The organism is Bathymodiolus japonicus methanotrophic gill symbiont (assembly GCF_019721995.1).
In the GTDB taxonomy this organism is placed as follows: domain Bacteria; phylum Pseudomonadota; class Gammaproteobacteria; order Methylococcales; family Methylomonadaceae; genus Methyloprofundus.
Window position 1 is genome coordinate 1 of the sequence record NZ_BLYC01000024.1, and the last position, 54,814, is coordinate 54,814.

Sequence of the window (54,814 nt, forward strand, 5' to 3'; positions counted from 1 at the left end):
TAACCAAGTCGAAACGCTGAGAAGCGTCTATCAGGAATTATCCCCTGGTACTGATGAGACAGATTAACTAAAACAGGAATAAATAAAATGAGAATAGTAGAGATAAAAAACAGATACGATGACGTTATTTACTCGGTTGAGATATCCCAAGCAGATGAATACACTGATCTAATAGGTGCTGATCTACGGGATGTTAAATTAATAGGTGCTGATCTACGAGATTTTGACTTGACTGGTGCTGATCTAAGAGGTGCTGATCTACGAAGTGCTGATCTAAGAGGTGCTGATATACGAAGTGCCTCTCTAAGAGGTACTGATCTACGAAGTGCTGATATAACAGGTGCTAATCTAACCTGTGCTGATCTAACAGGTGCTAGTTTAAAGGGTACTAATTTATTAGGGGCTTATCTAATGATGGCTGATTTTACAGGTGCTGATCTAACAGGTGCTAATCTAATAAGTTCTGATCTAAGATTCGCTAAGTACACACAAGAACAGATTGACTCAGCGATCACAGACGAAGTAACAATATTCTAACCAAGTCGAAACGCTGAGAAGCGTCTATCAGGAATTATCCCCTGGTACTGATGAGACAGATTAATTAAACTAAAACAGGAACAAATAAAATGAGCATGATAAATAAAATTGATATTAAAAACATTTATGGGGAAATTATTTATTCCCACAAATTAAGTGTACCAGTTGAAGAATCTAGTATTAATAGTAAAGATCTTAGAGGAGCTGATTTAAGAGGGTTTGATCTTAGAAGTTCTGATTTAAGAGGGTTTGATTTAAGAGGTGCTAAATTATGTGGTGCTAAATTATGTGGTGCTGATTTAATAGATGCAGATTTAAGAGGTGCTGATTTAATAGATGCTGATTTAATTTATGCTCATATGATACGTACTAATTTAATAGGTTCTAATTTAAATGGTGCTAATTACACAAAAGAACTTAAAAAATATTGTATTACCGACGAAACGACAATATTCTAACCTAGTCGAAACGCTGAGAAGCGTCTATCAGGAATTATCCCCTGGTACTGATGAGACAGATTATATTAAATAGGAAATTAAAATGAACATGATAAATAAAATTGATATTAAAAACATTTATGGGAAAATTATTTATTCCCACAAATTAAGTGTACCAGTTGAAGAATCTAGTATTAATAGTAAAGATCTTAGAAGTGCTAAGTTAAGAGGGATTGATTTAAGAGGTGCTGATTTAAGAGGGTTTGATTTAAGAGGTGCTAACTTAATAGGTGTTAACTTAATAGGTTCTGAGTTAATAGATGCAGATTTAAGATTTGCTAACTTAATAGATGCAGAGTTAATAGATGCAGATTTAAGAGGTGCTAAACTTAATAGGTGCAGATTTAATAGATGCAGATTTAAGATTTGCTAAATTAAGAGGTGCTAAATTAAGAGGTGCTAATTTAATAGATGCAGATTTAAGATTTGCTGATTTAAGATTTGCTGATTTAATAGATGCTAATATGATACGTACTAATTTAATAGGTGCTGATTTAAATGGCGCTAATTACACACAAAGGCAGAAAAAATGTTGTATTACCGACGAAACGAAAATATTTTAACCTAGTCGAAACGCTGAGAGATGATCTACCAAGTGCTGATCTACGAAGTAAAGAAAAAGAGATTTAAACAAGTCGAAACGCCGTGATGGCGTCTACAGTGATTAATCGCACTGTACTGATGAGACAGATTAAACTCAAAATAAAATAGGAATAAGAGTATGAATAATAAGTTAAAAAGTTGAAAGATTTAAAGGAAGTTATTGCTGATGCTTATACTGCTTATAAGTCTGCTAGTGCTGCTACTGCTACTGCTGCTTATAATGCTGATAGTGATGCTGCTTATGCTTCTTATAGTGCTGCTAGTGATGCTTATGCTGCTTATAATACTGCTAGTGATGCTGCTTATGCTGCTTATAATGCTGCTAGTGATGCTGCTCATGCTGCTTATAAGTCTGATAGTGATGCTGCTTATGATGCTTATAAGGCTGCTACTGTTGCTACTACTGCTGCTACTAGTGACGCTACTGCTGCTTATAAGGCTGCTAGTGATGCTGCTACTGCTGATTATAATGCTGCTAGTGATGCTGCTCATGCTGCTTATAAGTCTGATAGTGATGCTGCTTATGATGCTTATAATGCTGATAGTGATGCTGCTTATGAATAATAAAGAGACAGATTATATTAAATAGGAAATTAAAATGAAACATAAAATTGACCTATCAAATAGAGATTTATCACGTAGCCGATTATCACATAAAGATTTATCTGGAGCAGATTTATCTGGTTCTAATTTAAAACGTGCTTATTTAGTTGGTGCAGATTTATCAAATGCCAACCTATCTAATGCAGATCTAAGAGGTGCTAATCTAATGTGTGCCAATCTAAGAGGTGCTAATCTAAGTGTTCGATATAAGAGGTGCTGATTTATGTGTGTAGCGTACACACAAGATCAGATTGACTCAGCAATAACGGACTAAACAACAATATTCTAACCAAGTCGAAACGCTGAGAAGCGTCTGCGGTGATTTATCTAACCGTACTGATGAGACAGATAACTCAATAAAACAGGAATAAATAAGATGAACATTAAAGAATTAGAAAGATTAGAAAATTTATCAAACGTTTTACGTGGTGAATACATGTCCGCCGATGTTTGTAACTGTGTTACTGAATATGATGCATATAAAACAGCTTACATGGCTTTTTCTTACGCATCATATTGCTATCATAAATCAGAGCGTAATAACTAACCAAGTCGAAACGCTGAGAAGCGTCTACAGTGATTAATCGCACTGTACTGATGAGACAGATTAAACTCAAAATAAAATAGGAATTAATAAAATGAAAATTGAAAAAGCAAATAAAAAAGCTAATAGAGATTTTTTAAATGCACAAAAAGATTTTAGAAGAGCAGAAAAAAATCTTACAGAAAAGAGAAAAGAACTAATTAAATCAAACCAAGAACTTTTAAAATCAAGATTATCAAACTAAGAGAGGAGTAAATAAAATGGGTTATAAACTACTAGAATGGATTTACATTATACTTTTTTGTATTGGGCTATCTATCTTAATCACTTCAATAGTACTGTTGAATGTTAAGTTAAATTATCCAGCTGAATATAATGATTTTTACAATCATGTTTTAAACCTTTTGGGAAAAATAAAATGAATACTAATAAATTAGAAAATAAAAAGGGAATAAAAAATAAAAAGGTTATTAAAGTTTTCATTTCATTATTTATCTGCGCGATCATCCTTAATGTATCAATTGCAGGATTATTATTAAAGCAATACCAACCCGAGATTTTAGACCTGCTTTATTACTCATTCAAGAGTAAACAGGTTGATCGTGTCCCAGAAATATACGCTGATAAAGATGCTATTGACGCCCATAATGATGCCCTTAACGATTATAAAAAGACAGTTGAGGACTATAATGAAGCTGTTAAGGTTTATCGCTCTAGTAAAAAGGATTACGAGGTTGCCGTTGCAGCAATGAACATGGCAGATCAAAACTCTAAGTATGCAGTTATAAAACTTACAAAGCTTATTGTAATGGTCAAGTAGAATACTTTTAATTAAGATAAAACAGGAACAAAAAATGAACAGTAAATTAAAAGAGTTAAAAAATGCCTATAAGACTGCCACTGAAAATCTTGAATATGCTTATCATTCTTATGAGTCAGCTCATGAGTTAGCTTATGATACTGCTAATTATTCTTTAGTTCGTGATGCTTATAATACTTATATAAATGCTCGTAATGCTTATGAAGCGTTTATAAATCTAAAGGAATAACAAAATGAACACAACTTTAAAACTAGAAATGATAGTAAAGTTATTAGATGAAGTAATAAAAGAAATTGACAAAGGAAAAGATCGCTATCTAGTGATTGACAATAAAAGATTAAGAACTAAGAACGAGAGATTATTTAAAGAAAACCAAAGACTTTTGGAGAAATAAAATGAAAGATAGAAAACCCGACGCGCAAGGGAATATAAACTGTACTGGGTGCGTTGATTGCTTCAACTGTGTGGACTGCGTTAATTGCTATAACTGCACTGATTGCGTTAAGTGCGTTGATTGTTATAAGTGCTATGCTTGCTCTAAGTGCGTTAGGTGTTCTTATTGCTTTAAGTGTTCTTATTGCGTTAAGTGTCATGGTTGCTCTGATTGTGTCTCATGTAAAAGATGCCATGAATGTACTGATTGCCATGATTGCTCTGATTGTGTCTCATGTAAAAGATGCTATGAATGTACTGATTGCCATGATTGTGATAATTGTTCTAAATGCCTAATATGTGTTTTTTGTATAGAGTGTAAAAGATGTAAAAAATGCCATGAATCCGAAAAATGCAATGATTTAGATTCGGCAAAATGGGCTTTTAGCTTCAAAGGAGTAATAAAATGAAAAACAAACCAGACCACCTAGATATTATTACAAGAATATGCGAGGCCACTAATGACGACATAACCTATAAAATAATGCCAGAAATAATTAAAACACCTTTCGACTTCATACAAAGAGAAGAGATTGTAAATGAAATACAAATACGAATTAAGGAAAACGGCCTGCACATACAAAAAGCAGATATACGTCACATGATAAGGTACGACGGAGATGCAAAGGAAACAATCAATAGATGCCCTGGGCTAACTGAGTCAAGAGCGCTATTAAAGAAAGGCGATAGATTCTATAATAAATATTGCATATCATCGTACCATTTCTTTTACGACTTATTTAGGGATAATCCACATATCAGAATAAACACCGTTGGTAAAAATAAAATAATGAGGGCTATGGGTTTCAGGAAATGGGGCGTAATTAGCATAGACGCAAGAAACCGGACTATATTCACAATCGATAACTACGATCGTTCAGACGTAAGGATATTGATGGAGTCATAACCCCACAAGCTCACAACTCGATACATCCCGATTAACAAGCCTGCTATCTGCGGGCTTTTTTTTGCCTACCACCCACCACCAAGAAAACGGTTGTATAAAGGCTTTAGATATGGTAGTAATTGAGTTGGTACAGTGTCTAAAACACTGTACTTTTTGAAAGCCTTGTAATTCGTGGGCTACAGTCTATGTTGTTACTGTGGCGGTACTGTGTTAATTTTGTACTGTACCTGCTCAAGCCAACGGATGGCGTGGCTTGTAGCTGTTAGGTACAGTGTTAGATAATTATATACTATACTATATATATATATATATTATATAATATGCTATATAGGGAAAAGGGTATTTCACTGTACTCTGTACCAAGAAACTCTACACCCCGCGTATTTCGTAGCCTGCGGGGTGGTACAGTCCAATTTTCAGTCAAATATAGGTACTTACCCTAAAACCCCTAAAGCCTTGCCAGCCGTGGGCTTGAGGGTGGTTGACATTGTTCTTTTTAATACCAAAAAAGATGAATTTTAGGCAAAAAAAAAATAAATTTTAGGCAAAAAAAAACGCCAAACCAGAAATGAATGACGTTTTTACGATAAAGCTAATTACTAACGCATTTAGAATTTATTATACACATCTCTAATCGGCGGCATCAAGTACTGCCTTTTTACTTTTTTCACAGATAATTTTTTAAGTGATTTACCTATTTTTATTTTATTTGTGTGAGTGTCTTTAAGTGATAATTTATATAATACCTCACTTGTTGTCATTCTAACTTCTCTACTGCTTTCAAAATTAAACAGATCGAGCAATGACTCTTCAATGGTGTTGTCTTCATGTTTCTGTAGTGAGTTATTCTGAATTTTCTCTTCTTCATCAGTAAGCCACCACTGTTCACCATTGATATATCTTTCCCAAGCATAAGCCCACAAGTCATTAACATCGAATTTATTTTTAGCCATGACATCCAGTGAGCCAATGACATTAACTGGTAAGTAACGCCTGTTACCTGTTAAATCTCTTAAATACTTCTCTTCATTAACAGTTGCGAAGCAAGAGATATGGCGTTTAATTGCTATTGGCTTACGTGCGAACGGCAGCCGGATAATGTCTTCTGTATTGGATAGAAAGGCTTTAAGTGCTGATATATCACTGCGCCTGAATGTAGAATCAAGCTCACCAAGCTCAGGAATCCAGCAGCAAAGTGTTTTGAGCATTGAGTCCTTATCTTTGACATCCAACAGTATCCCTTCTTTTGTATATTTATGCAGTGATTTAGGAATCAAATACTTTATGAATGATGATTTCTTGTATCCTTGTTTTCCGCAAAAAACTAGCACTGATTCATATTTAGAGATAGCTACCTCATTGGGTGAGTTTCTTCCCATGTCTGCTGCTGCACAGCACTGTATAAGCCATCTATCAAGGGCTATCTCTACCCATTCCTTGTTATCAACCGGCAACAAGTCCACAAGTTCTTTTACAGGGTTTGCTTGAGAAGTTCTCTTTGTGTGATTTAGCCAATAGGATACTGGATTAATAACATATTTCTCTGAGATAGTATCAAGCTGGTCATCCACTACTGATTTGTTTAGGCCATGTTCCACGCATTTATTCTTCATGTATGCGATCAGTGTATTGGCTTCATTGCCTGGTAGTGATTTAATACCCCTAACACTTGATCTAAGCAAGATTTCATCATAATCCACGAATACATTAAAGTGCCCCATCAAGATCTCAAGGTTATCAATCGTTGGCATAGGAATCTCAACAACTTTGCCTTTAGTTTCTTTAGTTATTGTTTGTTTCCAAGGTATTTCATTTTTGGCATCAATTTCCTTTGATTGAGTTTCTAGGTTTTTTGGAACTACAGTCAATTTTTTATGTTCACCATACAGGTTATCCATTGTTTCTTCCGCAGAAGCTCCACTAAAAAAGCTATCGATTTCTTTTTCTTGTTTTCTCATATCTCGCCCTTATTATTAATAAAGTGATATGAAGAGTTCTGGACGACTTTAAGGGCTTTAATTATTCTATCCTTATCCTTGTCCACATCATCTCTGTTTCCACGCTCACAAGCTGTTAGCCACTGCATAAGGATAAGGATTTCGAAGTGCATTATCTCTTTGAATTCTTTATCTTTTTTAATGGCAATGTACTTATCAATTTCTTTCCTATCAAAAGGTTTATGATAAATATCTTTAATACTTAGTCCTACAGCTTCAAGTATATCTTTTGGGTCACAACCGGCAGTCTTACAATCCATGAGGACTCTATTCTCGCCATCGGCAATATACAGTTTTTTGCTATCACTGCCATGATATGGACATTTGCAATAGCAACCGTTGGCATTGTAATTGACATTCTCTCCGTTATGAATTTCTATCGCTTGTATTATGTTTCTGAAAGATAAAGATTTCATTATTTATCCCCAATAGATTCGTTAATTCGTTCAATTTCTCTTATCGTATAATCTGATAATATCTTGACCGTATTTAGGCTAAAAGAATCTGATTCTGTATGGAGTATATTCCTGATAGTTTGTTTGGATAATTTTAGCTCCCCTATGCCATCATAAATTTTATTAACGTGGTGATTTTTCAGTGCTTCTTTAATTTCTGTTCTAGTTAAGCTAATCATTTGTATACCTCAATCCCTCAATAAGTTTTTTTTGTGTCATGTCTTTGGTGTTGAGTGCTTTCATAACGCGATCATCTAGTTTGCCTTTAGCGACAATATGAATGATACGCACGCAGTTTTTTTGCCCTTGTCTATGTAATCTAGCGTTAAACTGCTGATAAAGCTCTAAAGACCAGTTAAGCCCGAACCACACGACTATATTTCCGCCGTGCTGTAGATTTAATCCATGTCCTGCACTTGCTGGGTGCGCCAACAGCATCTTTATCTTTCCTTTGTTCCATTGTTCTACTTCTTTTCCAGAAGCAGATATTTTAACGGCATCCGGAAACGCTTCTACTAATCTGCTTAGATCGCTCTTGAAGCTATAGGCGACTAGAATATTTTCTGTGGGGTTATCTTGTACAATATCTTTTAAACAACTTATTTTTTCGTCATGCAATTCATGTATATTTTGTTTTTCGTCATATATAGCACCATTGCAGAACTGTAGTAGTTTATTTGCTAGGACACCGGCATGAAGAGCCATAATGGGGTCTTCTTTATCCTGTATAGCTAGTATGAATTTTTTTTCAAAAGTTTTGTATTGTTTGCTTAATACGGTTGATAGTTCAACATATCTAGTAATATCAATACTTTCAGGCAGTTGCAGATAATCTTCTGCCGTCATAGTGATACAAATATCTGATATAAGATCATTTATTTGGCCAGATGAATAGTCTTTAAGTGTATATTCATGTATTTTGTATTGATTGAAAAAGCGATTGCGAAAGTATGTAATCTTCTTACCAAGTCTTTTACCCTCGTCTAAAAGAAATATCTGACTCCACAAGTCCATAAATCCGTTAGGTGATGGTGTACCGCTTAGTAATAAAACACTTGAGAATCGTCCGGATACTTTCTTGAGGTCTTTAAAGCGTTTCGAACTTGGGTTTTTAAAGCTCGTACTTTCATCTATGATGCACATGTCCCACTTCCACGATTTTTGGAAGTTAGAGCATAGCCACGATACATTTTCTCTATTTATAACGTAAATATCAGCTTTATCATTCAACTGGTTTATTCTGTTTTGTGCATTTCCAGTGCAAATATTAACTTTAAGATGTTTTAAGTGTTCCCACTCCATCGCTTGTTGCTTCCATACAGTGTTAGCAACTCTAAGGGGTGCTATAATAAGAACTCTTGTGACGAACATATCGTCCATAAAATCGGATGCTATTGTAAGTGATATTGAAGTTTTACCTAGACCCATTCCCAAGAATAGCCCACACTTGGGTACTTTATTGGCAAACTCTATAGCATTTACCTGATATTCATGCAGCTGTTTTCTCTCTATCATTTGATTACCTCGATAATGACATCCTTGTCTATTTTTAGTTTTGTTTTTTAGTACAGCAAGTAAGAAAGATTTGTTAAAAGGTGGCAAAGCACAAATAAGACACTAATAGGTATAACAAATAGATAAACTAATATATTTATTAAGACTATTGATGCGAAAGTAAAAAAAATCAAATAAGCTATTAGTTTTTTCATTACATTCACCACTTAAATTCATCTTCTATTTCATTGAACAATGCCATTCCATATTCAATGCTTGATACAACCTTTACAAAGATTCCAGACTTTTTAAGTTTTTTAATCTGAAATTTCTGTACTTCGCTTAATTTACCTTCTTTTGACTTGAACTCAACAAGTATGGTTTTTCCATCTTTGAAGAATATTCTATCTGGAACACCATTATTTCCTGGTGATGTAAATTTAAAAGAAATCCATCCTTTTGATTCTGCAAAAGAGCATATTTTTGTTTCTATTTTAGCTTCTGAGTATTTCATTATATTTTTGGTTATATTATATTTCTTAATCCATAAGTCTGATTGTTTCATATCTTTATCACAACCAACACCATATTCATACATGATTCCTAGGACTCGCATAGACTCGAAATCACTTAATTTAGCTGAATTATGCACATAGAAGAATTCATTAATTTCATCTCCTGTGTCTCTATAGTATTCAGCTAGTTCATTACTTGACATTACACCGCCGTTGATAGCATCCAAATGTAATTCTTTCAGTTCTGGCGAGTTATACGCATCGCAATATTTCATTTTATTATCCTTAGTTATGGACATCCTTGTCCGTTATTGTTTATTTAGAATGTTACTTCGTCATCTGATATGTCATCATCTGATAGGTCATCAAACTCACAATTAACAACACCACCCTCAAGTGACTCTCCATCTTTAGAGAACTGTACACCGTGTATATTTGCAAGTATTTGTCTACCACCTCGTTCGTGATTGCTAAACCATAAACTTATATGCGCATTAACATAGCAACCTGAGTATATAACTTCATCACTCTCTATTAGCGGTGTTCTGTCTCTGTTTACTACATGTGGCCTGCGTCTGTTTTTTGTTTTGACCACCCACATTCCATCATTTTCGTCACCGTCCTTATTATCTCCATTTTTTAAGAAGCAATGTTGTTCATCTACTATCCTATTTTTAATTACTCCATTGTTATCTTCCTTGCATTGCTCTATAGCTTGATCAAGCATAGCTTTAGTTGCTATATCGTTCTTATCAAAAAGTAATGTGCATTGGTAGTCACCAATCTCACCATTTTTATCCACATATTTTTGGAATAGGAAAGGGTATGATAGTCTTACGTTTTTTAATTTAATTATTTTTGTCATGTTATTTTTCCTCTGTTAAGTCATCAAAGCCAGAAGCCATTGCATCTGGTCGTTTGTCATTTTCTGGTGCTAGTGTTAATGCACCTTGTGGTTTATAAGTTATTGTATCTACTAATTCTTTACCGATTATCTTTTCTGCATCAACCAGTCCTATTATTTTCTTTGTATAGGCATCATCACCCATTAATTCTATGAGTTTATCCATAGCATCAGTTGACCATGATCTTCTTGTTGTACCTTCAACAAGTTTATAACCTTTTAGCTCACCTCCGTTTTCAATTCTGTTTTTCATTGATTTTTCAAGACTCGATATAAAAAGTCTTGAGAGTTTTCTATTATCGAGTATTTCTTTTATACGTTCATCGCTTATTTTTCCGACATCCATTCCTATTTCTTTTATTTCTCCTATAGACATCAATTCAGGGCATATTGATTTAGCTTTACACCACTGGCATTGTTTATTTCCAGGTATTCTTTTTGCAGTTTCATCAAGTGCTTGTTCTGCTTTTAACTTCACAAGTTCGCCAAACTCTTTGATTTCATCAACGCTTATTTTAAATGTTGAATTATTATCAATTCTTGGCTGGCAGATATGAAGAACAAATCTATCAATAGCCCAACTGTAGTCTGCTGATTGTAGTACACCCAGAGCATAAAGCATTAGTTGCTTATTGTTTTTCTGCATGAACAGGTATACCAACACCATATTTAAGGTCTATTACATGGCATATTCCTGTACCGTAACACATTGAGACAGCATCTACCGTTCCGAACCCATCTGGCGCATAATCATCAAAATAAACCCTTGATTCAATTTGGAGTACACCTTGATAAGTAAATGTAGAGTTTACATAGTCTACGTATTTTTGGACATATTCAGCCATTTCAAGAGTTATCTCTTGTCCGTCAAGCTCTGCATACTGGTAAGCAGGAACGCAGCTATTAAGTGATACCTCAGCCAATAGATGCGCTAATGTACCTTCACTTGCAACATCACTATATTCTTCTTCTATGTCTTTTTCTGCTGTGATAGAGCCAGGGCAGTTAAACCATTTCTCAGCACCTGAGGCTGATAATATTGCATGTTCCATATCAATCTCCCCTATTTACTAATTTTTCCAAGCTTTTTTCAAAAGACTCAATCTGGTCATGAGTTGTAAAGTCATCAATTCTTGATAAATTCATATTAGTAAGAATTGACTTAACAGCATCATTTGTTGTTCTTGAATTCCTTACATAGTCAACAGCAATCTTCTTAACTTCTGCTGCACGTTCTTTAACGGTTGGTAGTTTTTTTGCAGGTTCTAGTTGATCGTCTAGGGCTACTGATGGTGCTGCTTCTGTGTACTGTACTGCTTCTGCTAGTGTTATTGCATGTTCTTCTCTTTGTTGTTCTTTTTGTTGTTTTGTTTCTATAATCATAAGGTCAACAAGGTCTTCAATTGAAGAAGCTAGTCTATTGATTGATGTTTCTAAAGTATTCATTTTATTTCCTATTTAGTTGTTTAAGTTAATTATTTAACTTGTGGCTAGTATACACCTTATTTTCGTATAGTCAAAACTTTTTTTATAGAAAAAGATGATGTTGTTAAAGCTTGGTATAATTACACTATATATAGGGGGTATCATGACAAAAGAAGAATTAGCTGATTTTTGCATAAAAGTAGATGGTATGAGCCATTTAGACCAACGTAAGATAGTCGCACTGGTGGACATGTGGGATGATCTAAAAGACCACATGCACGATGAACTGCATGAGATGAACATCAAGGCATCTAATGAAGACTGGATGGCAGACTTATCAGAGAATTGGAAGAAAGGCGGTAAATATGGGCTTGATAGAGATTTTTTAAAGGTCGGTGATATTGCAAATTCTCTATTGTTACTTAAAGTTGATTTATGCAGGGTATACGATATTCCTTGTCGTGCATACTTGGGGCGTAACTTAACCGGACACCCTGAATTCATGAAAATACATGCTCAGGTGTTCGGTGGCAACGTGCATGTCCTGTACATACCTCGTAAGCTGTATCATGATAACAATTTTGCATGGATGATGAAGACAGACATGTACCGGTTATACTGCAAGCAGGAGCAGGATAGTGCTATAATATAGTCTCCATAAAAATAGGAAAAAACATGAATTACTCAATAGTATTATTAAGAAAAGAACAGGAATGTTATAGTGTCTCAAAAAAACTTTTTAAAGAACTAAAAAAATTCAAAGAAAAAAAAGATGGGTTGATTATAAACAATGAGTTCTTAGAGCCGACTGATGTATTAAATCAAGCAAACGCATTCCTAGAAGCAGCAGAACTATATCATAAAGCAGCAGAGGAATGTAGAAAAGCAGAACTTTTACATCAACAATCTAATCATAGATTAGATCGATTTAAGGAACACAAATACTGGAATCAAGTGTTGCATGAGTCAAAATACGAAAAGAAATACACAATGGAAATGATTAGTTGACAAATTAAAACATTATGTATACAATGTACTCAAGTTAATTTTTTTCTATTTTATTAGCTTACCTCATCGGGCATTGTTTTACCCACGCCAGAATGGATTATCCTATCAGTTTAGTCTATCTGGTGTGGGTTTTTTATGCATAAACATGAAAATGTTTTACCCGAACTATGGATCGGATATCGCCCACTATAGTTCGGGTTTTTTTATGCCTATAGATAAGAGCATACCCTATACTCAAGAAGCCCAGAATCTCCATCGAATGTAAGAGCTGAACACTCAGGGATTATTTTCTTAAGAATATTTGGAACCATCATCTCGTTTGAACTAGCATGGTTTATGACAAGATTGCCCTCATTATATGAGATTGTGAAGTTGTTGTTTGTCTTCTCAGTTGCTTTCCGGTTGTAGCATGTACCACCTCCTTTCATAGAAGCAGCACTCCAAAAGCCTAGATGTGATACGCCAGTTGCGGTATATTCGATATTAGGTCTGAAATATATCTCTACTTTTTTGGTCAACTGTTTGTCATAAGAAAGTCCAAGGGAATCAGACAATAGTTCAAGAGTAGTCTCACTAAAATTACCATTCCCTGCACGCATCCATCCGGTATCGTTATCACAAGGCCTGGAACTTCTTTCATACTGCCACCTCATAACGTATGTCCAGTTAGTGTCTTTTGACTTGTTGTCTTCAAAAACATTAAATGTGTGGCCATTACCCCTGTTGTAGAAATTCCAAGTAGGGTGTAGCACTAGGGAAAATACGTAGTTTTATTTTATTATCTGATGGGTTGAAGTATTGAAACTGGCTTACATCTTCATAACCTTTGAAGCTACCACCAGATTGATTAACAAATATGAACTCGTCCGCACCATAAGGTGTTACGCCACCAGCCTTGTTATTCATGAGTACGGTATCGAAGTCTATTGGGTCGCCTGTTATCGTATTACTAGGCACTACTTCGCTATCAAAAGATTCTTTTTCAGGAAATGCTATCTCAGTGAAAGTAACGTCATAAGGATTGTTATAGGTCTTTTTAACACAGACATCTATCTCAACAGCATCCGACTTCCATATATTGAATGGCGTTAATTTATCATCCATTGAGCATATGTTGATATTATCGCTTGAACACCCAAGGTAAACATTCGTTTTATCAGCGCTAGTTGTCCATAATCCGGTTGGTACAGCACCTACTGCATGTTGCATGCCACCTATAAATTTAAGTGGCACTATAGCGCCTACAGGGAATCCCTGAGTTGCTTTAACAAATACAAAGTTTATCTCAACAACCCAAGGAGTTACCCCAAGCGTATGAGGTACAGTGAGTAAAGTTCCTTTTATATCTGTGGACTTAGCACGTACAACTTTATCCCAGTATGTATTTTTTACTGATTCTAGTGGTTGTTGTGAGTGTGATGCAAAGCACCTTAACTTATATTTGTGGCAATTACTGGAATCGATGGTAAAGGTACTGGATAACTTATCAGCTACATTTCCGCCATCTGATTTTTCTGCGGTGATGTAGTTGCCTAGTGGGTTGACAACTTTTACAGTTGACGAGTTGTTAATAACAACAAGTTGTGGACATACTATTCTGTCACCTACACTGTACTGTCCTATATTTGGCTTCTTACTGTCGTCATGGTCGTCTTCAACGCACTCAAGATATACGGCGGACATGGCAATAGGGTGTGTATTTGGGAAATTAAATAATACTGATTTAACATGTCCTATTGGCACCGATTTTAGTCCTGATACAGAGTCCCATGTATGTTCAACTGGATTTGATATTTCCATTATATACTCCTATTTTATGGGTTATATAGATCAGTTATGTAGCATTTTTGACCATCTGTTGCAGCTTGCGCCCATAATTCACCTGAATAGTCTAGTCCAAAAGAACATCCTGGCTGAATTATTGCACATAGCACGTGTTCAGCTGATGCGTCACATATCCACAAGTCATTAGTGTTTGAAGCATCTGCCTGTATTAGAACACTATGTCTTTTAGGTCTAGCAGATATTAATTTCGCCATTGCTTTATTAACAATAGGTCTTCCACCAGCACAAAGACTTGGTGATGCAACTGGATTAACTGTGATTGTTCCTGATGCAAGTGTTACTGCTGGTGTTCCGGAAATAGTTACTTTAGCACCATCCTTAAGACCAACGTCACCTGAAACTGCCATACTGGTAGGAAAAACAATGCCATCTACCTTTACCTTAGCTCCGTCTTTAAGGCCAACGTCACCAGACACAGCCATACTATCAGGAAATACAATGCCATCTACCTTTACCTTAGCTCCGTCTTTAAGGCCAACGTCACCAGACACAGCCATACTATCAGGAAATACAATGCCATCTACCTTTACCTTAGCGCCGTCCTTAATACCAACATCACCAGCAATATTAGCAACACCATCAATGCTAACATGAGTAGCAACACCACCACCTCCGCCAGTAGCTATCTTTCTAAATGTTCCGCGCCTATTTAACCTTATTTTAACAGTAACTTCTGTGGCTGCATTATTAGAAAATATGAACCTATCAAAACCACCGTTCCTATTCCATAATTCACTACCAAAACTATCTAGTGCATTAAGACTTGGAATGTCTCCAGCAACAACACCTGCTCTCATTATTTGCATGTCAATAGTATCTGCACCTGATATGCTATCAATAAAGAAACTAGAGACATGAGAAGGTATTTTTTCACTATCAATAGAATCATATATACCTGGACTGTCTCCAGTTTTAGCTGGAACAACAAATTTATACAACCCTGTTATTTTGGATGGGTCGTCAACATCGCCTGTGTCTGAACTTGTATCTACTATTGTATTCATAAATTTATATTACATTAAATGGCCAACATTAATAAGCATGTGGCGTGGACTTACAACGTGAATTCCAGGTCCAGGTGGTATCGGGTTTGATGCTCCGAAAATACCAAGACTAGCCATACACAAAGACTTATTATGCCCTGAAACTCCTAATGTTGCTAGGGCAGTTGGTGCTGTATCATGTGCCCCTAGTCTGTACGACTGAACCATCTGCTAACTCCGTTGCTGTGATTGATATTCCTGTTGATGTTATGCCACCATCTGGTTTAGAAGTTAATGGTTTGGCACGGTCAAGTGCTAATCTTTGGTGTGTTTCAGAAGTACTTAAAGATATAGCAGTAATCTTATCAAGTTTTGTTGCTTGAGCAGGAGTTAGTCCTTGGCCTGAAATGTGTAATGACAATGGGTTACCACCAACAACATCTACAACACCATTTGAGTTATCTATAAATGTGTTCTTCTGGAAAGAATCTCCGAATTGACTAACAGAAGATTGATTTAAGGATATTTTAACTGCGCCGCCAGCTGTTGTTGCATTAGTAGCAGATTGTTTTAATAAACCAGCATGAACGTCACTGGATAGCTCCATCTTGTTATCTGAGAAAAAAACCCTTTGTGTTCTAGCCATGAATTGCGCTGTTGTTTGAATGTGGTCGACCTTATACGCAATAGCATCAAAATCACTACCTAGAAACTGCCATATACGATTGGTAGCATCCCACCTAGCATCTGAGGCATAATCTGTCGGTAGCTTAATTTCAATGTCTTGCGTTGTTGCATCAAAAACAAACATGTTCGCAATTCTTGTCTGTTCAGTGGTTAGAACAACTGGAATAAGTCCTAGTCCTGTTGATTTATCAATCCTATCTAAAGCGGTATTGATAACTCCACCTAACGCCCCTACAGGTTCGATAATAAATGGTGCAGTCATATTTGAGCCATGACCTTTAGCAACAGCATAATACTTAACTGTAGGCGATACTACTAGCTGAATATTAATGATGCCAACACCTGCTCTGTATCCGGAAATCATATTAGCTCTGTTGCCTGTTCCTTGAGAGAACGGCCATATACCTACAGCAGCAGCCTCAACACCAAAAGGACAGTTAATTCGCATTGTGATGTTTGCCTGACCATCTGATCTACCATAGGTTAAATCTGTGTGCCCATCCATTGAAGTGTCTACAGCACCTGAAATCCTATTGCAGTCCCAAACTCCTTGTGTGTACTTGCCAAGATAACTAGCCTTGTCTAGTATAATGAATCTGTTTGTGGAATCAATGGTTGTGTTTACTGCTGTGGCTGAACGCTTTAGAGTCCATGTAGCTTTAATGGCAAAGGTCTTACCATCTGTTTCTACTACGTCCTCTGGTAATGCAAAGTTGCTAGCTACTAATGATCTTACTGCGTCATACAGCTCAACAATCGCTGTAAAATGGTTGAATGTTGGGGTAGAGAATTTTATGTAAACATCTCTTTCCATGATTGCATTTACTTGTTCACCATAAAAAGTATGAGTTGTAACGCTCTATTGACTCTTTATATCTATACTTTCTGAACTTAATATACATATCCTTATCGTTAGTCTGGTTTTCCATAACACCATAACTAGCTTTGACTGCATCTGCTATGGGTTTATTACCAGTCCATACTGTCATTAAATATTCATCACCATAGTTTCCACTAGCATTAGTAACAACTGGATAATTTGGAGTTACTGCACCTCCTGGCAATATAGTTCTATTCGAGTAAACAGCATATTTGAATGCGCTTATACTAGAATTTGAAATATCTTTTGTGTTAAGTTTTAATGTTCTTTTAATATTTCTAACAACGCTAGTATTAGCTGCAGGAGAAGATGCTAAAAATGCTGGGTCAATATTGCTATCTGTAAATGTCATTGTAGTAGCACCATAAGAAGGAGCACCAGCAGTTCTCATCTTTTTACTTGCATCTGCATGCACTGTAAACCCTCTAAGATTAGTATTATTAGCCATAATATTAGATGGGCTATAGTTCCATCCCAGATACTAATCCATCTGAACCGTTATACATATTTACAGTACCTGAGTTAATTTGTAATATTAATCCTGATACTCTGTTTATATTTATAACAGCACTAGAATGAAGAGTAACAACAAAGTAGAAAGCATTATTAGTTGCATCAACAACAAGTCTTTTAAGGTTAGTTTGACTGCTTGCGCTATTGAAACGTATTGATGCGCCTTCCGTTCTAATAGAAAGACCTGAACCAATCCCATTTACCTGAGCCGGCAACAAGGTCTATATATGAAGTATTAGCTCCCCTAAAAGTCAAGGATGTAGGTCTATAAAAGTGATCTGTCCCAAGTGGTTGATACGTTAATTGTTCCACCGTTTGCATATATTCTCTTACCTGATTGCAAATATAAATGTATAAGAGCTAATGTCTACTGTTGCATTAATTACTTCTAAATGGTCTGTACAAACCATATATAGTCGTTCCTCCAACCTTTGTTGCATCTGCCCAGCTAGTAAGAGATGTTACCATCTGCGCGCGTGTTTTATTGGTTGTTATACTTAATGTTGACACAATCTATGCTCCTATCGTTGCAAACTTATTTATCGTCAAGTAACGACTTGTAATATACAAGCTCTGCAACTAGGTTATCGAATCGTCTTTTAGTTAGAATAACAATGTCATGACGTTTTATGAAAAACTGCCCTTGAATATTTTGATGGTTTTCAATAGGTAAGAAGTCAACTGAAATATCACCACCCGGTATATTCAATGGGTTTTTGTCCAGGACTACGCGTCTATTGTGATACTTTAAAAAGTCTGCTGGCTCTAAGTATGGCTTGGTAGTATTAATCTTTTTATAATCCATATTTTCATCAAGAATATAATACTCTGTAAGTCTTTTTCTTCCCCACTCACCGACATAAGGGTCATCATTAGGGTTAGGAACAAAGGGAGCATATTCAGGGTAGCATGGAGCAGTACCAGGTGAAACGACAACATGGCCAGCAAAGCTTACGGTTGAAAATAATGCTGCTAATAATAAGATTGTTAATTTTTTCATTTATTTAAGACCTGTCATTAATTACAAACATTTTAACATTATACCATTCGTCCCTTCTATCTGGAGTACAGAAGTATTCTGATGCGTTACTTGTAAGTGTTGTTACTGGGCTGGTTGATGTGCTATCTGCTTCGGTTTTACCCTGTGCCCAACCCTTGAAATATATACCACAATTTGCTCTTGGTAAGCATCTAATGATGTTTTCACCAACAACCAGCTCAAATCCTGACTGAGCTGATGCATCTGTTGGTATAGTAAATTCATGGTTACGCATTCCAGGATTGCACGTCAACGGCATATGCCCAATCCTGGACTCGTGTAGGCCCATATAAGTTTCTAAAAATAATTTAGCCATTAGTTAGCAACTTTGTCGCAGTCGAAATAGTATTTCCCCTGGTAAATACCATAATTACAGTATGTTTCGTAATCAGCGTAAGTGTCTACCACTTTGTGGTCAAAAACACAAGCATCTTTGATGGTACTCATAGCTGAACAAGGATGTATATCGCCAATAGCTTTATTGCTATGGTCAAGAGCTGTGGCAACGTTTACCCATGTACGAGTAACACCCCAGTTATACTTATAGGTTTGTCGTTGATAAGGTGTATATCGCGTAAACTTAGCTTTCTCACAGACAACGGTTAAGCCCCACGCTGCGCCTGCACAACCAGAACCGCTCCATGTAATATACGCATCATGACCTGAGTTGTTCATAATCGTAATAGTACCACCTGCGCCAGTACCTCTAACGATTCCATCAAGACTTGTTGCATCACTGCGCTGTAAATCAAGGCTCTGTACATCAAGATGTTCACTATCTGCATAATTCACTTGGGAAAGTAAAGCAAGAAACATACCCATTAAAACGGTTAAGCATTTAATTTTCATTTTTAATTCCTTATTTTGTAAGAAGTTGTATTAAAACACATATCACTATATTATGACCAATAAATATAGATTTAGTAAGAATTATCAGTATGTCAATATTCATGAATAAATATATAAGTGGAGATGTTATGAGGTTGTTATTATTATTATTATCATTTGTTGTCTTTAGTTTATTTCTATTAGTATCTTACAGTGCAAGAGCATTATCAAAAGGAGATAGATTCATTGACAAAAAACCTATAACGGAACATGTCTCGAACTTCTCAAATAGGCACTACTCCAATGTGTTAGGTAGATTTTTAACACTTGATAGTGCAAAGGCAATGGGTTCAGAGTATGCCTACACACATGGCAGTCCAATTATGGAGTATGACCCTAGTGGTTTAATTCCTATGCTTGAGGGAGGGGAAGAATACGGAGCCGTTGCTGAGGCTTCACACAGTGCTGTTCAATCCACTTCTGTATCATCATCTACAAAAGAATCTACAACACCTGTTCATGGTGATAGATCGATCGACCAATCATCTCATATCACACCAACAGAAGATAAAGCTGTAAAGAATATAGTTGTCTATAAGGCAAAAATAATAGGAACAAATGATTTTGTAACAATTAGCTACAACGTTCCACCTAAATACTTATCATCAGACCTTGATTTAGAATTCTCAGACGAATCAATCGAGAAAAATAACATCTCAGTACCAGGAGTATACAATGACGTGAGATCTCTATTTGATATGTTCAACTCAAAGGAAACTGAGGGTGCTGAATATACCAGCAAAATTGATGACCCAGATAGGGAATCAGAATGCACTACTTATCCATGTGCAAAGAAGCCTACTATGTCAAGTAGATTAAAGAGTGATAAGTCTTTAGCAGAAGATGCGTCACTAGACCTTTCGCGTGGTGAATATGATTACAGAAAACAAAGAAGAATTGAACTAAATAAGCGTTTAGATCAAAGACGTATAGATATGCAGAATAAATATGATGGTATAATAGATACATATAAGAAATTATTAAATCAGTAAGAGAGAATAAAATGAAAGATGTAAAAGAATTTATAAGAAGCTACAACCTAAATAGTCAAGAAGATGGATCATATAAGAAATTTATCTATAAAGAGTCTGTTATGAATTATTTCTCTGAGCATAAGAGAGAGATTAATACACAGGTAGCTAGGTTGACAGCTAGACATGATCTAACAATCGGACAGAAAACACCACTTGTCATGGATGGTTTCATGGAAGTGCTACATATCGGTACATTGACAGTTGAGGATGGTGGATATATAGGATTAGTTGGTAACGGTGCATTAATTGTTGACGAAATGGTCATTAAGGGAGAGGTAGGACAACCTTTCATGGTAATTAGTGGGACTCCAAACAAACCGGGTGCTGATGGATCACATGGACATAATGCTGATGCTGGTCCACGTGGTGTTGATGCGGTATGTGATTCACCAGGTGTTTCTGGGCCACCTGGTAGTTCTGGTGGTACTGGTGGTTCAGGTGGAGCAGGAGGACATGGTAGAGGTGCAGGTAAAGGAGGGCAACCATCTCAAATGACAGTGACTTTCAAGAAAATAACAGGTGTTGCAGACCTTGCTATTGTTAATACTGGTGTTACAGGAGGAAATGGAGGAAATGGAGGAGATGGAGGCAATGGAGGCAATGGAGGAGATGGAGGGTCTGCTGAAATATGCGGATGGGAAAATGCTAATGGAGGAGATGGAGGAAATGGAGGGAATGGAGCAAATGGAGGGAATGGAGCAACTGGAGGAAATGCTACACCTGGAGGTAGCCTCGTATTAAAAATACATCAAGATGATAACATTACAGTGTTCACTGAGTGCATGATACCTCAAGGTGGTAAAGGAGGTAGTTGTGGTATGGTTGGTTCTGGCGGTAAAGCTGGACGTGCAGGACAATATGGCGTATCTGGTAAAGCGGGTGCGTCTGGTGGGCAAGTAGGTGCTGTAGGACAGGATGGACAACCGGCAGATAAAGGAACTATCACAGTATCAGATATTAAACCTGGTCCACCTTCATAATTAAACTTAATAAACTTAAATTAAAGGATAGTAAGATGAATAAAATTATATCAATCATTACATTAATCTCTTTATTAGGAACGCAGTTTTCCTATGCAAGCACTAGCAAACCTTACATTCCTATTCCTGGAAACTTCAAAGTAGATGGTAAAGGATCTGCTTCTTATCAGTTACCTATTGAAGTTATCAGGGCAAAGTTTGGCCCTACACTAGGATTATCATATAGCTCACAAGGAGGTGATAGTTATATAGGAAGTGGTTGGAGTCTTTCAGGTGTTCCTGTTGTACAGATTTGCCCTTTGAATAAGAGACAAGACAAAACTTGGTCTAACTTAAAACTTAATATGGGTGTTGATAACTACGCCGTTAATAGGTTTTGTATTGGAGGTTCAAGACTGTCTGTTGTGAAAGGAGAATATGGAGCAGATAAATCTGTTTACCAGACTGAGCTTCTTTCTAAACAACTTATTACAGCCAACGGGAAATGTGGTAATGGACCTTGCTCATTCACAATCAATAATTCTAATGGTGTAACAGACACTTATGGAGGTAATCCTAATAGCACTGTTCAATTAGAAGATAAGGATATTCTAATATGGGGTATGAGAACGAGTGTAGATAGATATGGAAACTCTATAAAATTCAATTACTTAAATAGTGAAAAGACTAATATATTGTATCCTGCAATCATTAACTACTTTAATGTAGATGATGCAACATCAAGAAAGATTCTGTTTGCTTATAAGGATAGAGAGAAAACAATTAAGCAACACAAGAAGATTGGTCTAGGTGGGTACTCGGTAGTACCATCTTTTATACTGAAAACAATTACAACAGAGAATACAAATAAGAAAGGCGTATTTAATTACAACTTAGTAACTGATTATGATAGGTTTGCTGATGTTTATAATTTAGTTTCAGTAACAAAAACATCTGCATCTGGTGCTGAAGATGAACAACAAACATTTACCCAGACGTTTACATATAAGGACTATCAACCTGGTAGTGTAGGTTTTAATTTAATTAATAGTGTTCAACTAGGTTCATCACCTAAAGATTGGAACGGTTGGAAAACAATTATCATTGATAAGTATGGTGATGGTTATCCAGGTGTTGGTATTATCAGCAGAGAGAATGACCAAGCTGTTTTTAGGTTCGCACGTTCAGACGAAAACGGAAAGCTATCAGTAGCTAGAGATCAAGTTGAACTAGGTGAATACTCACCAACAGATAAAAGTGAAGATGCTTATACTTTTATGTCATTCGATAAAAATGGTGATGGTATCAGTGACATTATTAAGATATATAAAGGAAATGATGGATTAACGTATGCTAGAACATATCTTAGTGTTGCAGGTGAACCAAACTTTGACGAAGAAGAGTACATTCAACAACTAGATTCTAGGTACGTTGACTCTGGAAAAGGAAAAGCATCTTATACTGGAAGAGATATTAATGGTGATGGCCTAAAAGACATTGTAGAAATGATGCCTGACTCACAAGATGATAATTCTACATACACAATTACAGTACATTATGCAGACGTTAAGGGTGGTTTTCCTACAAAAGAAATAATAAATAATCAGATAAACGGTTCAGTTGTCCCAAGAGTAGATCAGTCTATTAACTTTGTTGATGTTGATGCAGATACAGTTAGTGACTTCTTCTTGATGACACCAACAACACCAAGTTTAATGGCCACGCCACTTTACAATAGACAAGGAAAGTTCCAATCACCAACTGATGGAAGTGGAGCTATGATAGACCTTGGTGCTGTAGGTGACTGGGATGGGATTCCTGCTTACAAGTTCATTGATTTCAACGGTGATGGTTTAAGTGATATTATTAAATTTAATTATACAAAAGCTGAGCCTATTATTGGTGATATATATATGAACTCTGGTCATTTATTTGACAAGATGGCTCATGGGTCTGGCACTCAAGATAATACAACAATACCTTTCGTTATATCTGATGGAATAGAATCACCAGAGAATGTTAGAGATGCTCATTTCACAGATATTAATGGTGATGGACAGCCTGATATTCTGAAATATATGGGTGGTAACAAAGATTTAACTGATTCTACTTTATCTTATTTTGAGACTTATATTCATACAGGTAACACGTATGTTAAAGGACCTAATACAAACTATTTTGGAGAACATACAAGAAATATACCAGCAAATATGGGTGGTGACCCACTATCTGACATAGTGAGTGTTAATAATTCAAATGGTTTAATATCAATATCGGTCTATGCTAACCAGTTGAAACAATATAAGACTGAACTTGTTAAGATAAACAACGGTAATAATCTGACCTATGATATTAACTACCAGAAAATATCACCGTTTATTGATTATGCGAATATGAAACAACCTGAGTACCCTGAAATACTGTTGAGCAGGGTTAGGAATGTAGTTTCTTCTTACACTAAATCACAAGACATTAATACTGAACATGGTTTTTCACGTACTCATGAGTATAAATATAAACATCCTATCTATAACAAACATGACTGGATGTTCTCAGGATACAGAACAGTTGATGAAACTATTAAGTCATTAGATAAGTTATTAGTTCACAAGTACTTTACTACTTATCCAATGCGCGGAAAGATTGAAAGCATTACAACAAGTCAACTAAGTACTGGAATTCCATTCACAAAGAAGTCTAATACTTATAAGTTTAGTATTAAGAATCCTAGTGTAGAACCTAAAATTGTTCTTATCTATAAGGATAGTGAAACATCTATTGTGTATCAAGACTCAGGAGATACGAATCCTGAACCTGCGTGGACTAATTCTAAGCAGTACCAGATTGATGACACATGGGGTATTAATATAGGTTCGGTTACGTGGACTGAGGGGGCTTCTACTGCGCTATATGAATGCAATAGATACATGAACAACACAGACAAAGGTTTGTTCTTGTTAGGGTCAACAGACAGGTCATTTATTTACTTCTCATAAATCACGTTGTGACTTGTTTGCAGGTGAGAAAACTGCTGATGAACCTTTTAAAGTTTCAGGTGATGACTTGGAGTTGACATTTAATAGGTACTCTGATGATGGTTTATTCGATATGGTTACTTCAATGAAGTACTCTAGCGATAATGATGGATACCATACTCGACACTTAACTTATGATAAGCAAGGAAATGTAATTGAAACAGTTATGTCTCAAGAGTACACGCCGTTATCAGGTGTTTTCCCTAGCAAAGATAAGTTAAAGACAACAACTTATGAATTCGGGGCTGATGGTTATGTCAATAAGAAGACAGTCAATCATCTTGTCACTCAGTATGAGACAAACAGTGGCTTTGGTGTTCATACTAAAACAACGGACCCAAGTGGTATGGTGACTAAATATACACTTGATAAGTTGGGGACTATTACCGTGTCAATAAGAATGGAATTGATACTTCAACATTATCTTATGACTTTGATTCTGACGGAAGATTCAAACAGATCAATAATAAGGTAGGTGATGGTACAGTTGTCACTAGACAATATCTTAATGCTGCTGATAAACCTTGGAAGAGTGAGACTATCACAGAAGATAAGAAGGTATTGACCAAAGGTGAAGTTAAGTTAAATAGACTAACCGGTCAAGTAACAAATAAATACGCAAGTTATTTTGACAAGTCTAAATCGGTGTCTTCTGTATTAGAGTATGGTCCACGTTGGACTTTATCTAAGGAGACACGTGGTGAAGATATTAAGCAATATGACAAAACATATAGTAAGGATATATTCACTGTTGTTCATAAAGGCAACGACCCATCCCATAAAGTAAAAGGACTTGTTGTTCTTGGTTCTAAAAGCCATGACAAGGTTTTAGATACAGAGACTCATGTAACAGCGGATGGAGCAACTTCTGTTGGGTACTATGATTTGATGGGAAATATGTTTAAGGCTACTGATTATAGGGGGTTCAATTCAACACATACTTTTGATATGAATGGTAAGGGTATTGAGTCTGTTACTCCTGATTCTGGCAAGGAAACTTACAAGTGGAATGGCCTAGGTAAAGTAGTATCTCATGGACACATTGGTTGGAAAGTTGATTATGAATATGATAACAACTTAAGATTAATCAAGACTTCAAGAAAAGAAGATTCTGCAAAAGCACCATTGGTTACTACATACACGTGGGATACGCCAGTTAAAGGATTCTTTAACATAGGGCATATGACAAATGTTACACAGAACTATGTTCAGAACAATATTAACTATAATTCTGATGGACTTAAAGCATCAAAAGAATGGGTAGTTGGTGATAACAAATACGACTACACTTATTCATATTTTGATGGTGGAGTTCCTAAGTTGATGACCTATCCAGACGGTTCTAAATTATCTTATCTATACACAGTTGATGGTACTTTAAGTACTATGCAGTATGAGGATAGTAAGTCTAAACCTAGTGACATGGACAAGATAACCTTTAGTAATTATGGACTTAACGCACAGCCCGGTACAATTTCTTATGGTAAGTCTATTGTTCTATCAAGAGAGTTAGACTCATGGGGTAGAGAATCTAAGGATACACTATCCAATGGAACAACTGTATTGGACTCAATGGAATACATATGGGACAACACTGGCAACATAACTTCACAAGTTCGTAATGGTGATGCAACAACTTATACTTATGACACTAGCGAAAGACTAACTGGTGCGACTAATAAGTCAAGAACATTGACTTATGAGTATGACAAGAATGATAACCTAACGAAGAATGGTGCTAATACGTTTGTTATGGATACTAAAACAAACAGACTTGCTTCTGGTGTTGTTAATGGTAAGTCGGTTGTTTTTAAGTATGATGTTTCTGGTAGGTTGTTAGGTGATGGTGAAGAGACTTATACTTATGGTGATAGTGGTAGACTTGAGTTAATAGTTGATTCATCTGGTGGCAAGACTAATATTGGTTACTTTAACAAGAACAAACTATATTCTTCATCTAATAGTAGAAATGCTTTATATCTTGATAATGGTCTTGAGATAACAATTAAAGACAAAGTAACTTCATTCATAAAACGCCTGCAAATTGGAGGTCAAACTTGGGAGGTTATTAACGGTGACGGAACATCAAGCTATGTGTTTCCTGACAGACTTAGAAGCCAGCTAAGGACAATTGATTCTAAATCGTTAGACAGCACATCATCTTTTGAGTATGAACCTTACGGTGCATCACATGAGGTTAAATAATGTAATAGCAATTACATTGGCATTATTATCATCATCTGTAATGGGTGATGATAATATGTTCCTTGATTTACATAAGGACGCTAATGTATCTAGTCTTGGTGATAGGCATTACTCAGCTTCATTGGGTCGATTCCTAACGCCTGATAGAGCTAAAATATCTATCTCTGAGTATACTTACATGAATGGTAATCTGATCGTAAGATCAGACCCATCAGGTCTTGGTTTGTTTGATAAAATTGGTGAGTTTTTTTCTGGTGGACTAAGGGAGTCTGATTTCCCGCCAACTGGAGATCAGGTAGAGGCTACAGCTAGGAAACAAGCCAGAAAAGATGATGCAGCAAAAGTTAAGAGAGAAAGAAAAGGAACATCTCAGGGACGTGTAAGAGGAAACAAAGGTGGTGCAACAAATGTATCTATAATCCCAGACTCTTCTCTTGGTGCTGCGGAGGAGACAATCTTAGTCTTAGCAGAATAAACATGGATACTCTTGGTCCAAGCGATGATGATAACATTATGTGGGAGACTGATTATCAAAAGAGACTAAGAACACACCAAGATCCTGATTCACTTAATGCAAATGAGCCAGACCCAGAATACACACGATCTGCAAAGGATAGGGGTAGTATTAGAGTAACAAGAGTACAAGGTCATACTGCTAATATAAGCGATGATGACTTTGGAGATCCTATTTCTACTAGAAGCTATGCTAGTCCATATGGCAATACTGAATTTACACAAGATCACGTCGAACAGTTTACTACTAATGATAATACATCAACAGGACTCACAAAGAATAAGAAGATCATTATAGCTGGTTCAATTATTCTTCTTTCTGCTGGTACTGCTGCATTAGCTGCTTATCTTCTGTTGAAACATAAAGCTAACACTTTCACACCATCGCCTGGACCAGACCCTGCTCCCCCAGGACCATCCCCTACACCATGCCCAGGCATGACACCACATCCTCCGCCATGCTAATGAAAAATATAATCAAAGCAATATTACTATATCCTGCAATATTACCTGCTGGTGAGTTCATAGATAAACAATCTATGGGTAATACCAGTTATCTTAATGCAAGGTATCTTAACCACAATTTAGGTAGATTCCTTAATCAAGATGTATTGCAGGAATACAATGGACATTATTCATATCAGAAAGGTGATGTCATACTATTCTCTGACCCAACAGGTCTAGGTGTTAGTGGTGATGAAGGTGATATTGCTGAGGAAATTTTAGACACAATATTTACAGAGAAAGATCTTCCTGCACCTAAAGAGAAAGTCACGAAAGAACACGATAAATCAGACCCTGCTGATGCTAAAGATACCAATAGTGTTATTGATGCTGGTAGTTCAGGTTTAGATACTGGACATAAATCTGACGCATACCAAATAGGATACGATACAGAGGATGCTAAAAGTCGTCATATTGACCCAAATGCACAGTTCAAGGCTGTACCTAACCTTGCTGAACCAGAAGTAAATACCCCAGACGAATCTTATAGAGGTAGAAAGAAAAAGAAGATTAAAGTTAAATCTGATGGAAGATCATCCGAGAGTGCAGGTAGTGGTAGTGGTAGTGGTGGTAGTGGAAGAGATGACTTATATAGTCACACATCTGATAGTAGTGCAGGCAAATATAGTTTAGACAAAGATACCGGGCTAGGTTCTTATGATGAAAAACCAAGGTATCAGATCAGAAAGTACGAAGTGATAAAAAAATAAGAAGAGACAAATTCACAGATAAGATTGCTCTTGGTATATTTGCTGGTGTTGTTGTGTTCACTGTTGCAGGTACAGCATTAGGACTTCATTTTATGGGGGCTTTCTAACATGAACTTCGATGCCTCATTTATAGATCATCAATATACGAGCAATATAGTTTATCTTGAGTCTAGGCATCTTAGTACATCACTTGGCAGGTTCATAACTCAGGACGTAAAGAAGCAGTTCTATTCTCATTATAATTACGGAAATGGAACAGTCATACTGCATTCAGACCCAACTGGTAATCTAACACCATTAGGTAGTGAAGTTGAAGACGAGGTTGCAGAGTCTGCAATAAGTTCCAGTAAACCTAATGAAGACAATGCCACACATGTTGGTGTTGCTATAGACCCTAAACTAACAGCATCTAATCATTTAGTTATATTATCAGGAGACGTAAGGGCCAGAGCAGCGATTTCTCGTAATTTAGATAAATATGTTTCTCATATTGATGTAACAGACAGCACAAGAGCTAAAATTAAAAAGGATTTATTAGAAACAGCTGTTAGAAGATTTCATGAGTTATCAGAGAAAGATGCAAAAGGTGAATTAGAACACTCAATACATTCTAATTCTATTACTGAAAGACAGGAATTGAGTATGTACCGTGACATTATGAGTAGGAACAATAAGGAAATGGAAAGCCTTGGTGCAACTGATGAAATGTCCAGAGAGATGTGGGATAAACATCAACGTGAAACTGACCAATTTAATATAGATGAAATTCCAGATTTTAACTACTTTGAAGACGAATCACTGTACCATAAAGTTATCATTGGATTTGTTGCAACTACATTTGCAGTTGGTGCTGTTGTAATATTTCTTAAAGCGTTCAATGTTTTCTGATTCGTACTAAAAATTCCTTACTGCTCTTACATAGCACAAGTCTGACTTCTGCTTCATAGCAACAGCACCAGGTGTAAGTGCATCCAGATACTGTACCCATGCGTGAGTAGTATCAGTCATAGATGAAGTCCAGTAACATCTAGGCTTTGACTTGTCATAGAAGTAAAAATCACCCCTTCTCTGTAAAAACAGATTAGAATATATTAGTTCCATTTCATCCTTCGATGGAACGTACCAATCACCAAATGTATTCATTATAAATTGCTGAGTTAATTGCCATGCTTTAGGCATATAAATTCTGAATAGGTAGCATCCCAAGTTATCTAGCCATAATGTATCTGTATTAAAATTCTCATTACTTTTCGTATTAGTTATCCCAGTTCCTATATCTGTCCCCATTGAGTTAGGAACATTAAGCCCCATACAACCCCAAGGTACAGAAGCTGGCATTTCTGTTTCTGATGGTGCTACTTCCATTCCATGTTGCCCATTAGGTGTAACATAAAATACAAGTCCACCAGCCTCGCCACTATCACCTAGCTTATATTTCTTTGGTTCTGCCATAACATTGCTACATAGCAAAATATATATTATAGTTATTAAAAATATTTTCATATATGAGGTCCATGAAATGTCAAGAATTATAAGTATAGTATTATGTATTTCACTTTCAAGCAATACATTAGCAATGAATGAACCTAGATTTATAGGTAAGGAATTTGTTAAGGGTACTAACATAGTCTATATGCAAAATAGGCATTATTCTCCATTGCTTGGTAGGTTCATAACTCAGGACATTAAGAAGAAGAACTTCAATGAATATGAGTATGCGAATAGTAATCCTATTAAGAACTTTGACCCAACTGGTAATCAGGGTATATTTGCAACAATCATGGGATTTATCGCTACTGCTATCATGGCGGTTGTTACTGCTGTATCTGCTTTCCTTGCTCCAGGGGCTGTTCCTGAACTTTTAGGTGCAGACGGCGCACTTGCATCTGCCGATGCAGCAGGCGTAGCTGCTTCTACAGCTGGTGTTGGTGCAACTGCTGAGGGTCTTGGTGATTCTGCTGTCACTGCTGCTGCTGGGGCATCAATACCTGGCGCGACTTCATCTGCAACAGAAGGTGCTGAGGGTATATCAGAAACTGTAAGTACTATTGTTAGTGAAAATTCTGGTGAGCAACAGTTGAGTGAATTAGGTAACATACAGAACAGTGAAGCAGGAACAGATATGAATGAGTCGAATTTATCTGAGACAGCGGAACAAGAAACTGGCAAAGTTGAGATGTCTAATAACAGTGGTTACGACCCTGGTAATGATTCTGGGTTCGAGTCTGAACCTGAGTCTGAGCAAGAAAAGACACCAGAGTCAAATGAAGATAAGGGAAGCAGTCCTAGTAGCAAGGAATCAAAGCCAAAACCTGATGGAGATTCTAAACTTGTAGACAAGTCTAAGCCGGACGCTAAAGCACCAGAAAAACCAAAAACATTCATGCAAAAGTTGAAGACTGGAGCTAAAGATATGGCTTTTGAAACACTTAAACAAGCCCCTATGGGAGCAGCATTTATATTGGGTCCAAAAATATTTGAGTTCTTAGGTAAACCTAGACCAAAACCTAGACTACCTATTCCGTGCTGATGGTAGCGGTGGTTAATAAATGAATAAATTAGTCACTTTACTGTTGATGCCTTGCCTATGTAATGCAGGGGAATTCTTGGATAAACCTACGTTACATAACAACAGTTATCTTAATGCAAGATACCTTAACCATACGACTGGTAGATTCTTAACTCAAGATGTTATGAAACAATTCAACTCACATTATATTTATGGGAGTGGCAATGTAATCATGTTATCAGACCCTAGTGGTATGATGTGGGAGTCTGAGTATCCATTTGGTAGAAAAGGTCTAATGGGACATTATAACAGTGAGAACCCTAGTGCTAGCCTTGATAAGGCGATAGCTAATATGTCTGAACATGATAATCCACATAGTGGCATTCTATCCACAGCTAAAGAGAAGGTGAGTAAACTTGTTATAAAACCTATTGCATCAGGTGTCAATAAAGTAATCAATGCAATAACACCGGACTTATCAATATCAGCAGAAGTTTCTGTTAATAAATATGACACAGCAAGTGGTGAGTCATACAAAGGAAGGAATAAAGATATGGGTGTAATGCAAGATAGTGAGAATAAGATGCACGCTAGAAGGCTTCTATCAATGCGTAATACTATAGAAAGAAAGGTAAGATATGAAATGATGGTTAATGACCACTATGCAGTTAGTGCGCAAGCATATGAGAGTCATGTGAGAACAAACACAAGTGATGAGATGTATAACTATATCAAGATAAGAAACAAGAAGAGTATGGGGTTAGCGACTAGGAGTGAGAGATCACAACTTAGAAAATATCACGGTCATTTATTAGAGAATGATGGTCATGTTAGAGAAGAAATAACAAATTTAGGTAAGATAAACAAAATGACCTATTGGGACATGAACGAAAAACTTGTTGAGTTGTATGCGGAGGGACCATGGTTGGGAGATTTATGATATTGATACCTAGTCTATGCAGTGCTGGTCAATTCCTTGATAATCCTGATATAGGTAATACTAGTTATCTGGGTGCCAGGTATCTTAATCACTCAACAGGACGGTTCATAACACAAGACCCAATGCGTCAATATAACTCACACTACATATATGGCAATGGTAGGGTTATCGTTTATTCAGACCCAACAGGTATGATGATGGAAGAGTCCGGATTAATGTCTGCTGGTGAAGCAGTATCAAGCATATCTACTATACCTGTAAAAGAAGATTTATCGAGTATCACTGTAAAGTTAGATGAAGCTAAGGTAAAGGGACATGAATTAGTTGTGAATGATTCTACGCTCTTAACTTCTGAGGCTAGTTCTTTAGGTGTTTATGTGAACTATCACAAGGTAAAACCCATTATAGATCACGAACATCTAATTGAAGATGAGGATAAATTAGCCTATAAAAGGATAACAAGTGGAAATGATGCTCAAGTAGTTAGACAAAGTAGAGCGCCTGAGGTTAGCGATGATGAAAGGGTTAGGTATAATAAGATGAAATCACATGAACTTCTGTCTATGGGTAGATCATTATACATATCTAAATCAAGAGCTATTGAGGATAACTACCCTAGAATGACAGGTGCTGAAAAGCAGGTTATGTCAACTAGACAAGCAAATGTTGATTTTCAAAGGTACAGAGCTGTAAGAGAAAAAGTTATGAATGGAACAGCAAACGCAGTAGATAGGGCTATAATTAGTAAATACTACGATAAATTATCATTTAACACAGTAGCTAACATTGTAGAGATTATACGAATAGGAAAGCTACCTATGAATAAAAAAACCTATAGTGATATGTTATCTGAACTTATTGGTTATTATGATTAGGGAGCCGTTAAGCCCCCTAACATTGCTAGTTATTAGTTAGCTTCAATATAGAACGGGACACCCATTGCTCGGCCATCTTCAAGAATTGAATCGAACTTATCGTTGGTAACCCAACCGTCCTTAAATGATGGGTCAATTGCAAATGCTACAATATTACATACAGAAGAATCATCCTTTATAGCATCTGCTTGTTGAATATATTTTGTATCATGTAGATACAGATAAATAGACTCTAGGTTCTCGAAATTATCTTCTCCACATGAATACGTGTAAAGATAACCAGCTTCATGTTCTGCATCATTAGTCTCATCATGATGTGCAAATGCAGATAAAGATAATGTAGAAAGCAATAGAGCAGTTAATAGTTTTTTCATATTTTTTACTTTTATTTAGTTAGGTAGGTAGGCTATTATACACAGGAACTTCATATGTTGCCAGTTTTATTACTTCTGGGTCATTAATTGTGCATCCAGACATTAGGGTTAATGAAATGATAAATAGTACAGAAAAAAAAGTTAGTATATTCATTGTTCTCTCATGTTAGTTAAAGATTAAATTATAATGACTTATTGCTTCTAGTACATTATAATTTAATCTCTTTCAAAAATCAGGAAAAATAACATGTCTAATATTAAACGAGAAATTGAACTTGTACTTCATCTAATTGACAAACTTGACCCTAACGTTAAAAATGGTGGTGAAAAACAGAATGTGAGTATGACCGTAGAAGATGGTTGTAAGGCAGCCTGTCTATTGTCTACAGTATTAGAATCAGTTGAAAGCATCTATTGTACGCCTGCTCCTAAAGTTGAAGATGACGATGACGGTGTAGATCAACTTATCAATGAAGATCAAATTGTAGATGAAGATGAATGAGATGAAATGAAGATGTAAATGAAGATGAAGATGAACAAGACCCGGAACTACCGTTCCCAGTACCGCCAGTACATCCTGAGTCTAAAGATGAACCATATGAAATTGATAAGGATACGTTCCTTAGTGAGGTTTATAATGTTCTAACATCAGAAGAAGATGCTTGTACTGCGTTATCTATTGCTATAGGTATAGTAAAAGCTACAGAAAGTAAAGTATGCCCTAATCATAAGTAATTTCCACAACCCCACAAGTTATGAGCTTGTGGGGTTTCCTAAATATTAACAAGTGACTTACCATCTGCACTCCATCCTATTGCTTTCCCAGCAACTGGTTTAGGTAACTTTAGATCATATCCCATTCCCACTATAGAATTAGGTAGTTGAACGCACCTGTCCAATCTTGCTGACATATCTTGAGCAATAAATGTCATTCTATCAAGAGCCTTTTCATATTCCTTTGGATAGAATGCACCTTGATTATTAAACACCGCATTCTGAGTTAGTGGTCTTGAACCCTCAATAACACCAATTTGATGGGTTTGTAGAGCATGGTCTGAAATTATAGTACCCCCTTCTGGATTACCTATCCCTGATATAGAATAATTAGGAGCATGAAACTCAACAGTTGCCCATGTGTTTACATCTGTCACATAAATAGTAATGTCTTCTTTTGAGGTAACTAGAAAATTAAAAGGAAAGACTTTAGTAACACCATCACCACGATATGGCCCAGCTAATGTAGAAGTTGTTGATACAGTCATTACTTGTTATTCCTATGTTGTCCAAAAGATAACTCATATGCAATCTCATTTGCTGTCATATGGTCCCATTTCTTCATTCCTAAAAGACCATCAATGCTTCTAGCAACCTGATTTGCTCCTCCAACCTTACCCATTACAGCTGCAAATAATACAGTACCTTTGACTGCCTTTTTGAATTTATCACTGTCATATTCTCCAGTATCAAATACACTATTATAAGATTGTTGAAGAAGTCGTGTACTAGCATCAGCACCTTTAAGTATCTGTTCAGCAGTACCAGGTAACTTAACATTACCTTGTACTGCGTTCTTCAATGAGTCACCAAAAGGGAAAACACCAACTGCTGAACTAATCACTTCCTTCTGTAATTCTTCACCCCATTCTGCATCATCATCAGAAGTAAACATCATGCGAGCAACAGTTAATGCCATAGCGGGAGCTACTAGATTATAGAATAGTCTGCTTGCTGACTCTGATGCTGAGAAATTACCTCTATTATAGGACCTTTTAATATCGACTACCTGATTCATCATAGCCAGCATTGCAGACATAAACGAAACAATATTACGAATACCTTCTGACCGTTGTTGTCTTAAAAGCATTGGCATATTCTTAGCACCTGATGAACCCTGTGTTCGCTCAACTAGTGAGTCTGCGTAAGCAATTGAGATCTTTTCTGCCTGCTTATCTGTCTTTCCATCACGCATAGCATTATCATATGACACTTGTCTCGCTGCTAGCCATGTTGGTGTATCAACAGCATAGAACTGAGTAATCCTGATAGGAAACATCATAGCAGAATTCAATTTTGAAATATTTGAGTTATTGCCCTCAAGACCATTCATCAACTCATTAACTTCTCTATCAAAACTTCCGTGATTTATACGGTCGCTCATAACAGCACTACTCTTAAGCATATCACTAATAAGTAAAGAACTATTTTTACTTGATAGCACTGAGAGTGCCTTAATAAACCTAACAGCCCCTCTTGCACCAATCCCTTCACCAATCTCACTTATGGAGTTAAAGAAGCCGAGAGTCTGCTTGAGTACAGTGCTAACACTACCGCCAAGCATAACAACCGTTGTCCCATAACGCATGTGCTTTAGGATAACATCCATCTTTGCTTGATTAGCCTCCGGACTAGAATGTGCAACCTCTTTAATCCAAAGATTAAGTGACTCTAACTCATTCTGACCAGCGACCTTTTGGAAAGTACTAGAAAAGTCTCTGTGAGTTATAATCTTATTGATACTATCAACAGCATCATAGTGAGTCACATAATGGATAAGACTTCTGAAGTGATTAATCGTTGATGAACCAGATTGCAATAATACAGGATAGGTTGCTTTAGTCCTATCATTAGTTGATGATGGATTGAATGAAACATTAGCACCCTTTTCACCGGAAAATAACTTATCTGTTGTCGTGGCATTATCGGCAGTATCAACTCGCGTATCTTTAGATTCAACTTGAATTGTATTATCCCTGAATAAAGGATAATAACCTCCTTGAATTTTCTTACCATTGCGCAAGGTTATGCTTATGCTTTCTTCTTTCTTTAACTTAATTCCCTTATGACGCACAGAAACATCAGCAACATGTGGGAATAATAAATCCATCTGCTTCCAAATAGACTTAACCATATCCCATTGCATCTTATCCATATTAGATAAAACATCTTGAACAACAGCATTCTCTATTGATGCAGTTTCATCCTTTTCTATGATGTTATAACCAGCTAATAAAGTTTGTAAGTTATTTTGAGTACCTATATTAAGAGCAAAGGCCAGTATCTGCTCACCTTTCATATTACTGTTTATGTACTTGTTGTCTGCTAAGCTAGGTACACTATGTCGACTACTCATCCACTCCTTAAACTCCTTAGAGTTATTCATGAACTGCTCAATAATAGGCGACACATGTTCATCCCATAACTTATTGTTCTGCTCATGAGCCAGAACTAAAGGTCTATCTAATGCCATCTGCATAGTAGACTGCTCAGTTCCTTTTGGGTTAGATAATGTCTTAATAACCCATGGAGTTATAGATGTGTTAGACACAAGGCCACGTAACATATTAACAATAGGCGACTTGTTATCTCCAACCTTTACAGATAAATCAATATTGCTAGAGTACTGATTCATCTCACCAACAATATTCTTAACAACAGTATCTAAATCAGCAGACTCTCTACCAAGTATTACCATCTTTTCATTCTTTGCAGCCATTGCAATAGATTTGACTGAGGTGTCTAGGGCATACATTTGACCAACAGTCATTTCCTTTAAAGGGATAATAGGTTGACCTTTGGCAAAAGATTCATTAAGTATACCAGCACGGCCTAACTGAATAGACATTCTGTCCCATAAATCTTTGCTGTATTGATCTATACGTCCCTGTACTTTTCTACTTTTGTATCTGCTGAGTTGTTTTCTTATAGTATAGAAATCACGTTTAATATTAGACGACTCTTTCGCCATGAAAAAATTAAGTAACCGTTGCTTAGCATTGTACTCAGCTCTTGGCTTGTCATCTATGGCAATAGCTGATGTGTATTCTTTAGCTGCCTTTACCTCTCTTTTATGGAATGGATTACTGATAACATCCCTAACAGACATATCATGCACAGCATCAATTGCACTCTGCCTTATTGCTTGTTTAGTCTGTCTTTTCTTACCACCATCATCAAGTGTTGAATTCAATACTTTTAACAGACCATCAGCAATGTCTTTTGACCTTAGTGATTCAACGACTTGTTGCATTAATGCAGAATCAGATAGATCAGGAACTTTTGTGGCCATTATCTCATTTGTTCTTTCTTTAATCATCTGTGCTTTAGGAATTAAGTTAGAGATTTCATTGACCAATTTTTCTGGAGTAATATGACTTGGTAAGTCATATAGGTCTATAATATCAGCAACACTGAACCCATCTTTCTGAGTTAGATTCCTAAATTTATTAGGTACTTTCTTAACACCTAACAACTTCTTAACAACTTCCCTATCGAACTTTATATCTTCACTACTCTTTATTGCTTCAACTAACCTATGAATAGTATTCTCATTAACATCTGACTCTGCCTGTTCCTTAGCCTGTGCAACTGATTTCTTATACTCTTTTGATTGCTTACGCTTTAACGACTTAAAGAATAACTTAGCAATCTTATCAAATTGACTCTCAGCATTAGGCTCTGGTCTATTCCTCTCTTTTTCTTTTGACTGTGTTACTTCACTAGTTATCTGTTGAGCATCAATATCGTTATACATTAATTCATCGGACAGCTGCTCACTCATTCTTTCAGCCACCAATAGACTGTCAAACATTGCTTGTGAGGCATCATCTATCTTCATTCCTAAATCATTATCCTTATAAGCAAACATCATCCATTGTCTCCAAGTTCTGAATTCTTCCCTTAATTCAATGCTTGGTGCTTTTCCTTCCATAATGTAAGACTCAAACTTACGAGCAAAATACTCTTGCACTTTAACATACGTATCCGGATTGCTATTAGGGTCGTCAAAGTTAGCTCGTATATCCTCCTCAGATATATTTAGGTCTTTTGACATTACAGGTAGTATCGGTTCTATCCTTGATATATCACCAATTGTCTGTTCAACATCAAAGAAGAAGTGGGCTGATTCGTGTAGGAAAGTAGATAAGTCTTGGTCATTACCTAGATTGATTGTTTTTGTTCTTAAATTGTAATTTCCTTTAGCACCATCAAAATCCTTTGACTCTAATCCGTTATACGCTCCCTCAATCTTTAGCCCAAAGTCCTTAATCAATTGCTCTGGAGTTAATTTAGAATTCTTAGTTATAGTACTGGCCCATGCAGGGATTAATGTACTTAGCATTTTTGATGCGTTAGAAGAAAGAACGCCTGTACTCTCTAACTTCTCAAGTGTTGACGACGTTAATTCAGATAACTCTTTTAATCTTGTATGCTCTTCTAATGCAACTTCCATCTCAGTATTAATGTTTTCTGCGATAGAAGCATTAACTTCATCACTTCTATTAGGTGCAGTGTTATCCTCATTCATAGTCATTAAATCCCTGAATAAATCTCCACCCTTCTCACCAAGATTACTTATCATCTCAACTGTAGGAATCTGAACACTAGAGCCTTCTTTCTCAGCTTTCTTTACACCTTCCTGTATCTTGCCTATCCACTCTGAATTCTCTGGTGTCTTTCCATCTTGTTTTAATTCCTCAATTACTTGTTTAGTATCAATCAAGTCAAGGTATGTTGTTTCCATTCCTTGCTGTTTTAATGTTTCACTGAAAGCCCTACGACCAGGCTCTGTATTCTTACTTGACATCTCATTGAAGCTTTCAATAGACTTATCTAATATTTCTTGCTCAGATAACTCATTCTCAATTTTTGATTTGTGTTGAAAAGCCTTTACTGTTGCACGAACGGTAGGAGGGATTATCATCGGAGCGCCAGCTAACAAAGGAGTAGCTATTGCAGCTTCTTTTGCAGCGTCCCATGCCTTATCCATCACCTCTGGCCTTAGCACGTCTTTAGCTTCATATTCGCCACCACGTGACTCAGAAGTCCATTGCTTGGCTAATTCTCCAAACGCATCTAGTACTATCTCCTGAATTGCTTCTGTAGAAGCTTCTGCTGCCGTTGCCTTACCAATATCTACTGCTGCTATTGCTGATGATGCTAATATCGACTCATTCATCTTTTCTATAACAGCTAAACCAGCTGGTGTTCTTAAAGATGAAGATATTATTTGTCTCGTTGGATTAAATGCCTTCCCAACTAAATTACCCAGCACTGCAAAAGAAACAACATCAAGTCCTGTTGATATAACAGCTTCCATTGTTGCCGCACTGTTTACTATCTTTGGGTCTAATCTAGCACCATCAACACTCATCTGAGAGTAAGAGTACGCAGCTGGAACATATGTTTGATCGTATGTACTCTGAGAAAATCCTACAAGAACGCCAGCCCTAGCACCTAAGGCAGCTCCACTAACACCACCAGCAACTGTACCAAGTCCTGGAACAAGAGAACCTAAAGCAGCTCCTGCACCAGTACCATAGCCTGCACCCTGAACTGCACCAGGAATTGACTCTACAGTTGAGTCTATCAATGGCTTTGCTATTCTAGTTGTTCCAACAGCCATTTGAGATAAAAGAGTACCATCCCTAGTACCAGCTGAAGCATCGAAACTTAAATTATTTAACTTGGAACTAACATCATCAGGTATGTCAAGTCCATTGCTAAGTGCGTCTCTAACTTGATCTGAGTATTCTGCCATCTTAGCTGTTGAACTACCTGCACTCCATGCAACACCTATCTTATCTAAGAAACTATCATCAGTGTGACCCTGTATATGTTGCCTATAATTCAGCATCTTGTAGAATTTATCAAGATTCTCAAAATCATCTCTTAATATTCTTGTGGACTCAGGGTTTGCATCTATCTCATTCTTAGTTGCTTCACTCAATTGTGTTCTGGATTGCTTCCTGTCTCTTGCCTTACGTTCAGCTTCTTCTGGAAACTGTTTAGCAAATCTTACTGGAACTTTTGCTCTAAGTGCTAACTCAGCATCTGGTGTTGTTGGGAATTCTTCATCATTAGTATTTAATGCACCATTTATCCTTATGTACTTAGAAACTTGTGGAAGTGATACGTCAAGTGGCTTGTTCTCTACCTCGTCCTTTAAGATAGATTGATATGCTGAATGAATACCTGAACTTATTGTATCTTGGTTAGAATGACCAATATCAACGTCTTCACTTAGACCATCTGATTTTATTCTATTTGATAAGTTTGACTCAGTCCTTGGACCAAGAATAGAGTCGTTAGTCTTTACAGTTAAAGGTACATCAGGTGCATCAGTCTCTTTATCTGGAATCAACATTGCCATTAGAAAGTACCGCCATTTTCTGTATATTTAATAAATATACTCATTATGGTTTCTTCTCTTGTTTTACCTGGTATGTTTTCTATATCCTGTGACTTCATAACACTTAGAATTTTACTCAGTTGATTTGGAGGTATGTCTTTTATGCCAACATTGTAATCATTTGTCCAAGCAGCTTTATGAAAAATAGCTATTATCTCATTATCTGTTAGATCAGTTGTCTCACCGGCAACTTCTCTTCTTGTTATTTCATCATCAATTAATTGTCCAGCAACCATTGATATGGCTGTCTTACTTGTCATTAATTGAGTCTGTCCTTGTTCTTCACTATTTGAATCAAGGTCTACATCTAAACCCTCAAACTTATCAGGAACATCAGTAAACATCCCAACAACAGCTTCAGGTATTTTGAATTTCTTCATTAACTTATCTGCCCTACCATGAACCTTCTGTCTATTAGTTGCAGACTCTTTATTAGATTTTTCTTGAAATGCTACCGCTTTCTTCACTCCATCTGCATCAACTAAAAGTCCACTCTCAGCAGCATATTGAGGTATGTTCAATTCTCTAAGTTGTTCTGTTGTAAGTTTGCTAAGATTGTTAATAAGATCATTATTATTGAATCCAGTATTTCTTATTTTCTGTAATGAAGATACTTGTTCAGCTGACATCCCAATCAATTCTTTATTTGTTATTTGACCAAATGGCATTCCTTTATATATTCTTTCAGCTAATTCAGAATACTGGTTTGTATTCTCTTGGTTAGTAACTATCTGAAATTCCTTTTGCTTTGACTTAACATCTGAATCTATCTGTCTTGCAAGTTTAGGATTAAGAGAATCTCCAGCGTAACTTCTTGCCTGCTGTATATTCTTTTTTAAATTCACGTTTACCATTAAATGTTACATCAACAATAGCATAAGAATCATCTTTTGTAGTATCTTCCTCATGAGCTTCATAACGGGTCTTTAAAGCGCTCTTAAGTGATATTAAATGGTTAGGTAATATGCTATCACCATGTTGATCTATTATCTCTTGAACTCGACCAAAATCATCATGCGCCAAAGCACCCTGTGCTGCTCCAAAATATAACTTACTATTATATCCATTCAGCATAGACAATCTAGCCTCTGAACCCAATCCATTCATATTTGCTAAATCACCAACAGCAATCATAACACTTGAAGCTTCATCTCTTAATGAGTCTTCTGAGTAATCTAAAGTACCGGATGCTATAGCGTTCTCAGCCTGTGATGTTAGAGAAGAAGATTTTGCTACTTTTGTTTGAGTTATTTCATGCTGTGTAATACCTAGATTACTTCTCAATAAGAACTTTTGGGAATTTACATTGTAATATTTTTGCTGATTTTTGGTTAAACCCGCATATATTTTTTCATTGATATTCTCTAAATTTAATCTAGCAGGGCCTGTCTGTTGAAAAGAAGTCTGGCCACTTGTTCGATAAAATCCATCTTTTCCATAAAGAGAGATATTTGACTGTTGCTGAAGATTTATGTAAGCATTATTTGCTGTTATCCTATCCTGTTCATCCTGTTTCTCTAAAATAGCTCCAGCAACCTTAGTAGCCTGTTCAGCCAATGCTGATACTACACTAGGTTGTTTACCAGTCTCTCTTAACTGTCTAGTTGCAACAGGTGTGAATTTCTCTTGTGGTACTCCTATCGAAGTAGGTATGGTTAATGGCATTACTCTGTAGCCTTATACCAGTTTGCAGCAACAGTACCTGCGCCACTAATAATAGAGTTTGCTGCACCAATTCTACTATTTTGCGCTCTTGCATTACCTTCATACCTAGAGAAGTCTGCACTCTGATTTAGTGATTTTGTTTTTTGATTAGAATTATAATCTAGTCTTTCATCTTGAAATTGACTCTGTAATGATGTGGTATCAAATAAAGATAATGAACTATCTGAATCAAGAGAAATTCCCTTAGCAGCTGCAATTGCTCTCTGATTAGATAATTGATGTGACGCTATCATCCTTGCATCTGCTTTCTCTCTAACGTTTGCATTCTCAAGATCAATAGCTTGATTCTCAGCTGTCCTAGCGTTAAGTGCTGCCGTGTCACGTTGCATGTCTGCCTGTTGTGCGCCTTGCACACCTGCCACCGTGGAAGATACTCCTAGACCAACAACACTAATAAATTGACTAGTTGTTAATCCTACTGTAGCTGCTGTCGCTCCTACTCCAGAACCAACAGCAGCTGCGCAGACGCAATAGCAGCTCCAGCTGCTGCTACAGCTGAGGCAGCAGCTGAGGCAGCAGCAGCAATAGCAGCTCCTATAAATGCCATTATCTTTTCTCCATATATAAGAAATTACCTTCAATGTGATTATCCAAAACTTCAAAACCTAATGACTTAAGCCATCTCAAACTAATATCATTATTTCTTCTACAAACAGTTTTTAAGAACTTGAACTCTTTTGTTAGTCCATTTAATATTTTCCTTACGTTCTTATGCAGACAAAATCTAAGATTAATGGCATCTTTAGTAAAGAAAACCCATATAGTAGTATCTTCATGATTGGGCACTTTAGCAATAGCAACAGGTATTCCATCATAAACATAAGTGACTGCTGAGTTATGTTTCATTGCTTCATCCTTCAAATGGAATCCACACCTTACTGCATATAGTAAATCATTCTTAAGTCTTGGGTGAAGATTCTTTAAGACATAATCTACATGCTGTTCTGTTGTAAAAACACACTTTAATTTATTCAACTCCAAACTCCGGCGTTATTGATATTAATCCAAAAGGTAGTGGGTCATCATGTAATATCTTTATCTTACCACTATTTTCCCATCCTCTCTTTATTACTAAATTAGCATCCCCAGTTTTTAAACTAATTGATTCCTTATCATCAGTTCTTTCCTTTAACTCAACTAAAGGTTGTCCACTCTGACCAGCTTTTACTCCTCTTGTCTGATATAAACCAAAGACAATAGAGTTGACATTCTTTTTTCTACCTTTCATAGTATTTCTTGCTGAATCAATTTCTAGCGTAGTCAATTCAGTTACATAAGGCAATCCAACATGAATAACCTTAGCTGGGAAGTCTAGCGTTACTGAGCCACCTGAAACTACCTTTCCAGATATAACATTACCATCAGCTAATATAGATACAACAAGACCATTTAGATAAGTTAAGCCAGTTAATACTGTTATTGGTGTTTGAGAACGATATGTCTTTCCTGAATCTAAAAAGAAACAATCAACTAAATTTGTATCTTCTCTTTCAACCATACGCTCAACATAATGTTTCGTAACACCATTTGCATTTCTTTCAACTACCATATAAGTTGACGATGTATTACCATTAGATATTGTAGCTACAGTTCTATATTTTCCTTGTGTTTCATGACGATGGAATCCCCAAACTCTATGTTCTCTATTGTAAGTAAGACCTGCCATAGTTCCATCGTCTAATACACACCACAGTATATTATAAGGCTCTTTGCAATATGACATATCTACAATCTTCTTACCCTGAAATATATGCTCAGCTCTTATAGATAAATCATTACCAATAATATCAGAATTAACGGATGTACTCTGGTTATCTAAATTAAGTCCAATTAATCTAGCACCTTGTTCTTGAGAAAAAATAGTAGTATCTCTTACCTGAGCTGGAACAACATTAGATGAACCGTAACTTGAAATTACTTTAGCTCCGAAAGTGGCAGGTGTTAAAACAGAATCTTGACCTGCTGTTACTTTCATCTCTCCCTCTGATGTTAATAATAGAAGACCACCTAGATTTAATATATGTCTTATTCTGTTGATCGAATTAGATACTACTTCTTGAATAATAGCATCAGTTGGCTTACTAGGTTTTGAGTAACGCATAGAACTAATATTGCCTATTTCAGTGCAAAATATTTTCTGTGGGTCATTGTTTGTAGATGCAAATATTCTTCTTTGTTGATAGAAACTACAAGATCTTGGTCTATCATTAACCTGCTCAAATGGCTTATTATCTAAAGGAGGTGATAAAAGAAGATCTGGCTCGTAATTGTAATCATTGAATTTACCTGAAAAATTTCCATGTCCACCTGGAAAGTCATTCTTACATGAACCTATGAAACCATAAATTTTTGACCCTGGTGAAATTGATTTATATATATTGTATGATTCTACTTTGTCCTTTGGGAACAAACCTACCGTTATTACCATTTGCTGTTCTGATGTAATAGGCTTTGTTGATATTCTTCCTTCTTTTGCTAATGACTCAACATCATCTAAACCTATTGCAGTAACTGCATATGAGTAGTCTTTTGAACCACTTTCTTCATTAGCACGAGTAATAGAAAGACTATTAGGCTTTTCTGTGGACACGCTGAAGTCAATTGCTGAAATGCGCCAATCTGTATGTGAATATCTTTTCAGTACTTGTGGAGCAACTACTCCATCAACCATGGTCATGGTATCAGCAAATCCTGACCTAGATATATTCCAGATATTCTCGAATGGAGTAACAATATGCAGTCTATCTGTTGTGCCTGGAAGATGAATAAAGCTATCCTTATATACAATTTCTATTACCTTACGGGTAAGAACTAATATATATGACTGGTCCTTATTAAAAGAAAAAGGAATTAATCTAACTTCATCATCATTGTATGATCTTGATTCGTCTATATAAAGTGTACCTTCTCTATTATAGACTCCACCTTGCGACCTAACGTAAGCATTCTTACATTCTGAAAGAGCTGCGCTATACCAATCTAAATCTGCTCTTGCACCAACTGATGGCGAGACTTCTCCTGCTGTGAAAGAGCGTTGCGTTAATCTCATATTAACCCCACCTGGATTTTACTAAGTTACTCCTATTATCTCTTCTTTTCTTGTTCTCACCTATATTTTTCACCCAAGCAACATTAAGTAATGAATTATAAGCCTGTATGGCATCTCTTTGAACTAAACGTCCTCTATCTACACCAATGATAGGAACAGCAATTAATGATGTTAATCTCCATGTAAGCGCGTCAATAAAAGCAGGTGACATTAAATTGTTATTAGTGACATCTACAATTATCTTTGCATGAGCATTCTCAAGATTAGACAAAATAACTGTATTTGTTCCTCTGTTCTGAGTTTCAAAGTCTTTTATATAGTTATTATGCGTATTACTATAATAATCATTAAACTTATTGATTTTTATGGCATCTGCATTAAATAAGTTAATAACCTTTAACGCAACTTGTGGATATATATAAACATAATCCCATCCTGTTACGTCATCTTTAGATAATACACTTAACTGAGCAACATCTGTGCAAAATCCCCAGTTACCTTCACTAATTACATAACGCCTACAGTCATCATAATGAATACGACATATAGTAGCCTCCTCTGAATCTTCATCCACATTAATGACACTTGACTCATTTAAATTAGCAAGTGCCTTATTGTATATTTCAACAACGGAGGTCACAAGGTCTTAATCCCCTCACCAATAGAATCTTTCATGCGTTTTAATGCAGAAGCAGATTGTTTCTCTTGCCTATTTTTCTTGGAATCATCGTCTATTAACTTTTGAGCATCAGTCACATTAACTACGTACTCTAACCAATCTGGACAAGGCATTAACTTCTTTTTTGTGATAACAGGGTCATGTTCTCCACCAGGTGTACGGTAAACACCGTCATGGAAACCATCTTCTAAAACTCTATATGCTGGCATTACACATACCTCGAACCTGATGGTTTATATGTTCCTACAGCTGCCGTAACTGTAGCAGTTTTACCTGCTAAAGCAGCATCTTGTTTATAATTTAAAACCACCCTTAAATATCTTTCTGATCATCTGGCAGATATTTAATATGCATATAATCTCGTCACCTCTACCTGTTTCTTGACGCTTAAAAACTCTCTCCATGCACCGACCACTTGCTACGTCAAGAGTCATAAAGTATTCAGTAGCAGCCAGTAGTATTATGTGAATTTATAAATGCCATTATAGGAATACCATCACCTGCACCAATATTTCTATGTAATCCACGACTTACCTCCATAAGGAACTTGAGCTGCACCTATATCTATATCATTCTCCAATACAACACTAGTTAATACTGCACTATTTGCCAAAGCAATCACTTGTTTATCAGCAAACATCTTTTGTTCTGAGAAAATATCATATAATTATCTCCTTTATGTTATTGCAGTTTCTGTGTTAAGAATACTTGGGACTTCTCGAACACCAAAACCCCTATAACTCTCAATCTCTCTACCTTGAATATCTTTACCTGGTCGCAACCTAATAAAGTTATCTCCAGCACCCCTGTTTATTGCCTGTAAGTCCATTGCTTGTCTTACTTCTGAATTGCAGTACATATATGTATTACCCAACTTCTTCCATCTACCCCAATGCCTGTAATATGCATCTGACAGAAACTTATACACATCAAAAGTACCATCCTTTAATCCAGCAACAGGAATATTAACAATACGTACAACATAACGCCAATCTCTAATTGATAAACCCATATGCCATCTAAAAGTTTCTTTCTTGGCAAAATATGTATCACCATTAGCTGATTGCATTTGTTGCTCACCATGATCTTTCCTTGTTAAACCAGCTGTTGTATTAGCAGGATATAATAAACTTGCTTGACGATCACCCCACGTTATAAATCCATATACTCGTCGTTGCACTTCCTGACCCTCCTCCATTTATCACTTGATTAGACTGTGCATCATGAAAAGTATTTGAATCTCGGGGCTAGACCTAAAAACTCATTGTTATCAACATATGAATTGCTATATAAAATACTTGTTGCCATTTTTTGACTCATATGCTCAAGATGTCCCATAGCTTCATCTTGTCTTAACTTTGCAGGATTCGCAGAATCATCAAGTATTCTTGTATCAACAACAGACATTGACTCATAAAAACCAACATCATCTGTTATCTGAACTCTATTTGTCTTTGATGGAGCAGTTCCTTTATAATATGCACCCCAGCTACCACTTGGTAAACCAGTTAATAGTGATGTTAAGTTATATGACCCTCTATTACATTGATTTACAACTGCATCTTGTAGCATAGGTGTTTCATATGACAGCATGTTAATCAGCGGGACCATGCCCATCTTCGCTGGTTCTCTTTGATATAGATCTATTAAATCTAAGTAAGTATCTCCATGTTGTGCCATGCAGTATTCTCCGTTAAATTAATCGTCTGGATACATTCTTTTAAGAATAGCTCCAGGACTATTATCAAATTCAGGTTCGCCAGATACTGGACTACCATCCTCTTTTGTTTGACGACCTATCTTATGAAATGCTCTGATTACCTCAACATTGTTAAGTAATCCAGCATCTTGAAGGACACCCATCAACTTCTCACCACCATACTCCTTTATGGCATTGTTAGCAATACCAAACTTCTCAGTAGCATCTGAACCTGAGAAGTCTGGGTCTGCCATTGTCTCTTTTGCCATCTTTTCGTTATTAGCAATAGAATAATTTTCGATACTCTTTGCTAACTTATTGAACTGCTCATTATTTATTCCTACTTCCTTTAATGAAGGGGAAATAGAATCAATAAAATCTGAATCAAATTCAGAACCATCTTCTAATGTATAAGACTCAGGAATATCAGATTTAGTTTCTTCTTTCTTATCTTCTGTTTTTTCTTCTGTTTTTTCATCAGCCTTAGATTCCTTTTCTGCCATTACCTCAGCAGGCTTATCTTCTTTATTTTCAGGAACTGATTCTTCTTTATTAGGTTGATCGTCCTTATAAAAATCTAATGAAGCATCTTGAGACTCTTGACTAATCTCTTGTGTTGATTCTTGGCTCTCTGATTCTTGTGGCATGTTCTTCTCTCATTTGTTGTAGTTTCATTTCAAGATAATCTAATGGTGACTCCTTTAGCTTATCCTCAATTAAATTAATTACATCGTTTCTATGGTGCGATGCAGTTATAAATTCAACATTATTACCCCTATACTTAGGTCTTAAACTTGATAATAATATAATCATTAAAGACCTAAAATTAGGTTCCTTCATACATTCCTGAATTAGTAATAGCTCACGTTTTTCTTCTTCTCTCATTCATCACCTTCCATTTGAGATGATTCTGCACCGGCTTTCATAACACCTGGTGCTACCTTTGCCGCTTCAAGCATCATCTGTTGTTGTTGCTGTTCTTGCATTTGCTTTTGCTCCTGTTGTATTAACTGTGCTGCAATCTCATTTGAACGTATTATTTTTGGTGGTACTGACTCTGCTTTTGAGAATTCATCTATCGCCTGTAACTCGTCAAACTTATGGCGTGCATTGGGGAATGCTTCTGATAATCCAGCAATAAAAGCAGCTGTCCTTTCTATTGTCTGTGATACATCAGCCTTCTGAGCCTTAGCAAGAGTCGATACATACTCAACCTGTAACTCATGACCAGCTAATTCTTCCGGTGCTTCTGGTAGTAACTTAGCCCTAGCAATGACATTAAATACCCTATCTGTTAAAGGGTCTAACAATTCATTATGTAGTCTTGTTAATACAGGACCTAGTGTGATTAACGCTTCATTTGATCTAACATCAACTTCACTAGCTGTCATTTCCCTTCTATCAGAAGATAACATTTGCAGAAATAAATTCTCATAAAATGCTGTCTTTATTCTATATTCAATCTTTTCTATATTAGCAACTGCATGTGAAACATCAATCCTCACATCATAAACAGATCGTGCACCAGCTTCTGATAAGTTATCAACTTCAATTATATCACCAGCCTGAACACCATCAGGAGGTATATTTCCTGTTGATGGGCCAGTTACTAATGCTGGATTAACTTGTTTTTCTATACCTGTATACACAAGGTCTTCAATACTTTGCAACATCTTTGTATCACCAAGTGAACGTATACCTGGACACATTCCTCCGTATACATCACCCGGTATAACATCCCATCTTGCAACCATGATAGGGAATTCATCATAACCAGACTTCATCAATACCTTACCATTCTTCATCTGGTTATTATCATCACCATACGAACCAGCACTCTCATAATAAATATAAGTACTTGTGAACTTTTTATCCTTAGATAAATTTGAGTCCATTTTATTAGACCTGTTAGGCTCTATTGAATGAATAATCTTAAACTTAATCTGGTGCTTATCAATTGTATCATCACCCATGAACCCAACAGGTAGAGAATCTTTTCCAAACTTATTAACAATATCACTTCCAGTCATGGTGAATTCACGATAGAAAGTATCAACAATACCATTATGGTTTATATCAATGTAATAAGTACCCGCTGTATAACATTCAGTTCTTATGACATTGTCATAATCCTCAAATATACCTAATGCTCCTGTACCAAAAACTCCTAATTCACTGTACAGTGTATGTATTGAGTTATATATATTACTCTTTGACATCACCATTGAAACAATCTTTTCTACCTTCTCAAGCCATATTCTAATATCCGTTGATTCCATCATATCAATGCTTGATACAACAAAATTAACCCATGGCTTGGATGGTGAAGATACACCGCCCATTAAACCAGAAGCTAATACTGTTGATGCAATACTTGAGGTGTTGTTGACTATTGTTGTGTCTATCTTCCTTTCTCTAGTCTTTCCATTGTCGTCGTTAAAAACTCCCCTATATCCAAGTATAGTGCTGGATAATTCAGTCCATACATCTTCGAATGGTTCTCTTATCCTCTTTAACGACCTTAATCTACGGCATATATGCTGTACATCTGATAGCTCAACCATGTTAAGAACCTAATAAATTATTATTAGAAGGTTTAGATCCCATTGAATCTTTATTTTTTGATGGTCCAGTCAATATCGTCTGATTTTTTAATGACTTTGACTTCTTCCTCTTCTTTGCCTCCTCTCTTCCCATTAGGAAAAAAGGTGACTTCGAAGGTGCCTCAGGTGGTCTAGGTGGCAATGATGGTGTGCTTGCTCCCATGTTATCTACTCCTATTCTATATCACGGTTACATTTACGGTTACATTTACATTTACATTTACAGTTAGATGGTACGACATGTTCAGCAAAAGTTAATGCTAAAGCATTAGCACTGTTAGATGACATTCCAACTCTATTTATCCTTGATAACTTATCTTCTACAGATATTCTGTCTTTATTGTCAATCTTAAATTCAGTTGTTTCTAATTCATATTTCATAAATAAATCATTTTCATTAATACAACCATAATTGAATAACCATGTACGCATAGTGTGCCACAACTCACTAGCTGTATCTGAGTAATGTGTATTATTAATAGGTTTTTTACCTAATTCTATCTCATAAGCATTAAATGCTAATTCGGATAAACTAGCTTTAATTAGAGAACCTATTGAACCACCTGATACATTAATAATATCAGGTTTTACCTTATATAAAATATCAATAATATTGTCAATATCTTTAACTGAATCAAGATAAATTGAATATTTCTTATAACTCCTTGCATCATTACCCTTCCTAAATTGAATAGTTACTGTGTTTCTCATATAACTACAAACATCAATACCACAAACAAGACGTTCATCATTATTAATATCTACTCTACGACTACAAGAATTATCAATTATTTTATCTGAAATAGTTTGTAAATATATTGTATTTTCTTCTGATTCATCTATCATGTTATCTACTCCGGTATTTATTGTAAGTTCTGGTTCTAGTTTTTTTAGCAACATCTCTCATATTTTGAAAATTACCTGCTCTTATAGGCGTAGCAAAAGTTAATCCTAAAGCGTCAGCACTATCCGGTGACCTACCCATTCTCTTCTTCATCAAGTCCTTTTTTTCTAATAATATTCTATCTTTACTATCATGTGTGAATTCCCTTGATGTTAATTCCTCCCTAAGTTCATAATCATGTGATTTAATACAGCCACCACTTAATAACCACTGTTTCATATTGTACCACATCTCGGCACTCCTATTGGCGTACTTACCTGTACGAATAGCCTTGTGACCAAATCCTATCTCGTAAGCCTTAAAGTCTAATTGACATAACCTATCTTTTACAGGACCGCCCATTGCACCACTGTCTACATTAATAACATCAGGCTTTAATTCATTTAATATGTCAACAACCTTTGCAATGAACTTAGTCGTATCAGAAATTAATACACCAGGAAACATATACTTCTTATAACTCCTAGCATCATTACCCTTCCTAAATTGAACAACTCCGAAGTCAGGTCCGCCACGTGCAACATCAATACCACAAATAAGTGGTTCATCATCAAGAACAAATATTTCACGCTTTGAAGCTTCATCAACTGATGCTGTTGATATAAGCTGTAAGTCTGATGAACTCGGGAACTCACCCTTTACCCTAACCTTAAAGTCATCAGAATCTTCACCCCAATCTTCTTCCCATTCAGCAATCAACTCATGGTTAGTCATCATAGATTTTCTTGAATCTACCTGGTATGTATTCCAACGATGCTTATTCTTGTTAAAACAGTCGTAGAAGTCACCACTTGAACGAGTAGGATTACCAAATACAAAGTGAAATGGCTCTCCATCTGTCTTACCACCATTAGCAACAACCCATATCTCATGAGGTATCGCACTAGCCTCATCAAATATATACCATGGGGATGAACCAGCGTTGTGTAATCCAGCAAAACCCTCACTATTGTCCTTCTGGAATGGAACACCATCTACCTTCCACTCAACAGGATAATCAACATGACGTAATGCCATCTGTGATGAACTGTTGTAGTAATGAAACCAATCTCCAACTATGCAAAGATTCTTCCACTTCTTTAACTCAGCCCATGTCCGGTTGCTGAGTTGTGCCCTTGTGTTTGCCGTTATTACTCCTTTTGACATAGGCCTTGTACACATAAGCCATAAAGTAATCCATGCAGTCAATGCAGACTTACCAACACCATGTCCACTGGTTACAGCAAATTGCCTAGGACTTGTTTTGTTGATACCGTCGAATGGGTCAGCGTCAACCTCAACAGCAACTCTTTCCAATAACTCCCTTTGCCACAAGTCAGGACCTTTTCTACCTTCTAACTCACCAACACCCCATGGAAAAGCCCACAATACAAAACCAAGCGGGTTATTGTAGTAACGCGAAACTTCTTTGGCTTGTAGAGTTTGTATGCTATCCATTTGAAACTATTTCAAGTTGTTTCGTTTGATTTAAAGCTTTAGCCCGTTCTCTACCATTTTGTAACTCTTTTAATACGTCATCTCTCTCTGTTGTTAAATCATCTTTCTTATTAAATGCCTTAATGTCCGTATGATCTCCAATCATTTTTAATAACGATAGAGCATCAGGTTTTTTTACCTTACTAACTGTTCCCATCATTGTTCCATCAGGACTTGTTATGGTTTTACTGTCAATAGAACTTACCATTGTTCTCCAAACTTCCGGCCACTCACTAATAGGTAATAAAACTCCATCATCTGTGTGTATATCCTTTATATCTGCCTTATACATACCGTGAAGTTCGTTTAATACCCAGTCGCTGTCTATCTGTAATCTTATGTCTCTTAACTCGCTTAATTCCCTTACTTTATGTGCGTTATTTAGTATCTCCAACTTAACTTCTGCCGAACTGAGGTTCAGTCTCTTTGCCGTTTCTGAATAGCTCATATCTTCTAAATATGAAATGATTATGGTTTTTGTTGGTAACATTTTCTTATCCTAGTTATATTTTCGATACTGTATTATAAATGTTTCTGCATTTTTTTTTATTTTTTTTGAGTTGAGACTACCCCACCACTTCGCAATTCGGAATTCGAAACCCCGTGGTCGACTTTATATGGGAATTGAATAAGATTCTAATATTCGAATATTCAATGTTCTAATGTTCTAATGTTCCAATGTTCTAATGTTCCAATGTTCTAATGTTCCAATGTTCTATATATTAGTATATCCTTATATGCTTATAGACACAGCTAGCCCTACCAGATCACAACCCAACAACCCAACAACCCATACAACTTTATAAGCATTTGCTTATATAGACCAGCACGAGAGTGCATATTTTTAACTTGGCAAGGGCTTACTACTCTCTTACGCGCGTACGGCATACAGTTTATAGCTTAATATCAATGACTTACGAAGTTTATGGGTTGTTGGGTTGTGAGCTTGGGGGGTTGAAAACTTGAAAATAAACACGAAAATAGTCAATTTATTAACTGAATTAGGTTGCAATTAGATAGTAATGCGGTATAATAGACACAAGTTAAATAAATAACTTAAAAAAACAAACCAACAGGGAAACAATAAAATGAATAGAAAAATGAAGCATAAGATTTGCCTATCAAGCACTGATATGTCAAACACTATAATCGTAAATACTGATTTATCGAATGCTGTTTTAATTGACACAGATTTAATTTATACAGATTTAAGTGGTACAGATTTAAGTCATGCAGATTTAACATGTGCTAATTTAACAGGTTGTATTTTACACGGTACTAATTTGACAGGCACAGATTTAAGGGGTGCTATTTTAACCCGTGCTAAGTACACACCAGAACAGATTGAATCAGCAATTACCGACGAAACAACAATATTTTAACCTAGTCGAAACGCTGAGAAGCGTCTACAGTGATTAATCACCCTGTACTGATGAGACAGATTTTATTAATAAAACAGGAATAAGAGTATGAATAATAAGTTGAAAAATTTAAAAGAAGTTATTGATGATGCTTATAAGTCTGCTAGTGATGCTGCTACTGCTGCTTATAATGCTGATAGTGATGCTGCTACTGCTGCTGCTAGTGATGCTGCTTATGCTGCTACTGCTTATGCTGCTACTGCTGCTGCTAGTGATGCTGCTTATGCTGCTTATAATGCTGCTAGTGATGCTGCTTATGATGCTTATAAGTCTGATAGTGATGCTGCTTATGATGCTTATAAGGCTGCTACTGTTGCTACTACTGCTGCTACTAGTGATGCTACTGCTGCTTATAAGGCTGCTACTGCTGCTGCTACTGCTGCTTATAATGCTGCTAGTGATGCTGCTAATGCTGCTTATAAGTCTGATAGTGATGCTGCTTATGATGCTTATAATGCTGATAGTGATGCTGCTTATGAATAATAAAGAGACAGATTAAACTCAAAATAAAATAGGAATTAATAAAATGAATACTAATAAAATGGCTCAAGAAATTGTTAAGAATGATGTAGCCTCATGCCTAACTACAATGGTAACTCAGATGGTTGAGGGTGGTGCCTTCTATAAATATGATGAAGAAACAGAACAATGGGAAGAGCCTTTAGAGTTCTGGGACGTATCAGACTGGCTAAAGAAAAAATTAAGAGATAAGGGCGAGAATGTAGTTGAAGAGTTTGGCTTAAATATCTGGTGCAGAATGACAAGCGGACAAGCTATTTGCATGGATTACGTTATTCAAGATATTGCAAAAGAGATTTAAACAAGTCGAAACGC

General features: G+C 36.3%; 63 protein-coding genes, 5 other RNA genes and 1 pseudogene. 33 read left to right on the forward strand and 36 right to left on the reverse strand.

The annotated features are described in order from the left end of the window. Positions 1-6 precede the first annotated feature (6 nt). From K6984_RS21360 to K6984_RS21435, 15 genes and pseudogenes are all read left to right on the forward strand, one after another. An RNA gene (locus K6984_RS21360) (hammerhead ribozyme type II) lies at positions 7-68 on the forward strand. Between the two features lie 19 nt (positions 69-87). Continuing rightward, complete coding sequence (locus tag K6984_RS21365) at positions 88-537, forward strand: pentapeptide repeat-containing protein (RefSeq protein ID WP_221897333.1); 450 nt, start codon at positions 88-90, stop codon at positions 535-537. A 3-nt stretch (positions 538-540) separates the two neighbouring features. Next, positions 541-602, forward strand: an RNA gene (locus K6984_RS21370) — hammerhead ribozyme type II. A gap of 24 nt (positions 603-626) precedes the next feature. Next, positions 627-995 carry a pentapeptide repeat-containing protein gene (locus K6984_RS21375; RefSeq protein ID WP_230988230.1) on the forward strand — a complete coding sequence of 123 codons (369 nt, stop codon included), beginning with the start codon at positions 627-629 and terminating at the stop codon, positions 993-995. A gap of 3 nt (positions 996-998) precedes the next feature. Continuing rightward, positions 999-1,060: hammerhead ribozyme type II (locus K6984_RS21380), an RNA gene on the forward strand. A 149-nt stretch (positions 1,061-1,209) separates the two neighbouring features. After that, positions 1,210-1,558: pseudogene (locus K6984_RS36480) on the forward strand (pentapeptide repeat-containing protein); the annotation flags it as partial. Between the two features lie 109 nt (positions 1,559-1,667). Beyond that, positions 1,668-1,730: hammerhead ribozyme type II (locus tag K6984_RS21395), an RNA gene on the forward strand. A 45-nt stretch (positions 1,731-1,775) separates the two neighbouring features. Beyond that, positions 1,776-2,201, forward strand: a complete 426-nt coding sequence (locus tag K6984_RS21400) for a hypothetical protein (protein WP_221897336.1) — start codon at positions 1,776-1,778, stop codon at positions 2,199-2,201. Between the two features lie 34 nt (positions 2,202-2,235). After that, entirely contained in the window at positions 2,236-2,460 is a 225-nt protein-coding gene (locus tag K6984_RS21405) for a pentapeptide repeat-containing protein (protein WP_221897337.1), read from the forward strand. Between the two features lie 330 nt (positions 2,461-2,790). After that, an RNA gene (locus K6984_RS21410) (hammerhead ribozyme type II) lies at positions 2,791-2,852 on the forward strand. 26 nt (positions 2,853-2,878) lie between these two features. Beyond that, positions 2,879-3,028, forward strand: coding sequence for a hypothetical protein (locus tag K6984_RS21415; RefSeq protein ID WP_221897338.1), 150 nt, complete (start codon positions 2,879-2,881; stop codon positions 3,026-3,028). Between the two features lie 174 nt (positions 3,029-3,202). Then, the gene (locus tag K6984_RS21420; RefSeq protein ID WP_221897339.1) at positions 3,203-3,604 is read left to right on the forward strand and encodes a hypothetical protein; all 402 of its coding nucleotides are present in this window, start codon (positions 3,203-3,205) and stop codon (positions 3,602-3,604) included. A gap of 34 nt (positions 3,605-3,638) precedes the next feature. Continuing rightward, the gene (locus K6984_RS21425; RefSeq protein ID WP_221897340.1) at positions 3,639-3,833 is read left to right on the forward strand and encodes a hypothetical protein; all 195 of its coding nucleotides are present in this window, start codon (positions 3,639-3,641) and stop codon (positions 3,831-3,833) included. A gap of 219 nt (positions 3,834-4,052) precedes the next feature. Then, the gene (locus K6984_RS21430; RefSeq protein WP_221897341.1) at positions 4,053-4,334 is read left to right on the forward strand and encodes a hypothetical protein; all 282 of its coding nucleotides are present in this window, start codon (positions 4,053-4,055) and stop codon (positions 4,332-4,334) included. A 109-nt stretch (positions 4,335-4,443) separates the two neighbouring features. After that, positions 4,444-4,944 (forward strand): VHS/ENTH/ANTH domain-containing protein, encoded by a 501-nt coding sequence (locus K6984_RS21435; protein ID WP_221897342.1) that lies wholly within the window; start codon positions 4,444-4,446, stop codon positions 4,942-4,944. 608 nt (positions 4,945-5,552) lie between these two features. On the opposite strand, the gene K6984_RS21440 is transcribed toward K6984_RS21435, so the two are convergent. The 9 genes from K6984_RS21440 to K6984_RS21480 all read right to left on the reverse strand — a co-directional run bounded on the left by K6984_RS21440 (position 5,553) and on the right by K6984_RS21480 (position 11,755). Further along, complete coding sequence (locus K6984_RS21440; protein ID WP_221897343.1) at positions 5,553-6,902, reverse strand: VapE domain-containing protein; 1,350 nt, start codon at positions 6,900-6,902, stop codon at positions 5,553-5,555. Further along, positions 6,899-7,357, reverse strand: a complete 459-nt coding sequence (locus tag K6984_RS21445) for a hypothetical protein (protein ID WP_221897344.1) — start codon at positions 7,355-7,357, stop codon at positions 6,899-6,901. Before K6984_RS21445 ends, K6984_RS21440 begins: the two co-directional genes overlap by 4 nt. Beyond that, complete coding sequence (locus K6984_RS21450) at positions 7,357-7,575, reverse strand: hypothetical protein (RefSeq protein WP_221897345.1); 219 nt, start codon at positions 7,573-7,575, stop codon at positions 7,357-7,359. The genes K6984_RS21445 and K6984_RS21450 overlap by 1 nt, the downstream gene beginning before the upstream one ends. Continuing rightward, positions 7,568-8,911, reverse strand: coding sequence for a DEAD/DEAH box helicase (locus tag K6984_RS21455; RefSeq protein ID WP_221897346.1), 1,344 nt, complete (start codon positions 8,909-8,911; stop codon positions 7,568-7,570). Before K6984_RS21455 ends, K6984_RS21450 begins: the two co-directional genes overlap by 8 nt. A gap of 199 nt (positions 8,912-9,110) precedes the next feature. Beyond that, positions 9,111-9,680: a VRR-NUC domain-containing protein gene (locus tag K6984_RS21460; protein WP_221897347.1), complete on the reverse strand. Its 570-nt coding sequence runs from the start codon at positions 9,678-9,680 to the stop codon at positions 9,111-9,113. A gap of 44 nt (positions 9,681-9,724) precedes the next feature. Continuing rightward, positions 9,725-10,270: an ssDNA-binding protein gene (locus K6984_RS21465; RefSeq protein ID WP_221897348.1), complete on the reverse strand. Its 546-nt coding sequence runs from the start codon at positions 10,268-10,270 to the stop codon at positions 9,725-9,727. 1 nt (position 10,271) lies between these two features. Further along, the gene (locus K6984_RS21470) at positions 10,272-10,931 is read right to left on the reverse strand and encodes a DUF2800 domain-containing protein (protein ID WP_221897349.1); all 660 of its coding nucleotides are present in this window, start codon (positions 10,929-10,931) and stop codon (positions 10,272-10,274) included. 7 nt (positions 10,932-10,938) lie between these two features. Beyond that, positions 10,939-11,361, reverse strand: a complete 423-nt coding sequence (locus tag K6984_RS21475; RefSeq protein WP_221897350.1) for a DUF2800 domain-containing protein — start codon at positions 11,359-11,361, stop codon at positions 10,939-10,941. 1 nt (position 11,362) lies between these two features. Continuing rightward, on the reverse strand, positions 11,363-11,755 hold the full coding sequence (locus K6984_RS21480; protein ID WP_221897351.1) for a hypothetical protein: 393 nt from the start codon (positions 11,753-11,755) through the stop codon (positions 11,363-11,365). A gap of 142 nt (positions 11,756-11,897) precedes the next feature. On the opposite strand from K6984_RS21480, the gene K6984_RS21485 reads away from it, so the two are divergent. Both K6984_RS21485 and K6984_RS21490 read left to right on the forward strand, forming a co-directional pair. Continuing rightward, positions 11,898-12,386 carry a hypothetical protein gene (locus tag K6984_RS21485; protein WP_221897352.1) on the forward strand — a complete coding sequence of 163 codons (489 nt, stop codon included), beginning with the start codon at positions 11,898-11,900 and terminating at the stop codon, positions 12,384-12,386. A gap of 23 nt (positions 12,387-12,409) precedes the next feature. Next, positions 12,410-12,742 carry a hypothetical protein gene (locus K6984_RS21490; RefSeq protein ID WP_221897353.1) on the forward strand — a complete coding sequence of 111 codons (333 nt, stop codon included), beginning with the start codon at positions 12,410-12,412 and terminating at the stop codon, positions 12,740-12,742. A gap of 209 nt (positions 12,743-12,951) precedes the next feature. Here the strand turns inward: K6984_RS21490 and K6984_RS21495 are convergent, their stop codons facing one another. From K6984_RS21495 to K6984_RS21530, 8 genes are all read right to left on the reverse strand, one after another. Continuing rightward, positions 12,952-13,341, reverse strand: coding sequence for a hypothetical protein (locus K6984_RS21495; protein ID WP_221897354.1), 390 nt, complete (start codon positions 13,339-13,341; stop codon positions 12,952-12,954). 115 nt (positions 13,342-13,456) lie between these two features. After that, positions 13,457-14,542, reverse strand: a complete 1,086-nt coding sequence (locus tag K6984_RS21500; protein WP_221897355.1) for a hypothetical protein — start codon at positions 14,540-14,542, stop codon at positions 13,457-13,459. 14 nt (positions 14,543-14,556) lie between these two features. Continuing rightward, positions 14,557-15,591 carry a hypothetical protein gene (locus tag K6984_RS21505; RefSeq protein ID WP_221897356.1) on the reverse strand — a complete coding sequence of 345 codons (1,035 nt, stop codon included), beginning with the start codon at positions 15,589-15,591 and terminating at the stop codon, positions 14,557-14,559. A 175-nt stretch (positions 15,592-15,766) separates the two neighbouring features. After that, a complete protein-coding gene (locus K6984_RS21510) occupies positions 15,767-17,071 on the reverse strand; it encodes a hypothetical protein (protein WP_221897357.1) in 1,305 nt (434 codons plus the stop codon). A gap of 16 nt (positions 17,072-17,087) precedes the next feature. Then, positions 17,088-17,552: a hypothetical protein gene (locus K6984_RS21515; protein WP_221897358.1), complete on the reverse strand. Its 465-nt coding sequence runs from the start codon at positions 17,550-17,552 to the stop codon at positions 17,088-17,090. A 633-nt stretch (positions 17,553-18,185) separates the two neighbouring features. Beyond that, positions 18,186-18,650, reverse strand: coding sequence for a hypothetical protein (locus K6984_RS21520; RefSeq protein ID WP_221897359.1), 465 nt, complete (start codon positions 18,648-18,650; stop codon positions 18,186-18,188). Between the two features lie 4 nt (positions 18,651-18,654). Beyond that, a complete protein-coding gene (locus K6984_RS21525; RefSeq protein WP_221897360.1) occupies positions 18,655-19,005 on the reverse strand; it encodes a hypothetical protein in 351 nt (116 codons plus the stop codon). Continuing rightward, complete coding sequence (locus K6984_RS21530; RefSeq protein ID WP_221897361.1) at positions 19,005-19,538, reverse strand: hypothetical protein; 534 nt, start codon at positions 19,536-19,538, stop codon at positions 19,005-19,007. The genes K6984_RS21525 and K6984_RS21530 overlap by 1 nt, the downstream gene beginning before the upstream one ends. 89 nt (positions 19,539-19,627) lie before the next feature. Between K6984_RS21530 and K6984_RS21535 the strand changes: the two genes are divergently transcribed. From K6984_RS21535 to K6984_RS21575, 9 genes are all read left to right on the forward strand, one after another. Beyond that, entirely contained in the window at positions 19,628-20,569 is a 942-nt protein-coding gene (locus K6984_RS21535) for an RHS repeat-associated core domain-containing protein (protein ID WP_221897362.1), read from the forward strand. 11 nt (positions 20,570-20,580) lie between these two features. Further along, entirely contained in the window at positions 20,581-21,591 is a 1,011-nt protein-coding gene (locus K6984_RS34510) for a hypothetical protein (protein WP_221897363.1), read from the forward strand. Positions 21,592-21,626: 35 nt separating this feature from the next. Then, the gene (locus tag K6984_RS21545; RefSeq protein ID WP_221897364.1) at positions 21,627-24,566 is read left to right on the forward strand and encodes a toxin TcdB middle/N-terminal domain-containing protein; all 2,940 of its coding nucleotides are present in this window, start codon (positions 21,627-21,629) and stop codon (positions 24,564-24,566) included. A 13-nt stretch (positions 24,567-24,579) separates the two neighbouring features. After that, positions 24,580-25,080, forward strand: coding sequence for a hypothetical protein (locus tag K6984_RS21550; RefSeq protein WP_221897365.1), 501 nt, complete (start codon positions 24,580-24,582; stop codon positions 25,078-25,080). 86 nt (positions 25,081-25,166) lie between these two features. Then, positions 25,167-26,810, forward strand: a complete 1,644-nt coding sequence (locus K6984_RS21555) for a hypothetical protein (protein WP_221897366.1) — start codon at positions 25,167-25,169, stop codon at positions 26,808-26,810. Next, complete coding sequence (locus K6984_RS21560) at positions 26,797-27,285, forward strand: RHS repeat-associated core domain-containing protein (RefSeq protein ID WP_221897367.1); 489 nt, start codon at positions 26,797-26,799, stop codon at positions 27,283-27,285. The genes K6984_RS21555 and K6984_RS21560 overlap by 14 nt, the downstream gene beginning before the upstream one ends. A 2-nt stretch (positions 27,286-27,287) precedes the next feature. Next, positions 27,288-27,788, forward strand: coding sequence for a hypothetical protein (locus K6984_RS21565; protein ID WP_221897368.1), 501 nt, complete (start codon positions 27,288-27,290; stop codon positions 27,786-27,788). Beyond that, positions 27,782-28,537, forward strand: a complete 756-nt coding sequence (locus K6984_RS21570; protein WP_221897369.1) for an RHS repeat-associated core domain-containing protein — start codon at positions 27,782-27,784, stop codon at positions 28,535-28,537. The genes K6984_RS21565 and K6984_RS21570 overlap by 7 nt, the downstream gene beginning before the upstream one ends. A gap of 108 nt (positions 28,538-28,645) precedes the next feature. Next, positions 28,646-29,425, forward strand: coding sequence for a hypothetical protein (locus tag K6984_RS21575; protein WP_221897370.1), 780 nt, complete (start codon positions 28,646-28,648; stop codon positions 29,423-29,425). A gap of 6 nt (positions 29,426-29,431) precedes the next feature. Here the strand turns inward: K6984_RS21575 and K6984_RS21580 are convergent, their stop codons facing one another. Next, the gene (locus K6984_RS21580; RefSeq protein ID WP_221897371.1) at positions 29,432-29,989 is read right to left on the reverse strand and encodes a DUF1566 domain-containing protein; all 558 of its coding nucleotides are present in this window, start codon (positions 29,987-29,989) and stop codon (positions 29,432-29,434) included. Positions 29,990-30,056: 67 nt separating this feature from the next. Between K6984_RS21580 and K6984_RS21585 the strand changes: the two genes are divergently transcribed. The 3 genes from K6984_RS21585 to K6984_RS21595 are packed head-to-tail and all read left to right on the forward strand — an operon-like array spanning position 30,057 to position 32,861. Next, positions 30,057-31,067: an RHS repeat domain-containing protein gene (locus tag K6984_RS21585; RefSeq protein ID WP_221897372.1), complete on the forward strand. Its 1,011-nt coding sequence runs from the start codon at positions 30,057-30,059 to the stop codon at positions 31,065-31,067. Positions 31,068-31,086: 19 nt separating this feature from the next. Further along, entirely contained in the window at positions 31,087-31,986 is a 900-nt protein-coding gene (locus K6984_RS21590; RefSeq protein ID WP_221897373.1) for a hypothetical protein, read from the forward strand. Then, positions 31,968-32,861: an RHS repeat-associated core domain-containing protein gene (locus K6984_RS21595; RefSeq protein WP_221897374.1), complete on the forward strand. Its 894-nt coding sequence runs from the start codon at positions 31,968-31,970 to the stop codon at positions 32,859-32,861. The genes K6984_RS21590 and K6984_RS21595 overlap by 19 nt, the downstream gene beginning before the upstream one ends. Before the next feature lie 32 nt (positions 32,862-32,893). Here K6984_RS21595 and K6984_RS21600 read toward each other — a convergent pair whose 3' ends face one another. Beyond that, entirely contained in the window at positions 32,894-33,235 is a 342-nt protein-coding gene (locus K6984_RS21600; protein WP_221897375.1) for a hypothetical protein, read from the reverse strand. 247 nt (positions 33,236-33,482) lie between these two features. Between K6984_RS21600 and K6984_RS21605 the strand changes: the two genes are divergently transcribed. Further along, positions 33,483-33,737: a hypothetical protein gene (locus K6984_RS21605; protein WP_221897376.1), complete on the forward strand. Its 255-nt coding sequence runs from the start codon at positions 33,483-33,485 to the stop codon at positions 33,735-33,737. 271 nt (positions 33,738-34,008) lie between these two features. Here the strand turns inward: K6984_RS21605 and K6984_RS21610 are convergent, their stop codons facing one another. From K6984_RS21610 to K6984_RS21690, 17 genes are all read right to left on the reverse strand, one after another. Continuing rightward, entirely contained in the window at positions 34,009-34,497 is a 489-nt protein-coding gene (locus K6984_RS21610; protein ID WP_221897377.1) for a hypothetical protein, read from the reverse strand. After that, the gene (locus K6984_RS21615) at positions 34,497-40,385 is read right to left on the reverse strand and encodes a hypothetical protein (protein WP_221897378.1); all 5,889 of its coding nucleotides are present in this window, start codon (positions 40,383-40,385) and stop codon (positions 34,497-34,499) included. Before K6984_RS21615 ends, K6984_RS21610 begins: the two co-directional genes overlap by 1 nt. Next, entirely contained in the window at positions 40,385-41,269 is an 885-nt protein-coding gene (locus tag K6984_RS21620) for a hypothetical protein (protein ID WP_221897379.1), read from the reverse strand. The genes K6984_RS21615 and K6984_RS21620 overlap by 1 nt, the downstream gene beginning before the upstream one ends. Continuing rightward, positions 41,214-42,089 carry a hypothetical protein gene (locus K6984_RS21625; RefSeq protein WP_221897380.1) on the reverse strand — a complete coding sequence of 292 codons (876 nt, stop codon included), beginning with the start codon at positions 42,087-42,089 and terminating at the stop codon, positions 41,214-41,216. Before K6984_RS21625 ends, K6984_RS21620 begins: the two co-directional genes overlap by 56 nt. Then, positions 42,089-42,502, reverse strand: a complete 414-nt coding sequence (locus K6984_RS21630; protein WP_221897381.1) for a hypothetical protein — start codon at positions 42,500-42,502, stop codon at positions 42,089-42,091. The genes K6984_RS21625 and K6984_RS21630 overlap by 1 nt, the downstream gene beginning before the upstream one ends. Before the next feature lie 193 nt (positions 42,503-42,695). Continuing rightward, on the reverse strand, positions 42,696-43,124 hold the full coding sequence (locus K6984_RS21635; RefSeq protein WP_221897382.1) for a hypothetical protein: 429 nt from the start codon (positions 43,122-43,124) through the stop codon (positions 42,696-42,698). Next, positions 43,117-45,198 (reverse strand): phage tail protein, encoded by a 2,082-nt coding sequence (locus K6984_RS21640; protein ID WP_221897383.1) that lies wholly within the window; start codon positions 45,196-45,198, stop codon positions 43,117-43,119. Before K6984_RS21640 ends, K6984_RS21635 begins: the two co-directional genes overlap by 8 nt. 1 nt (position 45,199) lies before the next feature. After that, entirely contained in the window at positions 45,200-45,838 is a 639-nt protein-coding gene (locus K6984_RS21645; protein ID WP_221897384.1) for a phage connector family protein, read from the reverse strand. Continuing rightward, on the reverse strand, positions 45,835-46,086 hold the full coding sequence (locus K6984_RS21650) for a hypothetical protein (RefSeq protein WP_221897385.1): 252 nt from the start codon (positions 46,084-46,086) through the stop codon (positions 45,835-45,837). Before K6984_RS21650 ends, K6984_RS21645 begins: the two co-directional genes overlap by 4 nt. Positions 46,087-46,553: 467 nt before the next feature. After that, positions 46,554-47,057 (reverse strand): major capsid protein, encoded by a 504-nt coding sequence (locus K6984_RS21655; protein WP_221897386.1) that lies wholly within the window; start codon positions 47,055-47,057, stop codon positions 46,554-46,556. Positions 47,058-47,098: 41 nt separating this feature from the next. Next, complete coding sequence (locus K6984_RS21660; RefSeq protein WP_221897387.1) at positions 47,099-47,557, reverse strand: major capsid protein; 459 nt, start codon at positions 47,555-47,557, stop codon at positions 47,099-47,101. Positions 47,558-47,575: 18 nt separating this feature from the next. Then, positions 47,576-48,223, reverse strand: coding sequence for a hypothetical protein (locus tag K6984_RS21665; RefSeq protein ID WP_221897388.1), 648 nt, complete (start codon positions 48,221-48,223; stop codon positions 47,576-47,578). After that, positions 48,180-48,461 carry a hypothetical protein gene (locus K6984_RS21670; protein ID WP_221897389.1) on the reverse strand — a complete coding sequence of 94 codons (282 nt, stop codon included), beginning with the start codon at positions 48,459-48,461 and terminating at the stop codon, positions 48,180-48,182. The genes K6984_RS21665 and K6984_RS21670 overlap by 44 nt, the downstream gene beginning before the upstream one ends. Beyond that, on the reverse strand, positions 48,458-50,140 hold the full coding sequence (locus tag K6984_RS21675) for a portal protein (RefSeq protein WP_221897390.1): 1,683 nt from the start codon (positions 50,138-50,140) through the stop codon (positions 48,458-48,460). The genes K6984_RS21670 and K6984_RS21675 overlap by 4 nt, the downstream gene beginning before the upstream one ends. 213 nt (positions 50,141-50,353) lie before the next feature. Then, entirely contained in the window at positions 50,354-51,025 is a 672-nt protein-coding gene (locus K6984_RS21680) for a hypothetical protein (protein WP_221897391.1), read from the reverse strand. A gap of 1 nt (position 51,026) precedes the next feature. Continuing rightward, positions 51,027-52,520 (reverse strand): terminase, encoded by a 1,494-nt coding sequence (locus K6984_RS21685; RefSeq protein WP_221897392.1) that lies wholly within the window; start codon positions 52,518-52,520, stop codon positions 51,027-51,029. Next, complete coding sequence (locus tag K6984_RS21690; protein WP_221897393.1) at positions 52,513-53,049, reverse strand: terminase small subunit; 537 nt, start codon at positions 53,047-53,049, stop codon at positions 52,513-52,515. Before K6984_RS21690 ends, K6984_RS21685 begins: the two co-directional genes overlap by 8 nt. Positions 53,050-53,647: 598 nt before the next feature. Here K6984_RS21690 and K6984_RS21695 point away from each other — a divergent pair. The 3 genes from K6984_RS21695 (at position 53,648) to K6984_RS21705 (ending at position 54,800) form a co-directional block, all read left to right on the forward strand. Then, positions 53,648-53,941, forward strand: coding sequence for a pentapeptide repeat-containing protein (locus K6984_RS21695; protein ID WP_221897394.1), 294 nt, complete (start codon positions 53,648-53,650; stop codon positions 53,939-53,941). Positions 53,942-54,028: 87 nt separating this feature from the next. Then, positions 54,029-54,463 (forward strand): hypothetical protein, encoded by a 435-nt coding sequence (locus tag K6984_RS21700; protein WP_221897395.1) that lies wholly within the window; start codon positions 54,029-54,031, stop codon positions 54,461-54,463. Between the two features lie 43 nt (positions 54,464-54,506). Then, entirely contained in the window at positions 54,507-54,800 is a 294-nt protein-coding gene (locus K6984_RS21705; protein WP_221897396.1) for a hypothetical protein, read from the forward strand. The last annotated feature ends 14 nt before the right edge of the window (positions 54,801-54,814 follow it).

Bases quoted from the DNA above. Each gene is read 5' to 3' on its own strand.
- K6984_RS21495 (WP_221897354.1), bottom strand. From the start codon at position 13,341: ATGCGTGCAGGGAATGGTAATTTTAGTGAGACTACTCTTGAACTATTG.
- K6984_RS21415 (WP_221897338.1), top strand. From the start codon at position 2,879: ATGAAAATTGAAAAAGCAAATAAAAAAGCTAATAGAGATTTTTTAAAT.
- K6984_RS21700 (WP_221897395.1), top strand. From the start codon at position 54,029: ATGAATAATAAGTTGAAAAATTTAAAAGAAGTTATTGATGATGCTTAT.
- K6984_RS34510 (WP_221897363.1), top strand. From the start codon at position 20,581: ATGAAAGATGTAAAAGAATTTATAAGAAGCTACAACCTAAATAGTCAA.
- K6984_RS21440 (WP_221897343.1), bottom strand. From the start codon at position 6,902: ATGAGAAAACAAGAAAAAGAAATCGATAGCTTTTTTAGTGGAGCTTCT.
- K6984_RS21490 (WP_221897353.1), top strand. From the start codon at position 12,410: ATGAATTACTCAATAGTATTATTAAGAAAAGAACAGGAATGTTATAGT.
- K6984_RS21615 (WP_221897378.1), bottom strand. From the start codon at position 40,385: ATGGCAATGTTGATTCCAGATAAAGAGACTGATGCACCTGATGTACCT.
- K6984_RS21475 (WP_221897350.1), bottom strand. From the start codon at position 11,361: ATGGAACATGCAATATTATCAGCCTCAGGTGCTGAGAAATGGTTTAAC.
- K6984_RS21575 (WP_221897370.1), top strand. From the start codon at position 28,646: ATGAACTTCGATGCCTCATTTATAGATCATCAATATACGAGCAATATA.
- K6984_RS21560 (WP_221897367.1), top strand. From the start codon at position 26,797: ATGAGGTTAAATAATGTAATAGCAATTACATTGGCATTATTATCATCA.
- K6984_RS21690 (WP_221897393.1), bottom strand. From the start codon at position 53,049: ATGTTACCAACAAAAACCATAATCATTTCATATTTAGAAGATATGAGC.
- K6984_RS21625 (WP_221897380.1), bottom strand. From the start codon at position 42,089: ATGCCATTAACCATACCTACTTCGATAGGAGTACCACAAGAGAAATTC.
- K6984_RS21585 (WP_221897372.1), top strand. From the start codon at position 30,057: ATGTCAAGAATTATAAGTATAGTATTATGTATTTCACTTTCAAGCAAT.
- K6984_RS21705 (WP_221897396.1), top strand. From the start codon at position 54,507: ATGAATACTAATAAAATGGCTCAAGAAATTGTTAAGAATGATGTAGCC.
- K6984_RS21450 (WP_221897345.1), bottom strand. From the start codon at position 7,575: ATGATTAGCTTAACTAGAACAGAAATTAAAGAAGCACTGAAAAATCAC.
- K6984_RS21590 (WP_221897373.1), top strand. From the start codon at position 31,087: ATGAATAAATTAGTCACTTTACTGTTGATGCCTTGCCTATGTAATGCA.
- K6984_RS21670 (WP_221897389.1), bottom strand. From the start codon at position 48,461: ATGAGAGAAGAAGAAAAACGTGAGCTATTACTAATTCAGGAATGTATG.
- K6984_RS21595 (WP_221897374.1), top strand. From the start codon at position 31,968: ATGGTTGGGAGATTTATGATATTGATACCTAGTCTATGCAGTGCTGGT.
- K6984_RS21465 (WP_221897348.1), bottom strand. From the start codon at position 10,270: ATGACAAAAATAATTAAATTAAAAAACGTAAGACTATCATACCCTTTC.
- K6984_RS21610 (WP_221897377.1), bottom strand. From the start codon at position 34,497: ATGACTGTATCAACAACTTCTACATTAGCTGGGCCATATCGTGGTGAT.
- K6984_RS21425 (WP_221897340.1), top strand. From the start codon at position 3,639: ATGAACAGTAAATTAAAAGAGTTAAAAAATGCCTATAAGACTGCCACT.
- K6984_RS21375 (WP_230988230.1), top strand. From the start codon at position 627: ATGAGCATGATAAATAAAATTGATATTAAAAACATTTATGGGGAAATT.
- K6984_RS21600 (WP_221897375.1), bottom strand. From the start codon at position 33,235: ATGAAAAAACTATTAACTGCTCTATTGCTTTCTACATTATCTTTATCT.
- K6984_RS21680 (WP_221897391.1), bottom strand. From the start codon at position 51,025: ATGATAGATGAATCAGAAGAAAATACAATATATTTACAAACTATTTCA.
- K6984_RS21665 (WP_221897388.1), bottom strand. From the start codon at position 48,223: ATGCCACAAGAATCAGAGAGCCAAGAATCAACACAAGAGATTAGTCAA.
- K6984_RS21525 (WP_221897360.1), bottom strand. From the start codon at position 19,005: ATGGCTAAATTATTTTTAGAAACTTATATGGGCCTACACGAGTCCAGG.
- K6984_RS21460 (WP_221897347.1), bottom strand. From the start codon at position 9,680: ATGAAATATTGCGATGCGTATAACTCGCCAGAACTGAAAGAATTACAT.
- K6984_RS21675 (WP_221897390.1), bottom strand. From the start codon at position 50,140: ATGGTTGAGCTATCAGATGTACAGCATATATGCCGTAGATTAAGGTCG.
- K6984_RS21420 (WP_221897339.1), top strand. From the start codon at position 3,203: ATGAATACTAATAAATTAGAAAATAAAAAGGGAATAAAAAATAAAAAG.
- K6984_RS21505 (WP_221897356.1), bottom strand. From the start codon at position 15,591: ATGAATACAATAGTAGATACAAGTTCAGACACAGGCGATGTTGACGAC.
- K6984_RS21455 (WP_221897346.1), bottom strand. From the start codon at position 8,911: ATGATAGAGAGAAAACAGCTGCATGAATATCAGGTAAATGCTATAGAG.
- K6984_RS21605 (WP_221897376.1), top strand. From the start codon at position 33,483: ATGTCTAATATTAAACGAGAAATTGAACTTGTACTTCATCTAATTGAC.
- K6984_RS21685 (WP_221897392.1), bottom strand. From the start codon at position 52,520: ATGGATAGCATACAAACTCTACAAGCCAAAGAAGTTTCGCGTTACTAC.
- K6984_RS21565 (WP_221897368.1), top strand. From the start codon at position 27,288: ATGGATACTCTTGGTCCAAGCGATGATGATAACATTATGTGGGAGACT.
- K6984_RS21695 (WP_221897394.1), top strand. From the start codon at position 53,648: ATGAATAGAAAAATGAAGCATAAGATTTGCCTATCAAGCACTGATATG.
- K6984_RS21545 (WP_221897364.1), top strand. From the start codon at position 21,627: ATGAATAAAATTATATCAATCATTACATTAATCTCTTTATTAGGAACG.
- K6984_RS21500 (WP_221897355.1), bottom strand. From the start codon at position 14,542: ATGGAAATATCAAATCCAGTTGAACATACATGGGACTCTGTATCAGGA.
- K6984_RS21640 (WP_221897383.1), bottom strand. From the start codon at position 45,198: ATGAGATTAACGCAACGCTCTTTCACAGCAGGAGAAGTCTCGCCATCA.
- K6984_RS21650 (WP_221897385.1), bottom strand. From the start codon at position 46,086: ATGCCAGCATATAGAGTTTTAGAAGATGGTTTCCATGACGGTGTTTAC.
- K6984_RS21365 (WP_221897333.1), top strand. From the start codon at position 88: ATGAGAATAGTAGAGATAAAAAACAGATACGATGACGTTATTTACTCG.
- K6984_RS21485 (WP_221897352.1), top strand. From the start codon at position 11,898: ATGACAAAAGAAGAATTAGCTGATTTTTGCATAAAAGTAGATGGTATG.
- K6984_RS21510 (WP_221897357.1), bottom strand. From the start codon at position 17,071: ATGGAAAGAGATGTTTACATAAAATTCTCTACCCCAACATTCAACCAT.
- K6984_RS21580 (WP_221897371.1), bottom strand. From the start codon at position 29,989: ATGGCAGAACCAAAGAAATATAAGCTAGGTGATAGTGGCGAGGCTGGT.
- K6984_RS21570 (WP_221897369.1), top strand. From the start codon at position 27,782: ATGCTAATGAAAAATATAATCAAAGCAATATTACTATATCCTGCAATA.
- K6984_RS21535 (WP_221897362.1), top strand. From the start codon at position 19,628: ATGTCAATATTCATGAATAAATATATAAGTGGAGATGTTATGAGGTTG.
- K6984_RS21445 (WP_221897344.1), bottom strand. From the start codon at position 7,357: ATGAAATCTTTATCTTTCAGAAACATAATACAAGCGATAGAAATTCAT.
- K6984_RS21530 (WP_221897361.1), bottom strand. From the start codon at position 19,538: ATGAAAATTAAATGCTTAACCGTTTTAATGGGTATGTTTCTTGCTTTA.
- K6984_RS21435 (WP_221897342.1), top strand. From the start codon at position 4,444: ATGAAAAACAAACCAGACCACCTAGATATTATTACAAGAATATGCGAG.
- K6984_RS21470 (WP_221897349.1), bottom strand. From the start codon at position 10,931: ATGCTTTATGCTCTGGGTGTACTACAATCAGCAGACTACAGTTGGGCT.
- K6984_RS21660 (WP_221897387.1), bottom strand. From the start codon at position 47,557: ATGGCACAACATGGAGATACTTACTTAGATTTAATAGATCTATATCAA.
- K6984_RS21520 (WP_221897359.1), bottom strand. From the start codon at position 18,650: ATGAAAAAATTAACAATCTTATTATTAGCAGCATTATTTTCAACCGTA.
- K6984_RS21480 (WP_221897351.1), bottom strand. From the start codon at position 11,755: ATGAATACTTTAGAAACATCAATCAATAGACTAGCTTCTTCAATTGAA.
- K6984_RS21405 (WP_221897337.1), top strand. From the start codon at position 2,236: ATGAAACATAAAATTGACCTATCAAATAGAGATTTATCACGTAGCCGA.